This is a genomic window from Mesobacillus maritimus (genome assembly GCF_023715205.1).
In the GTDB taxonomy this organism is placed as follows: domain Bacteria; phylum Bacillota; class Bacilli; order Bacillales; family Cytobacillaceae; genus Mesobacillus_B; species Mesobacillus_B maritimus_C.
Window position 1 is genome coordinate 1 of record NZ_JAMBNR010000020.1, and the last position, 57,671, is coordinate 57,671.

General features: G+C 37.6%; 49 protein-coding genes, 2 tRNA genes and 1 pseudogene (1 of these 52 running past the window's edge). 13 read left to right on the forward strand and 39 right to left on the reverse strand.

Annotated elements, in window-relative coordinates; genetic code table 11:
• The first annotated feature begins 850 nt into the window (after positions 1-850).
• Together M3182_RS22245 and M3182_RS22250 are read left to right on the forward strand one after the other, a co-directional pair.
• On the forward strand, positions 851-1,552 hold the full coding sequence (locus M3182_RS22245) for an MgtC/SapB family protein (protein WP_251432038.1): 702 nt from the start codon (positions 851-853) through the stop codon (positions 1,550-1,552).
• 126 nt (positions 1,553-1,678) lie between these two features.
• Positions 1,679-1,751 (forward strand) — tRNA-Ala (locus M3182_RS22250).
• Between the two features lie 133 nt (positions 1,752-1,884).
• Here M3182_RS22250 and M3182_RS22255 read toward each other — a convergent pair.
• The 4 genes and pseudogenes from M3182_RS22255 to M3182_RS22270 form a co-directional block, all read right to left on the reverse strand.
• A pseudogene (locus M3182_RS22255) lies at positions 1,885-3,094 on the reverse strand (ISL3 family transposase).
• A 167-nt stretch (positions 3,095-3,261) separates the two neighbouring features.
• Positions 3,262-3,600 (reverse strand): redoxin domain-containing protein, encoded by a 339-nt coding sequence (locus tag M3182_RS22260; RefSeq protein WP_349775473.1) that lies wholly within the window; start codon positions 3,598-3,600, stop codon positions 3,262-3,264.
• Between the two features lie 3 nt (positions 3,601-3,603).
• The gene (locus tag M3182_RS22265; RefSeq protein WP_251432044.1) at positions 3,604-3,771 is read right to left on the reverse strand and encodes a hypothetical protein; all 168 of its coding nucleotides are present in this window, start codon (positions 3,769-3,771) and stop codon (positions 3,604-3,606) included.
• 152 nt (positions 3,772-3,923) lie between these two features.
• The gene (locus tag M3182_RS22270) at positions 3,924-4,124 is read right to left on the reverse strand and encodes a cold-shock protein (protein ID WP_090742793.1); all 201 of its coding nucleotides are present in this window, start codon (positions 4,122-4,124) and stop codon (positions 3,924-3,926) included.
• A gap of 400 nt (positions 4,125-4,524) precedes the next feature.
• Here M3182_RS22270 and M3182_RS22275 point away from each other — a divergent pair, with 400 nt between their 5' ends.
• A complete protein-coding gene (locus M3182_RS22275; protein WP_251432047.1) occupies positions 4,525-5,640 on the forward strand; it encodes a CAP domain-containing protein in 1,116 nt (371 codons plus the stop codon).
• Between the two features lie 293 nt (positions 5,641-5,933).
• On the opposite strand, the gene M3182_RS22280 is transcribed toward M3182_RS22275, so the two are convergent.
• A complete protein-coding gene (locus M3182_RS22280) occupies positions 5,934-6,743 on the reverse strand; it encodes a TerC family protein (protein ID WP_251432049.1) in 810 nt (269 codons plus the stop codon).
• 270 nt (positions 6,744-7,013) lie between these two features.
• Positions 7,014-7,625: a DedA family protein gene (locus M3182_RS22285; RefSeq protein ID WP_251560200.1), complete on the reverse strand. Its 612-nt coding sequence runs from the start codon at positions 7,623-7,625 to the stop codon at positions 7,014-7,016.
• 808 nt (positions 7,626-8,433) lie between these two features.
• Here M3182_RS22285 and M3182_RS22290 point away from each other — a divergent pair.
• Entirely contained in the window at positions 8,434-10,956 is a 2,523-nt protein-coding gene (locus tag M3182_RS22290) for a GGDEF domain-containing phosphodiesterase (RefSeq protein WP_251560202.1), read from the forward strand.
• A gap of 76 nt (positions 10,957-11,032) precedes the next feature.
• On the forward strand, positions 11,033-11,476 hold the full coding sequence (locus tag M3182_RS22295; protein ID WP_251560204.1) for an acyl-CoA thioesterase: 444 nt from the start codon (positions 11,033-11,035) through the stop codon (positions 11,474-11,476).
• A 321-nt stretch (positions 11,477-11,797) separates the two neighbouring features.
• Here M3182_RS22295 and M3182_RS22300 read toward each other — a convergent pair whose 3' ends face one another.
• The 7 genes from M3182_RS22300 to M3182_RS22330 all read right to left on the reverse strand — a co-directional run bounded on the left by M3182_RS22300 (position 11,798) and on the right by M3182_RS22330 (position 21,929).
• Positions 11,798-13,582, reverse strand: coding sequence for an L-lactate permease (locus M3182_RS22300; RefSeq protein ID WP_251432060.1), 1,785 nt, complete (start codon positions 13,580-13,582; stop codon positions 11,798-11,800).
• 341 nt (positions 13,583-13,923) lie between these two features.
• Positions 13,924-14,700: a fumarylacetoacetate hydrolase family protein gene (locus M3182_RS22305; protein ID WP_251432063.1), complete on the reverse strand. Its 777-nt coding sequence runs from the start codon at positions 14,698-14,700 to the stop codon at positions 13,924-13,926.
• 103 nt (positions 14,701-14,803) lie between these two features.
• Complete coding sequence (locus tag M3182_RS22310; protein ID WP_251560206.1) at positions 14,804-16,984, reverse strand: malate synthase G; 2,181 nt, start codon at positions 16,982-16,984, stop codon at positions 14,804-14,806.
• 100 nt (positions 16,985-17,084) lie between these two features.
• Positions 17,085-18,545, reverse strand: a complete 1,461-nt coding sequence (locus M3182_RS22315; RefSeq protein WP_251560208.1) for an FAD-binding oxidoreductase — start codon at positions 18,543-18,545, stop codon at positions 17,085-17,087.
• A 1-nt stretch (position 18,546) separates the two neighbouring features.
• Positions 18,547-19,899: a (Fe-S)-binding protein gene (locus tag M3182_RS22320; RefSeq protein ID WP_251432072.1), complete on the reverse strand. Its 1,353-nt coding sequence runs from the start codon at positions 19,897-19,899 to the stop codon at positions 18,547-18,549.
• Position 19,900: 1 nt separating this feature from the next.
• Complete coding sequence (locus M3182_RS22325) at positions 19,901-21,208, reverse strand: FAD-binding oxidoreductase (protein WP_251560210.1); 1,308 nt, start codon at positions 21,206-21,208, stop codon at positions 19,901-19,903.
• 28 nt (positions 21,209-21,236) lie between these two features.
• Positions 21,237-21,929: a FadR/GntR family transcriptional regulator gene (locus M3182_RS22330; RefSeq protein ID WP_251432079.1), complete on the reverse strand. Its 693-nt coding sequence runs from the start codon at positions 21,927-21,929 to the stop codon at positions 21,237-21,239.
• A gap of 225 nt (positions 21,930-22,154) precedes the next feature.
• Here M3182_RS22330 and M3182_RS22335 point away from each other — a divergent pair, with 225 nt between their 5' ends.
• The gene (locus M3182_RS22335) at positions 22,155-22,715 is read left to right on the forward strand and encodes an FAD-dependent oxidoreductase (protein WP_251560212.1); all 561 of its coding nucleotides are present in this window, start codon (positions 22,155-22,157) and stop codon (positions 22,713-22,715) included.
• 48 nt (positions 22,716-22,763) lie between these two features.
• On the opposite strand, the gene M3182_RS22340 is transcribed toward M3182_RS22335, so the two are convergent.
• Positions 22,764-23,363 (reverse strand): cell wall hydrolase, encoded by a 600-nt coding sequence (locus tag M3182_RS22340; protein WP_251560214.1) that lies wholly within the window; start codon positions 23,361-23,363, stop codon positions 22,764-22,766.
• A gap of 308 nt (positions 23,364-23,671) precedes the next feature.
• On the opposite strand from M3182_RS22340, the gene M3182_RS22345 reads away from it, so the two are divergent.
• Positions 23,672-23,760: transfer RNA gene (locus M3182_RS22345), tRNA-Ser, on the forward strand.
• 634 nt (positions 23,761-24,394) lie between these two features.
• Here M3182_RS22345 and M3182_RS22350 read toward each other — a convergent pair.
• Entirely contained in the window at positions 24,395-24,841 is a 447-nt protein-coding gene (locus M3182_RS22350) for a Dps family protein (RefSeq protein ID WP_251560216.1), read from the reverse strand.
• A gap of 663 nt (positions 24,842-25,504) precedes the next feature.
• On the opposite strand from M3182_RS22350, the gene katA reads away from it, so the two are divergent.
• Positions 25,505-26,953, forward strand: a complete 1,449-nt coding sequence (gene katA, locus M3182_RS22355; protein ID WP_251560217.1) for a catalase KatA — start codon at positions 25,505-25,507, stop codon at positions 26,951-26,953.
• A 257-nt stretch (positions 26,954-27,210) separates the two neighbouring features.
• On the opposite strand, the gene M3182_RS22360 is transcribed toward katA, so the two are convergent.
• From M3182_RS22360 to ltaS, 4 genes are all read right to left on the reverse strand, one after another.
• Positions 27,211-27,969 carry an iron ABC transporter ATP-binding protein gene (locus M3182_RS22360; protein ID WP_251432097.1) on the reverse strand — a complete coding sequence of 253 codons (759 nt, stop codon included), beginning with the start codon at positions 27,967-27,969 and terminating at the stop codon, positions 27,211-27,213.
• A complete protein-coding gene (locus M3182_RS22365; RefSeq protein WP_251560219.1) occupies positions 27,963-28,913 on the reverse strand; it encodes an iron chelate uptake ABC transporter family permease subunit in 951 nt (316 codons plus the stop codon). The genes M3182_RS22360 and M3182_RS22365 overlap by 7 nt, the downstream gene beginning before the upstream one ends.
• Complete coding sequence (locus M3182_RS22370) at positions 28,906-29,856, reverse strand: ABC transporter permease (RefSeq protein ID WP_251432101.1); 951 nt, start codon at positions 29,854-29,856, stop codon at positions 28,906-28,908. Before M3182_RS22370 ends, M3182_RS22365 begins: the two co-directional genes overlap by 8 nt.
• Positions 29,857-30,139: 283 nt before the next feature.
• The gene (gene ltaS / locus M3182_RS22375; protein WP_251432103.1) at positions 30,140-32,104 is read right to left on the reverse strand and encodes a lipoteichoic acid synthase; all 1,965 of its coding nucleotides are present in this window, start codon (positions 32,102-32,104) and stop codon (positions 30,140-30,142) included.
• 834 nt (positions 32,105-32,938) lie between these two features.
• Here ltaS and M3182_RS22380 point away from each other — a divergent pair.
• Together M3182_RS22380 and M3182_RS22385 are read left to right on the forward strand one after the other, a co-directional pair.
• Complete coding sequence (locus M3182_RS22380; RefSeq protein WP_251560222.1) at positions 32,939-33,991, forward strand: lactonase family protein; 1,053 nt, start codon at positions 32,939-32,941, stop codon at positions 33,989-33,991.
• A 184-nt stretch (positions 33,992-34,175) separates the two neighbouring features.
• Complete coding sequence (locus tag M3182_RS22385; protein WP_251432107.1) at positions 34,176-34,688, forward strand: DoxX family protein; 513 nt, start codon at positions 34,176-34,178, stop codon at positions 34,686-34,688.
• Between the two features lie 241 nt (positions 34,689-34,929).
• Here M3182_RS22385 and M3182_RS22390 read toward each other — a convergent pair whose 3' ends face one another.
• The 13 genes from M3182_RS22390 to M3182_RS22450 form a co-directional block, all read right to left on the reverse strand.
• Positions 34,930-36,339: a sensor histidine kinase gene (locus tag M3182_RS22390; protein ID WP_251560224.1), complete on the reverse strand. Its 1,410-nt coding sequence runs from the start codon at positions 36,337-36,339 to the stop codon at positions 34,930-34,932.
• On the reverse strand, positions 36,329-37,030 hold the full coding sequence (locus M3182_RS22395) for a response regulator transcription factor (RefSeq protein ID WP_251432110.1): 702 nt from the start codon (positions 37,028-37,030) through the stop codon (positions 36,329-36,331). The genes M3182_RS22390 and M3182_RS22395 overlap by 11 nt, the downstream gene beginning before the upstream one ends.
• Before the next feature lie 132 nt (positions 37,031-37,162).
• Positions 37,163-37,963: an EcsC family protein gene (locus tag M3182_RS22400; RefSeq protein ID WP_251560226.1), complete on the reverse strand. Its 801-nt coding sequence runs from the start codon at positions 37,961-37,963 to the stop codon at positions 37,163-37,165.
• Positions 37,964-38,137: 174 nt separating this feature from the next.
• The gene (locus tag M3182_RS22405; protein ID WP_251560228.1) at positions 38,138-39,325 is read right to left on the reverse strand and encodes an MFS transporter; all 1,188 of its coding nucleotides are present in this window, start codon (positions 39,323-39,325) and stop codon (positions 38,138-38,140) included.
• A 68-nt stretch (positions 39,326-39,393) separates the two neighbouring features.
• Positions 39,394-40,650: a DUF445 domain-containing protein gene (locus M3182_RS22410; protein WP_251560230.1), complete on the reverse strand. Its 1,257-nt coding sequence runs from the start codon at positions 40,648-40,650 to the stop codon at positions 39,394-39,396.
• A 436-nt stretch (positions 40,651-41,086) separates the two neighbouring features.
• Complete coding sequence (zupT, locus tag M3182_RS22415) at positions 41,087-41,890, reverse strand: zinc transporter ZupT (RefSeq protein WP_251432123.1); 804 nt, start codon at positions 41,888-41,890, stop codon at positions 41,087-41,089.
• A gap of 284 nt (positions 41,891-42,174) precedes the next feature.
• Positions 42,175-42,705, reverse strand: coding sequence for a chromate transporter (locus M3182_RS22420; protein WP_251432125.1), 531 nt, complete (start codon positions 42,703-42,705; stop codon positions 42,175-42,177).
• An 88-nt stretch (positions 42,706-42,793) separates the two neighbouring features.
• Complete coding sequence (locus tag M3182_RS22425; protein ID WP_251432128.1) at positions 42,794-43,348, reverse strand: chromate transporter; 555 nt, start codon at positions 43,346-43,348, stop codon at positions 42,794-42,796.
• Positions 43,349-43,421: 73 nt separating this feature from the next.
• A complete protein-coding gene (locus M3182_RS22430; RefSeq protein WP_251432131.1) occupies positions 43,422-44,078 on the reverse strand; it encodes a potassium channel family protein in 657 nt (218 codons plus the stop codon).
• 228 nt (positions 44,079-44,306) lie between these two features.
• Positions 44,307-45,563: a Ger(x)C family spore germination protein gene (locus tag M3182_RS22435; RefSeq protein ID WP_251560233.1), complete on the reverse strand. Its 1,257-nt coding sequence runs from the start codon at positions 45,561-45,563 to the stop codon at positions 44,307-44,309.
• Entirely contained in the window at positions 45,541-46,647 is a 1,107-nt protein-coding gene (locus tag M3182_RS22440; protein ID WP_251560235.1) for a GerAB/ArcD/ProY family transporter, read from the reverse strand. Before M3182_RS22440 ends, M3182_RS22435 begins: the two co-directional genes overlap by 23 nt.
• A complete protein-coding gene (locus tag M3182_RS22445) occupies positions 46,644-48,194 on the reverse strand; it encodes a spore germination protein (RefSeq protein ID WP_251560237.1) in 1,551 nt (516 codons plus the stop codon). The genes M3182_RS22440 and M3182_RS22445 overlap by 4 nt, the downstream gene beginning before the upstream one ends.
• Before the next feature lie 241 nt (positions 48,195-48,435).
• Positions 48,436-48,624, reverse strand: coding sequence for a hypothetical protein (locus M3182_RS22450; protein WP_251560239.1), 189 nt, complete (start codon positions 48,622-48,624; stop codon positions 48,436-48,438).
• A gap of 149 nt (positions 48,625-48,773) precedes the next feature.
• Between M3182_RS22450 and M3182_RS22455 the strand changes: the two genes are divergently transcribed.
• Positions 48,774-49,763, forward strand: coding sequence for a potassium channel family protein (locus M3182_RS22455; protein WP_251560241.1), 990 nt, complete (start codon positions 48,774-48,776; stop codon positions 49,761-49,763).
• On the opposite strand, the gene M3182_RS22460 is transcribed toward M3182_RS22455, so the two are convergent.
• The 3 genes from M3182_RS22460 to M3182_RS22470 form a co-directional block, all read right to left on the reverse strand.
• Positions 49,760-50,170, reverse strand: a complete 411-nt coding sequence (locus tag M3182_RS22460; RefSeq protein WP_251432149.1) for a YugN-like family protein — start codon at positions 50,168-50,170, stop codon at positions 49,760-49,762. The genes M3182_RS22455 and M3182_RS22460 overlap by 4 nt on opposite strands.
• Before the next feature lie 632 nt (positions 50,171-50,802).
• Entirely contained in the window at positions 50,803-52,152 is a 1,350-nt protein-coding gene (locus tag M3182_RS22465; RefSeq protein WP_251432152.1) for a glucose-6-phosphate isomerase, read from the reverse strand.
• Between the two features lie 278 nt (positions 52,153-52,430).
• On the reverse strand, positions 52,431-53,594 hold the full coding sequence (locus M3182_RS22470) for an iron-containing alcohol dehydrogenase (RefSeq protein WP_251432155.1): 1,164 nt from the start codon (positions 53,592-53,594) through the stop codon (positions 52,431-52,433).
• A gap of 141 nt (positions 53,595-53,735) precedes the next feature.
• Between M3182_RS22470 and M3182_RS22475 the strand changes: the two genes are divergently transcribed.
• Positions 53,736-53,969, forward strand: a complete 234-nt coding sequence (locus M3182_RS22475; RefSeq protein WP_251432159.1) for a DUF378 domain-containing protein — start codon at positions 53,736-53,738, stop codon at positions 53,967-53,969.
• Between the two features lie 80 nt (positions 53,970-54,049).
• Here the strand turns inward: M3182_RS22475 and M3182_RS22480 are convergent, their stop codons facing one another.
• Positions 54,050-55,243, reverse strand: a complete 1,194-nt coding sequence (locus M3182_RS22480) for an ornithine--oxo-acid transaminase (RefSeq protein WP_251432161.1) — start codon at positions 55,241-55,243, stop codon at positions 54,050-54,052.
• A gap of 113 nt (positions 55,244-55,356) precedes the next feature.
• Positions 55,357-55,737 (reverse strand): S1 domain-containing post-transcriptional regulator GSP13, encoded by a 381-nt coding sequence (gene yugI, locus M3182_RS22485; RefSeq protein WP_251432164.1) that lies wholly within the window; start codon positions 55,735-55,737, stop codon positions 55,357-55,359.
• A gap of 206 nt (positions 55,738-55,943) precedes the next feature.
• Here yugI and M3182_RS22490 point away from each other — a divergent pair, with 206 nt between their 5' ends.
• The gene (locus tag M3182_RS22490; protein ID WP_251432167.1) at positions 55,944-56,141 is read left to right on the forward strand and encodes a helix-turn-helix domain-containing protein; all 198 of its coding nucleotides are present in this window, start codon (positions 55,944-55,946) and stop codon (positions 56,139-56,141) included.
• Positions 56,142-56,278: 137 nt separating this feature from the next.
• On the opposite strand, the gene M3182_RS22495 is transcribed toward M3182_RS22490, so the two are convergent.
• On the reverse strand, positions 56,279-57,448 hold the full coding sequence (locus M3182_RS22495; RefSeq protein ID WP_251560243.1) for an aminotransferase: 1,170 nt from the start codon (positions 57,446-57,448) through the stop codon (positions 56,279-56,281).
• On the reverse strand, positions 57,448-57,671 hold the 3' portion of the coding sequence (locus M3182_RS22500) for an Lrp/AsnC family transcriptional regulator (RefSeq protein WP_251432172.1). It continues 277 nt past the right edge of the window; the window shows 224 of its 501 coding nt (coding positions 278-501); the start codon falls outside the window, past its right edge; its stop codon occupies positions 57,448-57,450. The genes M3182_RS22495 and M3182_RS22500 overlap by 1 nt, the downstream gene beginning before the upstream one ends.

Sequence of the window (57,671 nt, forward strand, 5' to 3'; positions counted from 1 at the left end):
AGGATCAAACTCTCCAATAAAGAGTATGAGTTAAGCTCATAAAATAAAACGTTGGCTCATGTTCTTCATAAGAAGACATGATAATATTGTTTGTTGACGCTTGTTTGTTTAGTTTTCAAAGAGCAATCGTTTCATTTCATCGCCCGAAGCGACTTCCTTAATATATCATGTTGATTATATATTGTCAACAATATTCGATATAGTTTTTTCATTCCGTCTATAAAACGTGAAATTTCGCCACCCGTTTTTAACGGGAGTTTTTAATATAACATGCCAAAGGTACGTTTTCAATATTTTTTTGACAAACAGGAATACTTAACGATTTTTCCGCGTAAGTATGGACAAGCATATCAAATTTTCATATAAGGGAGTGACCAATCATCGAAGCAATTGCTCTATATCTATCCTTTCTAATGGCCGTATTTTTATTTGGCTACTCTTATATAGAAGGAATCAAATTAATGAACTCAGAAGGGAAAGTATCAGGTGGCACCTTTATTTTCACTGTTACTTCTGCATTTATTTTTTCAGGTTTAACCTATACCTTTATGTAAAACCATCCCAAAGGATGGTTTTACATTTTCCCTGGATATTCGTTATGTATAACTGTAACAAAAAATTTGCGTTTTCTAGATGAGAATAATTCAACACATAATCTCCTTTGCTATCTTCATTATAGCCCCATATAAAAATTCCGTATAAACCAGTGTAGGAGTATTGTTATCTTATTCACCACCTTTCCTCTTAAGTTAATAAGTATAAGAATAAAGGGAAAACAGGGCTTCTTCTTGAATATTCATATTATAAAAGTAAACTTTTAAAATAATATTAAGATTAGGAGGGGGTACGCATGAGCATAACAAATTTTATCGATTCAGAAACTTTAATAAGACTTGGCCTTTCAGCTATCCTTGGTCTTGTCATCGGACTAGAACGTGAACTTAAACGCAAGCCTGTTGGTTTAAAGACCAGTTTAGTCATTAGTATTGTAAGTTGTTTACTTACAATCGTGTCTATTGAATCGGCCTACATGTTTCCTGGAGACGATGATGTCAACATTACAATGGATCCCCTTCGATTAGCAGCCCAAATCGTCTCTGGCATCGGCTTTCTAGGTGCTGGTGTAATTTTAAGAAGAGGGAACGATACGATATCCGGTCTTACAACAGCAGCTTTGATTTGGGGAGCGGCTGGTATCGGCATTGCTGTTGGGGCAGGATTCTACGTCGAGGCTATTACAGGAGTTGTATTACTTATTTTCAGTGTAGAGTTCATGCCATTTTTAATGGGACTAATTGGCCCTAGACAATTACGCGAAAAAGAACTTGCCCTTGAGTTTATGGTTAGAAACAAGAAAGGCATTGCAAGTGTTCTTGAGAACCTAAAAAGTAGCAAAATGTCGATCAAAAAAGTACGAATTAAAGATTTAGAAGAAGGCGATCAACTAGTTCAATTAGTAATAACCGTTAACTTTAGAAGGAGGACAACAGATGTATACGAAGACATCACCTCTTTAAAAGAAGTTAAAAGGGTGAAAATAGAGGAATTATAAGTCAAACTAGTTAATTATGTACCACTCACTAATTAAAATCGACTAAACTGTTAATTGTTTTAATCGTAAAAAAAGAGCTTGCAACTCCGAGATTTTGTCGATATAATTTTTGTAGTGTTACATTACGGGGGATTAGCTCAGCTGGGAGAGCGCTTGCATGGCATGCAAGAGGTCAGGGGTTCGAGCCCCCTATTCTCCATTTAAAACCTTGTCACTTGACAAGGTTTTTTTGTTTTCCTATTTATAAATTAATATAGAACAACCCCTCGCAAAAATTGAGTGAAAAAGAGGTTCTCCGTCAAATGTTGGGGTGATGACTAGTTGTCGTCACCCTAACCAATATGAAGTCCAATTCCTTTATGCTGATGTGACAATAGTATTTTTGCTCGAAAGCGTTCAAAACTTCTGAATCCATAGGCATTTCGCTTGAGTACCTTCGTTGAGTTGTTTATCCCCTCTAAAAAACCATTAGAGTAGTTGTAGACAAAACTATTCAGGATTTCTGTCTGCCAATTCTGGAATGTCCCAATAAGGTTCACCATCTCAGGGATGCCAGAGGATTTTAGTGACTCATAGAAGAGCTTCAGCTCTTCCTTTACCACACTTATTTCATTTGTTCCAATTTCTTTCGCTCTTGAAAACCACTTCCGGTATTCTTCCTTTAGCTCATATGCTTTACTTAGTTCCTCTGACATTACTAAGTATCTTTCTAAATTCCAGCGTTCACCTTTTGTAAGCTGTTCTTACGCCTTATGAAAAACATATCTCATGCGCTTGCACTTCTTACGATCATACGGGTGAAAGTCCTTTTGAACTCTTCTTCTCACTCCATCCAGTGCCCAATAAACATATCGACAAAAATGAAATCGATCGGCAACAATCACCGGTTTACCTAAAGCACTTTGAACGGCAGCTTTAAAGGAATGACTCATATCCATAATGACAACCTGAACTTGATTTCCATGTCTTTGAAGATAATGCTTAATCGTACTCTTGTAACGATTAAGCATTATCTAGTGGTTTTTTGGTAATTCCATCGGCAATAATAAGTTGGTATTTTCCTTCTCTGGTATCCCCCTTATATTCATCAATGGCAATGACTGGAGGCAGTTCTTCTACTGGTTTAACTTCACTTCTAGCTAACTGATCAAACCTCCGGACAATGGTGGTAGCTGACGTTCCATAATTGTCCCCAATCTCTTTAAACGTCTTTCCTTTAATGGCTCTGATACCAACAGCTTGATTCTCAATAGAGGTACGTTGATACCTATTTACAAAAGTATTCTTCTCTGAGAAGCGCTTACCACAATCGCAAACATACCGACGGCGTCTATAAAAAATTTGTGTCTTCCGTTCAAACAACTTCAGGTGTTGAATTTTTTGAATACGGTAATCATGTACACGAGAGGTTCTTGATTGACAGCTGGGACAACGATGGATTTTGCGTTCCATTTCTACGCAAATACGTATAACTCCCCCTACTTCCTCCACTCGCTTAATATCTACTTCTTTTAAACCTGGTAAACTTATGCTAAAATGCATTTACACGCAACTCCATTCATACTTGTTTCTCGACAACTCAAGTATAAAAGAATTGGATGTTTGCGTGTTTTTTTATGCTCTCATAGTTGCATAGGAACCCCAACAAATATTATAGAGCCGAAAAAGAAAACTCTAGGCTTTAGCCTAGAGTTTTCCTTCATTTTAAATTACTTTAGTTTACCTAACTCTTCTTTGATTTCATCGATTGATTTATCGATTTGGTCTCCCCAATGGTCATTAATGGTATTAAATACAAGAGACCCGTCACCATCGATTAAAGCATATCCTCTGTAGGCAACATCTCCATTTTTCATATCCATATGATCAATAAGCTCCAGGTTTTCATCAGATACAAAGGTTACACTTTCACCATAATGTTTTTCCAATTGAGTATAAAGCTTGAGCTGTTGCTCAGGTGTATCCTTACTAATGATGTATACATCCGCATCAATCTCATCCAACCTTGAAAAATTTTCATGCAACTCAACTAGTTGCTGTTGACAAATTCCTCAGGTGTAAGTTGTGATAAAGAAAAATACAGTTGGTTTCCCAGTCGGAAATGATACTTCCTCATTATTTTGATTGAGAAGTGTAATCGGTTCTTTTAGAGCCGACTGTCCACACGCAGACAAGAATAGGACAACAAGTAAAATTGAAAATAAAAATTTCCTCTTCATATGTACCCCTTTTTAAGATGATTTTGAATCTTCCATTGTATAAGTTTAGTATTCCTTGAAATAACCGTCAAGTAAATCGTTATATTAGAACTCAAATGTATTATTCTAAAGAAAAAAACAGACCCACGAATGGGTCTGTTTGTGTTGGTAAATTAGTTTTTGCGAACGTTAGCAGCTTGTGGTCCACGAGCTCCTTGCTCAACGTCGAATGTTACATCTTGGCCTTCTTCAAGAGTTTTGAAGCCTTCGCCTTGGATAGCTGAGAAATGAACGAATACGTCATCTCCACCTTCGCGCTCGATGAAACCGAAACCTTTTTCTGCATTAAACCATTTTACTTTACCGTTTTCCATTTTATGTTGCCTCCTAGTGTGCAATCCACACATTTTATTACTATTCTTGCTCATTGAGTATCCAGGCGAAAACCAAAACTTGTTCTTCCCTTATATACCGAACAAAAATAATTCTTTTACAGAATAACAGATATTGAAAGAATTAGCAAGTCTAACCCAAAGTTTGGTTTTCGACACTGTTTTACAAACGAACAAGAAATATATTTTCTAGCCTTGAGCTTGTCCAGTAGCCTATAATGTATATAACTCAATGAAAGTCATGATTAGTTAGACACATATCGCTCCTTCTAAGCTTCCGGCTATACTATGATTTTTCCCATTCTTGTTACTTCCATTCATTTATTTTTCTTTTTTTCTGGCTATATTGTATAAAAAAGACTGTTGAAGGTGTGGTGTTTTTTTGCGATTTATTTTTCTGATTATAATTGGATTCTTATTATATCAATTTTGGCCCACAGTTGAAGAAAACCTTGGAAGTAGCCTGGGCGATTCAATTAAAAAAGGGTTCCATACGGTAAAAGATCATACAAATTTAAAGGAATTAAATGAAAACCTTACAGAATTAGAGTCAGTACTGATCCCCTCCCCTAAACCCGATGGACAGCAGAATTTAGAGGATGTAGAAGTTGATAAACCAGTCTTAGAAGAACCCACTCACCAAACTTTCTCAATTTCCAATATTGAAATTGGAGACAATAAAAACGAAGTCGAACAAAAAGTCGGTTCTCCAACAAGAATAACGTTAAATGAATATGGAACAAAATGGTTTACTTATCACCAAAATTACCGGAATTTCCTTATGATATCTTATAATCAAGAGGATCAAGTTGCAGGGATCTATACAAACCAAGACTTAATTACTTCTTCCAATGGCATTGCTCATGGAACATCAAAGGAGCTAGTACTTCAAAACCTAGGAGAACCCATTGACAAACTCCAAAAAGGCAATGTTTTCTATCAACTTCAAGATGATCGAGATTACGATTTATTCCTAATGGATGATAGTTATGTTTATATTTTTTATGATAAACATCAAAATAATACAGTAACTGCTATGCAGATTATAAGTGAACAAATGGAACAAAAAAGGGTTGATTTTTATACAAAAGAAAGTGAAGGATTAAAAGAAGGCTTTGAATACCAGATGTTTGACTTAACAAATGCAACTAGAAGAGAGCATGGTTTACCAATCCTTGAATGGGATGAGCGAGTTAAAAAAACCGCCAGAAATCATAGCCTTGATATGGCTGAGAATAATTATTTTAGCCATACAAATCTTGCAGGGCAATCTCCATTCGATCGCATGCTTGAAGATGATATTTTATTTACCGTTGCAGGAGAAAATCTCGCCTATGGGCAAACAAGTAGCATTTTTGCTCACGAGGGACTGATGAACTCTCTAGGTCACCGAGAAAATATCTTAAAACCAGAGTTTAGACAACTAGGTGTTGGAGTGGCTTTTAACGCAACCGCCCAACCATATTACACTCAAAAGTATTATACAAAAAAAATGTAGAGAGCCTCAAAATTCCCATTAGGAAATACCTAAAAACAGCTCGGTTCAAAGGAACCGAGCTGTTTTTAACTTAGGCTCTTTTCTAAACTTTGTTGCTTTTGAACAAAATAAACGTCTAAATTAAGATGAATTTTCAAAAAACAGCTACATTTTATAAGAAAAGAGCTTAGCATCTAATTTTTAACTTACGAAATGGCTACTATATCGTTAAAATCGGCTTTAGGATTTTAACAACAATCTTTACGAAAACAGCCGTAACTTTATATCTATTTGGGGGTTTATAACAAACCCTCTTAGGAAACGTGTGAAGCTTCTTCTTTTTTATTAGTTGCTTCTGACTTATCCTTGGATAGGAACCAGCCAGAAAGAGCAATTCCAACCAGTACTATATAGAAGGTGGCTTTCCAACCTGTTGAATGTGAAAAATCTTCACTAATGATTCCGACTGCCGGATGAGAAAGTGTTAAAACCGCCAGTTTCACACCTACCCAACCTACGATTATAAAGGCTGCCATTTCTAAACCTGGTCGTTTTTCTAACAACTTAACAAATAATCCTGCGGCAAAGCGCATGATAATAACTCCTATCATTCCTCCTGCGAAAATGACAATGAATTTTCCACCATTCATTCCACCAATATTCCCGATCGGCATATTTGGTAGAGTCATAGCTAAAGCAACAGCTGCTAAAATAGAATCGACTGCAAAGGCAATATCCGCTAGTTCTACCTTGAAAACAGTCATCCAAAAACCACTTTTTTTCTTCGGCTTTTTCTCACTTGTTTCAAGACCTTCTTCATCTTCTTCAGCCTTGCCTTTGACCAGTTTTCGGAAAATATGATTGAGCGCCATGAATAATAGATAAAGCGCGCCAATCGCCTGAACTTGCCAGATATCTACTAAGTAAGAAATAATAAAGAGCGAAACAAAACGAAAAACAAAAGCACCAGCTAGTCCATAAAATAACGCCTTTTTTCTTTGTTCTTCAGGCAAATGTCTTACCATGATTGCAAGGACTAATGCGTTATCTGCCGCTAAAAGACCTTCCATCGCAACGAGTACAAGTAGCACCCAGCCATACTCTAGCAATAAGGCTACATCCATAATAATTCCTCCTCATATCGTCGTCGGCGCTATTCGCAAGAAAAAACCCTTACCTATATGTTGGTAAAGGTCTTAAAAAACATTAAAAAGACCCTTACTTTTTAATAGTAAAGGTCTTGCTAACAACAGATTCGTTGCCAATAGAGCCGGAGAATCATGTTCTCGTAATGACGACTAATATTGTACAGCTACTCCCCTTTGAATAGGAAAATATACAATTAATTACTTTCTTAGATTAAGCTAGAATCATTGAATTGTCAATTCCCACATTTACTGATAACTGCGTCTCCGTTTGACGTACCAAATAATAAAAAGGATTGCAATAATAGCAAATACCACATAAAAAGCACTTTTATAGAGTTCAACATATCCAAGGATTTCTTCCCATGATTCACCGAGTACAGCACCTAAACTCACTAAAATCGTATTCCAAACGACTGTTCCCATAGTTGAAAATAAAATAAAGGTCATAAAATTCATTTTTGCCATCCCTGCGGGTATGGAAATAAGGCTACGGACCACAGGAATTAAACGACAAAAGAAGACAGTCCAATTCCCGTATCTTAAAAACCATCCTTCAGCTGAACGTATATCCTTCTTTGAAATACGTAGTAAATGCCCCCACCTTTCAACAAATTTCTCCAGTTGGTCGACATTTATAATTCTACCAATCCAATACAAAATAATTGCTCCAATTACTGATCCAACTGTTGAGGCAACAATTACTCCTACTACAGTCAGAGATGTCCTCGTTGTCATAAACCCACCAAATGGCAAAACGATTTCAGAAGGGATTGGAGGAAAGAGGTTCTCCAAAGCAATGACTGCCATAATCCCAATATAACCAAACTCTTCCATGATTGTAAAAATCCAGTCTTTCATTATTCCCTCCAACTTTTTTAATTACTCAGTTGCTAAAACTTTATTTAAGTGATTTTTTCCTGGTTCCGGCATAAATTAAAAACCTGTCCATTAGAAAGTATATGCCTATGGACAGGGTTTAGTTCTATTATAAATTCTTTTTTCAGTTATACAAATAAAAACCAAGTGCTAGTCTTTGACCTAGATAAAGCACGAGCAGAAATACAAGGATAAAACCTCCCAAGAGCAAGTAATTTTTTTCTTTCTTCGCTTTTACAAGAATCTTTTCAAATAAAGCGATAAGCATTACTCCAAGGAGAGATTTATATATTTAGGATAACACCGATATTAAATAAACCGGAAAGCATACATACACCTGTTGCAATCAATATTATTTTAACGGACTCGTAGAATCCTATAAGGAAGCTTACTATCTTTTCCTTGTTTCTGGTCTGGTGAATATTGATGATTAAGGATAGCACAATTACTCTTCTTGCCGCACGATTAATCTCAATCCCCTGACAAAAATTTCTTTATTTACAACTTCATGTTGTTTCGATAGTAAACGTTCATAACGAGAAAGATGTGCTCTTGTTCTAGCAACTAACTCGTTTGGCGAAAGGAAAATAATTCACCATCTTGACACTTTTCCTCAAAGTCGTATATTCCCCAAACGCTCGCTGAAAAATGCTTTTACAAAGGGTTTATTTACCAGAATCATCGCTGAACAATTAATACTTCATCATGCCCTATCTTTGATTTAATGAATTCTTGGATTTTGTAGGATTTTGTCGAAATATAACAGAGGATAGTTTTGGAGGTAGCATCATTGTCCATCAAAAAGAAACTCCCATTAATCTTTACGATACTGGTATTTTTAATATTGTTAATGAATAATTCACTGCACTTTTTTCGGTCAAAGCAGCAGTTACTCGATTATAACGAAAGTCAGATCAACATGATTACACAGGAAGTTGCTTTCCAAGTGGAAAATGCAAAGAAAGGATCCTTGTATGTGGAAGACCTTATTGGTCGAGAATTGAGGACTGCCTCTATTGCCATTCAAAAATCGCTGCCTGCTAAACATGAAGACGTGACAAATGAACAACTCATTCATTTAGCAAACGAATTAATGCTTTCTCATATTACATTATTAGTTAAAACTGAGGACGATATTGTCGGAGTGAAATCCACAGATCCGCACGAAATTAATATGGGGACTAAAGGTTGGGGATATTGGTACGATGCCTTTGAACAATTGCTCGCATTAACCCCGGTGAATGTTGAAAAGGGGCTAACACTGCCACATTATTGGTCTGGACCAATCGAGGTTGCTTCTAGCAATCCTGATCATGTCGATAAATGGGGATATTATTATGATGGTTCAACCAATTACATCATCGACCCTTATTATCGTGATAATGCAGTCCTTGAATATGAACAAAACTTCGGACCAGGAAAAATTATGACTCGATTTACAGAAGAACTGGAAGGAATCTTGGAGTTAACGGTCTTTAACCCTGAACGCTTTGGCGATGAAAAAGAAGTCGTTCACTTAAATGGAAATAGTTATACTCGTCTCTCAGCGGAACCAATTTGGTACGGGAGTTATAATTATCATAACGAACAAATAGACGTTGGTTTAATTAAAACCGCTGCTAAAAGTGGTGAGACTCAAAGCTATCGAACGACCTTGGACGGCAAGGATATTCAGAAAACATTTGTGCCTATTCAAGGAAACCACGAACCATTTGTGATTGGTTTAGTATATGACTATGGACTGATTCAAACACAGTTAAACGAAGAATTAAAAGAGCATATTCTCCTGTCCTTTATTTTTATGATATTTGTCTTAATCATAAGTTTCATCTTTTCACGCTCGATTACAAAACCAGTAGAATATGTTGTCGAACGAGTAAATGAAATTGCCAAAGGAGACTTCGGAAAAACATTAAAAGCAGACCGAAAAGATGAATTAGGTATTCTTGCCAAAAACGTAAACGCTTTGTCCATCAGCTTGAAAACTTACGTTGAAAATTTAAAAAAGAGCAACGAGGTCATTGAGTTTCAAGCTTTACATGACCCACTTACGAATCTACCCAACAGGAGATATTTTCAGGAAGAATTAACAAAACGAATCGAACATTCAAAACGTACTGGGGAGAATGTGACCATCTTATTTATTGATTTAGACCGCTTTAAGCACCTTAATGATAGCTTAGGTCATACAAAAGGGGATGAGTTGCTTAAACTTACTGCTAATCGATTAAAAGAAGCACTCGTCACCACTAAGCATTTTATAACCCGCCAAGGCGGCGATGAATTTATCATTCTCATCGAAAAAGTAAACAAAGTCGAAAGTAAATTACTTGCTGAAAAGATTATTCTTGAACTAAACAAACCCTTCTATTTAAATGAAAAGAAGATTTATTTGAATGCAAGTTGCGGAATCAGTATTTATCCTGAACATCATACAGAAATTGAAAACCTGATTGCATCTTCTGACATGGCCATGTATTCAGCAAAGAAGGATGGCGGCAACAAGGTCGTTATGTTTAATGATCAGATTTCCACTCAAGGAAAACAACGGCCACTTATTGAAACGAAATTAAGAAGGGCTTTAGAAGAAAACAAAATATCAGTCTATTATCAACCTAAGTTTGATACTAACAGTGGTAAAATTACAGGTATGGAAGCACTATGCAGGTGGAAGGATGACGAACTCGGTTGGGTCTCACCAGACCTTTTTATTCCAATTGCTGAAGAGACGGGACTAATCCAGCCCTTGTGGGAACAAATAATGGTAGCAGCTTGCTCGCAGTTGAGTCAATGGAATAAAGGGAGAAATTCGCCTTTAACCCTAGCCATTAATTTCTCAGCACGGCAATTTCAAGAGCCTGAGCAGCTGGTAAGACAAATTCGTCGGTACCTGACTAAATACCAAATAGCTCCTGAGCTATTTGAAATCGAGATTACCGAGAGTACACTTTTAAATCATACTCACCGGACCATCTCTACCTTACATTCTCTAAAAGAAATTGGAATCCATATTTCCATTGATGATTTTGGGACAGGTTTTTCCTCACTAAGCTATTTGAAAAAGCTTCCCATCGATTGCTTAAAGATTGATAAAAGTTTTATCCAAGATATCAACCCCGATTTCAGCAATTCAGAAATTGCAGAAACGATTATTAACTTGGCTCGCAGTTTACGCCTTCATGTTATAGCCGAAGGCGTCGAACTAGAACATCAACGAGACTTTTTACAATCTAAAAATTGTACACTCATGCAAGGATATTTCTTTAGTAAACCATTGTCAGCTGAAGAGTTTTATGAACTCATCCAAAAATAACAAGTGGAGCCTAGCATAAGGCTCCATTTTTGTGTTAAATTATGGTTAGAAAATTCTAAAAATAAGAGGTGTTAATATGGAGCATGATTTCCGCTTCTCCCATAAATTAAAAGTTCGTTACTCCGAGATAGATGGGCAAAAGATTGTGTTCAATGCACATTATTTAACTTATCTTGATATTGCGATTGCCGAGTACTTTGTAGAAGGTCTCCAGTTAGATTTGTTAACCTTAGCTGAGGATGGGACCTTTGATTTTGTTGTCGCCAAATCAACATTAGAATATAAAAATTCGGCCCGCTTAAACGATTGGCTAAACATTTGGTGCCGCACAAAAAAAATTGGCAATACTAGTATGACAATGGAGTTTATGATTACCAGAGAAGGAGAAACAGAACCACTTATCTTAGCTGAGATCATTTATGTAAGCATTAATCCCATCACACACGAAAAACAAGCAGTTCCTTCTTTAGTAAAACAACGCATTGAAAGTTTTGAAAAAGGCTGTCTCTATAAAAGATAGTTGTTAAAATTCTAAAGCTGGCCTTAACATAATAGTGTCCATTTCGCTTTTTAAAATTAGGTTTACAAGTTCATTATTTATAAAATGAAGCTGTTTTTTGTATAACCTTGCTTATTCAGACGTATTTTTGGATCAGACAGCAAAAAAGTTTCAGAAAAGGGCCTTTTTAAAAAAATCTCACTGGATTACCCAATCATAATGTGTAAAACACCGGACCTGTTGCTCACAAGCTAGACTACATAGTAATAACTTCCTCCAAACTCGGAAACACAAAAAAAACCGTTACCCTTAATAAAAAGGTAACGGTTTTTTCTATCCTAACTACATCGATTTTCCTTTTGGAGAAGTAACTGTAAGTTGTGCAGCACGTTTTTTATTAGTCGCAATGATATAAATAGCCACAATCCAAATCGCTGCAACAATAAAGCTTCCCAGGTTAAATAGTCCTTTATCTGCATACCATACAATCGAATATCCGAGACCACCTAGGAGTAATGCGTAATAAACAAATGGGAATAAGGTCTTTCTTATAACATCCCCTTCTTTCCCTAATAATCCTACTACAGCAGACGCGGCAACAACGTTATGCACACAAATCATGTTTCCTGCTGCACCACCAACCGCTTGCAAAGCAACAATCCAAGTAGGATCTACACCAATTTGGTTTCCGACATCATATTGGAACAAAGAGAACATCATATTACTAACAGTATTACTTCCGGCAATAAATGCACCAAGTCCACCAATAAAGGTAGCAAAGATTGGCCAGAACTCACCAGCTAATGCAACGACACCATTTGCAAGTTCAATTGGCATGCGCTCATAGCCAGCTGCTCCTCCACCGGAATTTAAGAATACTTGAACCATTGGAACAGTGAAAATTAATGCCGTTGAGGCTGCGACCGCCGTTTTCAAAGAATCTGTGAAGGCAGACTTGTAAGCACTTCCATTCATTCCGTGAATAAAGAACGTAATCAATGAAACTAAGATAAAAATGGTACCCGGTGAAAAAAGCGGTTGAAAACTTGCCGTAATTCCAGAACCAAACATATCTTCCGCCGCTAGTGTCCAAGATTTTAGCCAATCAACAACTGGTAGTGCCTCTAACCTTGATATAACTAAGAACACAGCAACTAAAATATACGGTGTCCAAGCACGTACCATACTCATGCTTCCACTCTTGTGAGCAATATCTTGAATTTCAATCTTCCCAGTCCATTCTGGATCCCATTTAGATTTCTCTTCAAAGTCCCAAGTTTCTTCTTTAGGAGGCATGAGAAATCCTCTTTTAGCAGCAAAAATAACAATCGCTAATCCTACTAATCCACCGATCATCGATGGAAATTCTGGCCCAAGGAAGTTTGCAACGAGCACATAAGGAATCGTCATCGCAAAGGCTGAAAATAACGCGAACTTCCAAATCTTTAAGCCTTCGGTAAACGACTTGTTTTTCCCAAAAAATCTTGTCATCAAGGCAACAACAAATAACGGAATGAGTGCCCCAGCTACCATATGTAAAATGGCAACTTTTCCGGCAATAACTGTTACCAATTGATAAAAATCATTTGTAATCGTTGGATCAGCTGATAACCCCGTTCCGACACCGACCACCATAGGTGTTCCAACAGCACCAAAAGAAACAGGTGTACTCTGGATAACCATACCAGCAACAACCGCCGCCATTGCAGGAAAACCTAAACCAACCATTAACGGTACAGCAACTGCCGCCGGTGTACCAAACCCTGCCGAGCCTTCAATAAAAGACCCAAACAGCCAAGCAACAATTATAACTTGAACTCTACGGTCTTCCGTAATATCCGTAAAGCCATTGCGGATGGTTTTTAAGCCTCCGCTATACTGAAGCGTATTTAATAATAAAATTGCTCCAAAAATAATGTAAAGAAGTGTTCCAGCCGTCACAAGACCATTAATCGAAGCGGCAGCCACATTAACCCCTGGAACTTTCCATACAAAGAGTGCTAACCCAATCGCAACTAAATACGAGATTGGCATAGCCTTACTGGCTGGCATTCTCATTACAACAAGAAAGATTGCAACAGCTAAAATTGGTAAAAGAGATAAAAATGCTAATAAACCTGTACTCACCATATAACCCCCTTTTTGTTTACGCTTACATAGGAAGATAAAAAAATAGTTTGTTATATAACTATATAAATTTGTTGTATAACAACAACTATAGGATAATTATACTAAAAATTCTGTTTCTTTCAACAACTTTTATTTTATTTTTGAGAAAATAGAGAAAATTTACTACTAGTTCCACCGATAATGAGTTGTTGATTACTTATTTGAGGTATTAAAAGTTCTAAAAAACTAGTTGGAAATCTTATAGCACATACGAAACAGAAAAACTTATCTTTACCTTTCAATAAAAAAACTCTTTTTCCAGCATGGAAAAAGAGCCTTTTGCGAGATAACTATTAAATTTAATTAGATACACGACTTTTGGCAGAAACAAAAGTATTTCGGAGATTCCCAATTTCTTTGATTTCACATTCGATCACATCTCCAGCTTTCACCATTTCTGCACCAAGCGGGCTACCTGTTAAAATAACATCCCCTGGTTTTAGCGTCAGCACATTGGACAAATAAGAAACCATCTTCCTTAACGTAACAATCATTAACTCCGTAGAACTGTTTTGCTTTTCCTCTCCATTTAATCGAGCTTCAACCTTAACCAAAGCGGGATCCAACTCTGTTTCAATTACTGGACCAAGAGGGGTAAATGTATCAAAGGATTTACCGATTGTCCAGTGGCCATCTTCACGGAAGAATTGTGGTGCAGTCACATCGTTACCAACTGTATAGCCAAAAATATAATCGAGTACATCTTCCTCTGAGATATTTTTCGCTTCTTTTCCAATTACCACTGCCAACTCGGATTCAAATTTAACTTCGTCGATTCCTTCTGGAATGATAATTTCATCTTCTGGTCCAATTACAGAAGAAGTAGGTTTAAAGAAGAATACTGGAATTGCTGGAAGTTCGCTAGGTAGTTCTTCTTTCTTAGCCACATAGTTTGCTCCAATTCCAATAATTTGATTTGGAACAAGCGGAGCCAAAAGCTTTACCTCTCCAATTGAGAATACATTTCCTGTATATGTCCAACTAGTAAAGACATCTCCTTTTACCTCTCGAATGGTCTCCCCTTCTAAAACACCAGTATAAGACTCAGAACCAACCTGAAACCTCGTAAACTTCATAATTCCTACCTCCAATATAGTTATCGATCCATTCCTATGAAATATGTAGAAAACCATCCTACTAGGCAACATTAAATAATGCCTAGTAGAATGGATGTGTACATTAATTTTTTGCCATTATTTTTGCTTTTGCTTCTTGGCGACGACGGTGAAGAATTGGCTCGGTGTATCCATTTGGCTGTTCTAAACCTTTAAAGACAAGGTCACACGCTGCTTGGAATGCAACTGAACCATCGTAATCAACTGCCATTGGGCGGTAAGCTGGGTCACCAGCATTTTGTTCATCTACTACTTTCGCCATCCGCTTCAATGTTTCCATTACTTGTTCTTGTGTGCAGATTCCATGACGTAGCCAGTTCGCCATATGCTGACTAGAAATTCTCAATGTTGCGCGGTCTTCCATCAATCCAATGTTATTGATATCTAGAACCTTTGAACAACCTACACCAAGTTCTACCCAACGAACAACATAGCCAAGAATTCCTTGAGCATTGTTATCTAGTTCTTCCTGGATTTCTTCAGGAGTCCAGTTTGGATTTTCAGCTACTGGAATTTGTAAAATCTCATCCCGTAAATCCTTAACCCCTTGTTTTAATTCTTCTTGTACAGATTGCACATTTACCTGATGGTAATGTAACGCGTGTAGCGTTGCACCTGTTGGTGAAGGAACCCAAGCTGTGTTAGCACCAGCTTTTGGATGACCAACCTTTTGTTGAATCATATCAGCCATCATATCTGGCATTGCCCACATCCCTTTACCAATTTGAGCTTTTCCTTGGAATCCTACTGAAAGTCCAGTGAATACATTGGAATTTTCATACCCTTGTAACCATGTAGAGGATTTCATATCGCCTTTACGAATCATTGGACCTGCTTCCATTGATGTATGCATTTCATCCCCTGTACGGTCAAGGAATCCAGTATTAATAAAGACAATGCGGTCTTTAACTTCTTTAATACAATTCTTTAAGTTAAGTGATGTACGACGTTCTTCATCCATTACACCAATTTTCAATGTATGGCGTTCGACACCGATTAAATCTTCAATACGATCAAATAGTTCGTTGGCAAAAGCAACTTCTTTAGAACCATGCATCTTAGGCTTTACAATGTAAATGGATCCCTTCAAGGAATTTTGATACTTTCCATTTCCTAAAACAGTGTGTTTTCCAATTAAACTAGTAAATACACCATCAAGAATACCCTCAGGAATTTCTTCGCCGTTCTCGTCAAGCACTACATTTGTTGTCATAAGGTGTCCTACGTTTCGAATAAACAATGTTGAACGACCTCTTAACGAAACTTCTTCACCAGAGTTAGAAGTATAGATTCTGTCAGGGTTTAAAGCACGAGTCATTGTTTTTCCATCCTTCTGGAAGGAAGAAGTCAAATCCCCTTTCATTAACCCAAGCCAGTTACGGTAAATGAGTGTTTTATCTTCAGCATCAACAGCTGCAACAGAATCCTCACAATCTATGATTGTTGTAACAGCCGCTTCTAAAAGAATATCTTTCACACCTGCTTTATCTGTTTTTCCAACAGAATGATCACGGTCAATTTGGATTTCAAAGTGAAGTCCGTTATTTTTAATTAAGACTGCAGTAGGGTTTTCTGCGTTCCCTTGGAATCCAATAAATTTGCCTTCATCTGCTAAGCCCGTTTTGTTTCCATTTTCAAGTGTAACAACAAGGGCACCATTTTCTACTGCATATTGTGTAGCGTCTTTATGAGTTCCTTCTTTTAGTGGAGATGCCTGATCAAGAAAGTTCTTTCCAAATTGAATGACCTTGTCACCACGAACTGGATTATAGCCTTTGCCTTTTTCCGCACCGTCTTCCTCACTGATGGCATCTGTTCCATAGAGAGCATCGTATAAACTTCCCCAACGTGCGTTTCCGGCATTCAATGCATATCGAGCATTGTCTCCTGGTACAACTAGCTGTGGGCCCGCTTGAATTGCAATTTCATCATCTACATTTTGTGTTTCAATTTGATAGTCTTCGACAACCGGCTCTAAGTAACCAATTTCTGTTAAGAAAGCTTTATAACTATCAAAATCAAAATCTTTGCTATTTTCTTGATGCCATAAATCAATTTTGGCTTGGATTTCGTCACGAACAGCAAGTAGTTCTTTATTTTTTGGAGCCAAATCTTTTACAAGCTGGCCAAAGCCTTGCCAAAATTCCTCGCCATCCACTTGGCTACCAGGAATTACATCTGAATTAACAAAATCATAGAGTTCTTTAGCTACTTGAAGATTACCAACTTTTACATATTCTGTCATTTGTCTATTTCCTCCATTTCTTTGTCTCATAGGGACATCATATCATTATTTTTAATCCGCTTACAAAGCGTTTTCACAATATTTTAAAATCCGTCTCATACTATGAATTTGCTGCTGCCTTCATTTCCTTCTTAACTTCAACACAGCGACTTGGTGAAGGGAAGAGCTTCCCAGCATTTAGTAGATTCTTAGGATTAAAGACTTCTCTTACATCTGTTTGAGCTGCGATTTCTTCCTCTGTAAAAACAAAACGCATTTCTTCTCGTTTCTCAATTCCAACACCATGCTCTCCAGTAATTGTACCTCCAACATCCGCACAGACCTTCAAACAAGCACTCCCTGCTTCTAATGCTTTTTCTATTTGCCCTGGAATCCGAGCATCGAATAAAACAAGTGGATGAAGATTTCCATCCCCCGCATGGAAGATATTCGCTATTCTTAATCCTGTTTCTTCACTAATTTGATTGATCCTTTCTAAAACAACAGGAAGTTTACTTCGTGGAATAACTCCATCCTGTACTAAGTAGTCTGGAGAAATGGCTCCCATTGCACCGAAACCTGTCTTTCGATTCGCCCACCAGCGCCCTCTTTCTGCCTCATCCTGGGCAACTTTTACTTCACGAACATTGCGGTTACGGCATACTTTTAAAATTTCATCAATTTGTTCATCAATCCCTGCTGAAATTCCATCCACTTCAATTAATAAAACCGCCTCAATGTCCTTAGGATGTCCAACTGGGAAAGCTGCTGCTTCAACTCCTTCAATAGCAGTTTTATCCATCATTTCTAATGCAGCAGGGACAATACCCGAAGAAATGATATCAGAAACAGCTTGACTACCGTCTGCGACATTGTCAAAATACGCAAGCACCGTTTGCTTATCTTCCGGATTCTTTAGGATTCGTACCGTAATCTTGGTAACAATGCCTAGCGTCCCTTCAGATCCAGTCAATAAGCCTAGTAAATCATACCCTGGTACATCCGCAATTCCTTCTTTACCGATGTCAATAATCTCTCCATTCGGCATGACAACTTCCAGGCCGAGAATATGGTTAGTTGTTACCCCATATTTAAGACAGTGGGCCCCACCGGCGTTTTCCGCAACATTCCCCCCAATCGTACAGCAATATTGGCTAGAAGGATCGGGTGCATAGTAATAGCCTTTATCCGAAATGGAATTTGTTAATTTTAAATTTACAAAGCCTGGCTCAACAACAGCACGACGATTTTCCATATCAACACTTAAAAGACGTTTCATTTTCACTAAAGAGATAATCACTTCATCATTTAACGGAATTGCTCCACCACTTAAGCCTGTTCCAGCACCACGTGCTAGGAAAGGGAGATCATTTTCATCGCAATATTTTACGACATTAGCTACTTCTTCCGTATTCTTAGGAAACACAACGGCCTTAGGTAGGTGTTTATGAATAGTAAAACCGTCACAGTCATAAGCCACTAAATCTTCTTTTAGGTATAGGATGGAATTAGCTCCTCCTACCAAAGCAGCAAGTTGTCTAATATGGGGATCGTTTGTCTTAATGGTTTTTTTTCCGGCCATATTAATCCTCCTTTCCATCCTCTTTTTGGTAGGCCCAGTCAAGCAATTGAACGGTATGGACAATTTGCTGATTCCGTCCATATTTTTGTACCCCGATAGCCATCTGAAGCATGCAACCCGGATTTCCCATCGAAATCATCTCAACATCATCCGGAACATTCTGCATTTTATTCTCTAGTACCTCTCCAGCCATTTCTGGGTTGGTAATATTATAAATACCTGCACTTCCACAGCAACGGTCTGAATTTGGCATATGAACCATTTCTACACCTGGGATGTTTAGAAGTAAGTCACGTGGTTCTTGACGAATCCCTTGGCCATGCGCAAGGTGACAGGCGTCATGATAAGTAATTCGCTTATTTAGCTCAGCCTTTGGCTTTTCATACCCTGTATCATGTAAATGTTTAGAAATATCCTCTACCTTATTTGAGAATTCCTCGGCTTTTGCATGCCACTCTGGATCATCTGGGAATAATTCCGGATATTCCTTCAGCATACAGCCACAACCTGCAGCATTAACAATAACTTTATCTGCATCTTTAAACGCTTCAATATTTTCCTTTGCTAGCTTTCTTCCCATGTCCCGATCACCAGCATGAACATGTAGCGCTCCACAACAGCCTTGATTTTGTGGAATCGTTACATCATTTCCATTACGCGTTAACACATTAATAGTTGCTTCATTAATGTCACTGAACATTACATCCATAATACAACCTGTTAAAAAGGCCACTTCGCGTTTTGTTTCTCCCTTTGCTTTGATTACCTTTTCATTTTTATATTTTTCCCTAACAGGTTGCTTAATTTCAGGCATAATCGATTCCATCTCAACAAGATGGTCAGGCATAATATTGATTAAACCTGTTTTCCGAACCGCCGTTTGCATTCCGCTCTTTTGATAAAACTTTAGCAATCCTCCCAATTTATTTAAGCGCGTTTGTTTCGGGAAAACTCCTTTTAAGAAAAACTTACTTACAGCCCCTTGCCACCCTGTTAGTGGCATCGCTTGACGAACTTGGCCACGCGCTTCTTCAATTAAACCACCCACATCCACATCCGCCGGACAAGCAGTTGTACATGCGCGGCAATCAAGACAAGCGAAGACAGGATCGGAGAAAAACTCGTTTAGTCCTATTTTTCCTTCAGCCACTGACTTAATTAAGTGGACCCTTCCTCTAGGAGAATGCTGTTCCTGGCCAGTTATTTCGTAAGTAGGACATGATTCGAGACACATCCCACAGTGAACACAATCAGCCCATTTATTTTCATCCGGATGATCTTTCGAGAAGTAATTGCTTAAACTGTTGGTTGTACAAGCCGGATCCTGACTTAAGTCCATTTCTCTTAAACTCAATTTAAATCCCTCCCACAAAACGATTTGGATTCATGATTCGATTCGGGTCCATCTTTGCCTTTATCCCTTCAAGAAGTGGATAATAGGAAGGCTTATCCCCCCAAATATCTACAGTTTCGGCTAAAGACCCTGGCAGATAGCGAACGATTCCATATCCATTCAAGGTTTTCGCATATTCCCTTAACCGAGTGATTGTTTGAACAACATCTTCCTTTGAGCCCCGAATCATCACCTGACAAATACCTGTTCCTAAACCACCGTGGGCTTCTACGGTAACAGCCTGACCATCGGACAACAGCTGTGACTCCCGAATGACTTTAACAACATCTAAGTTGACAACCCCAATTTTCATTGAGACAGCCTTTTCGCTGTCAGCATCCTTTTGCTTTGAATCGTTTCCATTTGGCAAGGTTGTATAAACTTTCTTCCAGAACTGTTTAGCTCCCTCTTCAGAAACAATTTCAAGTTCCGCTTCAGTTGGACAAAGTTTTTGAATCAACTCTTCTTGGTAGCGAACGGAGCTTTCTACATCCTCCAAACTTATCGCCAGAGTATAAACATTTTTATCTAGTAATCTCGCACTAATACCTGGATTAAATAATTCAAGTGAAACTGGTTCCATCATGGAATCAAGGAGTTTAATAGCAAATGATCGAACTTCTTCAAGGTTCCCACTAGGAAATGATAATATCAGTAAGCTTTCACTTTTTTGGACTGGTCTAAGCTTCAAAGTGATTTCCGATAAAACCCCAAGTGTGCCCATAGAACCAATAAACAGTTTATTCATATCATAGCCCGCGACGTTTTTAACAACTCTTCCTCCAGATCGAATGATTCTCCCATCCGGATAAACGGTTCTAATTCCTATGACAGAGTCACGTGCTGTTCCATAGCCTAATCGTTTCGGGCCACTATCATTTGCAGCAATCACTCCACCGATTGTGGCGTGTTCCGGCCAAGATGGGTCCAAGGCTACTCTTTGATTATGCTGTGCCAAGTATTCCTGTAACTCTTCGTACCTTGTACCTGCCTTTACCGTAACTGTCATATCCCCAACTGTGTGTTCCACAATTCCGGTATACTCAGATAAACACAACTTTAAATCCACTGTTTCATTTGGGAAACCTAAACTACTTTTAGTTCCGCCGCCGAGGACTTGCACCTTTCGTTTATTCTCGTTGCAGTACTTTAACACCTCAGAGATTTCACTCTCAGTTTGTGGATAAACTGTTACTTGCTGATCACTCGTTTCCACCTTTAGATTTGGTAAAAACGTTTTCATTTCTCCCAATAGTTCTGTTGTTACCACACGAACACCCCCTAAGTCCTTGATGGTCCTATGCTCTTTCTAGGACACTGCTCTGCAATAATGATTCGACAAATGTTAAGTGATTCAACATTTCTTGGCGAGCTTTAGATGGATTTTGCTCTTTAATTGCTTGTAGGATCTGTTCATGCTGTTGGTCGATCTTTTCAATTAGTTCCTGATCCTTCTCAATCTGCTTATAAAACTCAATCATGACCTTTTTCATAGCTGTTGAAATAAATTCAATCAATTGGAGTAGAATTTCATTTTCAGCTGCCTTGGCAATCGCTAAATGGAAACTATAATCAGATCCCCAACCTGACTCATTTTGATCAGAAAGAATTCTTTCCATTTCACTGACCATTTCCTTAGTTCGATTAACTGAAGCCATTTCGACCATCCCTGTTTCCAGCATTTTTCGCACTTGAAACAGTTCATGAATATCTTTTAGGCTTGGCAACATGATTTGGCTCTTAAATAAACTAGAAGAGTCAAAGCCGCGAATGAAAGTTCCTTCACCGTGTTTCACCTCTACTGTTCCCTTGCCCTTAAGCGTTGTGATCGCGTCACGGACAGCCGAACGGCCAACCCCAAATAAGTCACAAAGTTCTCGAACAGATGGCAATTTCTCACCGATTGTGAACTCACCTGAGTCAATCATCTTTTCAATAAGCTCTACTACGTGGTCAGAAACTTTTCTATTTGGAATTTTCCCTATATTCAAGCGACTTTTCACCTGCCTTTTCAGATATCACATATCTGATAAGTGTTATCCTAATCACTATTTAAACATCCTAATTAGGAAATTTCAACAAATATTTAAAATAAATAAAAAAATCTAAATATTAACTCGGGTGCTAAACTAGTAAACACAAGCAAAAAGAAGGAAGTTTAGCAAGCAGTTTGATAAAATATTTATGAATACTCATCAAGTAAGGAGGATTATAGAATGTTTGATATTGCGATTATTGGAGCCGGGCCTGCAGGAGCAAGTGCTGCTATTTTTACGGCAAAGGCTGGTAAGAAAACACTACTAATTGATAGTGATAAGAGCATGACCAAAAGAGCTTGGATTGAAAATCATTATGGTGTGAGTGAAATTAGTGGGCCAGATCTAGTTGAAACAGGTAAAAAGCAAGCAACAAAATTGGGTGCAGAGGTTGTCCTGACAGAGGTAACAAATATCACCAAAAACGAAGACGGCTTTGAAATTGAAACCGATGGGACCCAATTCCAGGCAAAGCAAATCATTTTAGCCTCCGGTGTTTCCGTTGCACTCGCTGAGAAAATTGGTGTAAATACAAAAGAAGGAACAGAGCCAAGAATCAAAACAGTCCTCGATGTTGATACTGATGGGAAAACAAATGTTGAAGGAATATGGGCAGCTGGTACTTGCGCAGGTGTTAGTGTACATACAATCATTACAGCTGGTGACGGTGCTAAAGTAGCGATCAACCTTTTAAGTGAACTGAATGGTGAGCGATACGTTGACCACGATATTTTAAAATAAAGTGAAACAGCGCAGGAATTGCATCCTGCGCTGTTTTTTTATATAGAATTACTTCGCAAATTTATGATTTCCAATTGTAATTGTCTCTTGACGTGTTGTGATCCAATCACTTTTCGCTGTTTTGGGATTATAGAAGAATAAAGACCCGTTTCCCTGCCCCTGAAAAGCGATTGCCTCATTTACCGCTTTTTTCGACTCTGCATCAGCATTGTTCTTAATTTCACCATTTTGAACAGGGGTAAACGCGTAGTGTCCATTTGCTACTTCATTAACAACTCCGCTCACAGTATTTGGAAAATCAGGGCTAACCACTCTATTTAAAATAACGGTTGCGACCGCTACTTTCCCTGCATAAGGCTCTCCTTTTGCCTCAGCATGGACAAGACGGGCCATTAAGTCTTTCTCAGCTTCTGTAATTTTTGATTGCGGAATGGCAAACCTCTGTCCTGGATAAATGACGTTCGATGATAGTTTATTAGCTGTTTTTAGTTGTTGTATGTTTACACCGTATTTCACTGCAATTTTCCAAAGAGTATCACCAGTTTTAACCGTATGTTGTGTTGCTGCGGCTGCGTTTGGTAAAAATGCTGTTAGTGTAAGCGAGGCTGTCATTGCCATAGCTAGTCCAATTTTTTTCAATTTTTTCATCTTTGATGTACCTCCTAGTTTTCTCGTTTCTCTCTACTAGTAGGCTATCAGTTGTAACATAGTGATTCACTACCCAAAAAGTGGAACCTGCTGCTAGTTTGCTAGATTGCCCGTTATTATTGACCCTGTTCCTTTTTATGAAAAATTTTCCACCAGTTCCTAACAACCATTTTTTGTAGTTTTAGGAATTACATGGTTCAATTATTACATCCTGTTATTAGATTGAAAATCTACGAAAGAACAGAAATGATTTCCGGTTTAACAAAAAATCTTATTATGATATAATATTATTGTTATAAAAACAACTTGGAGATGTACCCAAGTGGTTATAAGGGGGCGCACTCGAAATGCGCTAGGACGGGCAACCGTTGCGTGAGTTCGAATCTCATCATCTCCTCTATAAACTGTTCAAGCGCCCAGCGACTCACTTTAGTTGCAGGCGCTTGAATCATTCTTGAGGATTAAACAGTCTTCAAGCAGATACTAGATAACTATCATAAGCATAAAAAAAGGACAGCTCCGTAAACGATCGCAAACATTAAAAATGTAATCAAAATGACCTTCAAATTGTATGGTAATTTGGAGGTCTATTTTTGTTGTTACAAAGGGATTTTGATCACTATTTTAAATAAACAGAAAAATTCCGGTTAAATTGGGGAAATACCCATATTTCCTTGAAAATTAGAGGAGTTTTTCCGGTTATATTAGCCAAGTCTTTGGATTTTAGTATTCATTAGAGTAGTTAATCGGAATAACTCCGCCTATATCCCTCTTCTTAAGCCCCCTATAATACAATAGCAGGAGATTCTCCGCCTATGAGTTCTCATACCTACACAAAAATCGCAATCTGCAATTAAAAGCAAAATAGCAAGGGGAAGAACCCTCTTGCTATTTCTAATGTTATTTAATTTCTCTAGCCTTACAAATTGCCCTACAGTTTATAGTGCATCTTGGTTTCCATTTTCATGTAAAAATTGACGTTGTACGCTAGAGAACAGGAGCCGTATTATACAGCTGCCCTTTTTATTTGTCTATCTTCCTAAGAAGGAATTTAACATCCAAACATGTTTTTCCAGAGTAGAATGAATTGATAATAACAGATCTCCTGTTGTCTCATCCCCAGCTTCTTCAGCAAGGCTCATTCCCTTTTTCAATTCTGTGATAATCTTAGTGAAATCCTCTACAATAGAATGAACCATTTCACTAGCATTCTCGCCGCCAACAGCTTCGTTTACGGATGACAACGCTAAACACTCCTTCATTGTAGCCACTGGCTTATCACCAAGAGCTAAAAGGCGTTCTGCCAACTCATCAATATGAAGCGCTGCTTCATTATAGAATTCTTCGAATTTGGCATGCAAAGTAAAAAATTCAGGGCCCGTTACATACCAGTGATAATTATGTAATTTAGTGAAAAGAACACTCCAGTTTGCAATTTGCTGATTTACGGCCAAGGTTAATTCTGTCGTCAAATTCATTTCCTCCTATATTAATATTTTCCTATTAATTATATAACTAAAACTACTGAATTTCCCCGTTCCTAATTATTGTTCACACATCGTTCATTTTACCCGCAGAAATATGGATAGTGATAATTTTGAACTCTATCGACATATAATGATTAAGAAACCTCCTTTCTGATGCTCTGTTACATTGATAAGGGGAATATGAAGTGTTTGGGCTTTATTAATGAGTACTTACACAAGTAGAAATTATGTTTGGACTAGATAAAAAACTATTCATAAATAAATTTTAAAACTAGTAGGCTCCACTTGGAGTCTGTTATTTATTCCTTATTCTCATTTAGATACCTATATCATCAATTATAGTAGAAAACTATCGATACTTTCCGCCGATAATCTACTCCTTTTAATTGAGAATATTTTATTAATATTTGAATGAATTGAGAATAAAATGTATCAGAGAATAATAGACAACCAATTCAGCCCAGTAAAACGGGGTTTTTCTCTACTATTGAACATTACTCTCAATTTTTTTCTATTACTATTTAAAATTAGTATAAATAAGCTTGACGTTTTAATAATACTCATATTATAATAATTATAAATTAAGATTGATTTTCAAATTAATCTTGATTTAGAAAAATATAGTGTCAAAGAGATGTAAAGGGAGGACGAAACATGAGCAAAAAGCTTACTACTAGCTGGGGAGCCCCAGTAGGTGACAATCAAAATTCAATTACAGCCGGGTCACGCGGACCTACTTTAATTCAAGATGTACATTTATTAGAAAAACTAGCGCACTTCAACAGAGAGCGTGTTCCTGAGCGTGTCGTTCATGCGAAAGGTGCCGGTGCACACGGCTATTTTGAGGTAACAAATGATGTAAGTAAATATACAAAGGCAAACTTCCTTTCTGAAGTAGGTAAGCGCACACCGATGTTCATTCGTTTCTCAACTGTTGCCGGTGAGTTAGGTTCTGCAGATACAGTTCGTGATCCACGCGGATTTGCCGTTAAATTTTATACTGAAGAAGGAAACTACGATATCGTAGGAAATAACACACCTGTGTTCTTTATCCGTGATGCTATTAAGTTTCCTGATTTTATCCATACACAAAAGAGACATCCACAAACACATTTAAAAAACCCAAATGCGGTTTGGGATTTCTGGTCATTATCTCCTGAATCCCTACATCAAGTAACAATTTTAATGTCCGATCGTGGTATCCCTGCAACACTTCGTCATACGAATGGATACGGAAGTCATACCTTCAAGTGGGTTAACGAAGATGGAGACGCTGTTTGGGTGAAGTACCACTTTAAAACTGACCAAGGTGTCAAAAACCTTGATGTAAATCTGGCAGCTAAACTTGCTGGGGAAAATCCAGATTACCATACTGAGGATTTATTTAATGCCATTGATAAAGGAGATTTCCCTTCCTGGACTCTTTCTGTTCAAATCATGCCAATTGAAGATGCAGATACGTATAAATGGGATCCATTCGATGTTACAAAAGTTTGGTCTCAAAAGGATTATCCTCTAATTGAAGTTGGTAAAATGGTACTTAATAAAAACCCTGAAAACTATTTTGCTGAAGTAGAGCAAGCTACTTTCTCCCCTGGAAACTTTGTACCAGGAATTGAAGCATCACCAGATAAAATGCTTCAAGGACGTCTATTCGCTTATGCTGATGCACATCGTTACCGTGTTGGTGCTAACCATAACGCACTTCCAATTAACCGTCCTAAAGTAGAAGTAAATAACTATCAGCGCGATGGATTTATGCGTCCAGATAACAACGGCGGAAGCAGTGTCTACTATGAGCCAAATAGCTTTAGTGGTCCTAAAGAGTCACCAGCAGACCGTACCACTCCATTCCCAGTATCTGGCGTGGCAGAAAGCGTACGTTATGATCATGACGACCATTATACACAAGCTGGAGACCTTTATCGCCTAATGAGCGAAGAGGAAAGAACTCGCTTAGTAGACAACATTGTTAACGCAATGAAACCAGTTGAATATGATGAAATCAAACTCCGTCAAATCAAACACTTCTACAAAGCAGACCCAGAATACGGAACTCGGGTAGCAAAAGGACTAGGCCTAGAAGTCCCTGTTGAGGTATAGAAAATACAAAAAGGTCGAATGTATCAGCATACATTCGACCTTTTCCTACTAGTAGATATTCTTCTTATGAGCAGGCTCTTTTCTCAAACCTTGTTGTTTTTCAAAATAAAATGAAGAGAAATCACTTTATTTTCACCTGGAAGGACTTTTTAGATTAGGAGAAAATGGCCAGCAAACTTAGTACAAACACTCAAAATGGCTGATTCTGCGTTAAAATCAGCTTTTAGATTTTAACAACAAATTGTTACGAAAACAACCTATGAGTAAAATACGCAAATCTTTTCTCTATCAATCTCTTCAATTTTAAAGTCCATATCATAGACTTCATTTAATACGCTCGGATTGATAATCTCATCTGTTGTGCCTTCTTTGATTACACGACCATCTTTCATCGCTACAATATAATCAGAATAACAAGAGGCAAAGTTGATATCATGAATGACAATCACAACTGTTTTTCCAAGTTCATCTGTTAGCCTTCTTAAGGTTTTCATGATTTGAACAGAATGCTTCATATCTAAATTATTTAACGGTTCATCAAGAAGGACATACTCTGTATCTTGAGCAATGACCATCGCAATATATGCCCGTTGACGTTGCCCACCACTCAATTGATCTAAGTATTTGTCTTGGATTTCTTCTAACTCCATATAGCGAATCGCTTCATTTATAAACTTACGGTCTTCTTTTGTTAATCTTCCTTGAGAATAAGGAAAACGACCAAAAGAAACTAGTTCTTTCACCGTTAAACGAACATTGATATGGTTAGATTGCTTCAGAATTGAAATCTTCTTAGCTAAATCATTATTCTTACACCGTGTAAGATCCATTCCATCAATGTAAATTTCCCCTTCATCTTTTGCGATCAATCGGCTAATCATAGAAAGCAATGTACTCTTACCTGCACCATTCGGTCCGATAAAAGAGGTAATTTTCCCTTTGGCAATTTTAACTGAAACGTCAGTGATTACATTTTTATTATTGTACCCTTTAAAAACATGTTTAACGTCTACCATGATTTACGCTCCTTTAACAGCAGATAAATAAAATACACTCCGCCAATAAAATTGACAATAACACTTAAAGTGGTATCGAAAGTAAAGACTCGTTCGACAATAAATTGACCGCCTACTAATGCAATAATCGAGATAAAGATTGAACCTATAATTAAAATACTATGCTTATAAGTATTTAGAAACTGGTAAGCCACATTCGCTACCAATAATCCTAAAAATGTAATTGGGCCAACTAGTGCAGTTGAAATGGAGATAAGAACTGCAATGACTATTAATAATCGTTTTACGATATAGTCGTAGTCAACACCAAGATTTATGGCCTGATCTTTTCCTAGTGACAAAACATCCAAATATTTAATAAGCCTTAACGAGTATAAAGCGACTAAAATCACCAAAACCGTGGAAATAAGCAATAAATCTGTTTTTACATTGTTAAAACTTGCAAACATTCGGTCTTGGACGACCATAAACTCATTCGGGTCAATTAAAACCTGCATAAACTCTGAAATACTTCTAAAGAAAGTACCAAAGATAATCCCCACTAACAGCAGAAAATAGATATTCTCTCCGTTTCCTCTGAACAATATCTTATACAGGAAACTCGCAAAAATCACCATTAAAATAACGGAAACAATAAAATTAATATTTTCGTTTGTAATGGCAAAACTCATTGAGCCAAACACAAAAATCAAAAAAGTCTGAATTAACAAATACAAAGAATCGAGACCAATAATGCTTGGAGTCAAGATTCGGTTATTGGTAATGGTTTGAAACACAACAGTTGCAAAAGCAATTGTTGCCCCTGTTAATATTATCGCATATACTTTTTTCAGCCTTCGAGGTAATGCATAATCCCAGTTGCTTCCTAAATCTATAAAAATAAAGGCTGCAGCTAACAGAATCGATACCACTACTAACGCTACCAGTTTACCCTTATTACTCATATGCCTTTCTCCTCATAATCATGTAAAGAAAAATTCCGCTACCAATGACTCCAACTGTCATGCCGATTGGAATTTCATATGGATAAATAATCACTCTGCCCAATATATCACAGGCTAAAAGAAAAACTGCTCCTAACAAGGCTGTATGAGAAAGGCTTTTCTGCAAATGATCTCCGCGGTACATCGTTACGATATTCGGAATAATTAACCCTAAGAAAGGAATCATTCCCACCGTCAAAACAACAATTGAAGTAATTAAAGCAACGATTGTTAATCCAACATTCGTTATATGCTTATGATTCAAACCTAAATTTACAGCGAACTCTTCTCCCATACCTGCAATTGTAAATTTGTTCGCATATAAATAAGCAATAATAATAAGTGGAATGCTAATGTAAAGTAGCTCATAACGTCCTTGGATCATCATCGAAAAATTCCCTTGCAACCAAGAAGACATGTTTTGAATTAAGTCCTCTTTATAGGCAAAAAAGGTCGTAATCGAACCTACAATGCTACCAAACATCATTCCCACAAGCGGAATGAAAATTGCATCCTTAAACTTCACTTTTTCTAGAATTCTCATAAAAATAAAGGTACCTAGTAGAGCAAAGAAAAAAGCAACTAACACTCTTACCAATTGGCCTGATCCAGAAAACAACATCATTGAAACCAAGATTCCAAATCTAGCTGAGTCTTCGGTTCCGGCGGTTGTTGGAGAAACAAATTTGTTTCTCGTTAATTGTTGCATAATCAATCCAGCTATTCCCATCCCAATACCAGCAAGAATGATTGCCATCAATCGGGGAAATCGACTTACCATGAGAACATGAAGTTGTTCCTCCGATAACTGAAATATCTCTAATGGTGAAATATCCTGTACCCCAATAAACAATGAAGTGATTGATAAAATGATAAAAGCGAGAATTAAGTAAATAAGTTTCATTGTGAATTCCTTACTCTTTCTATGAAGTCCTTATTAAATCGTTGATGAAAAATGGCCATTCACCATCCTTCAATCAGGATTTGATAAACCTTTGAGGTCATTGATTATTGCCTCTAATTAAATGATAATGATTTTCAATGTCGAATGCAATGACTATTTTGTGACAGTGTATAACTTTTTTACATTTTTCATAATTTAATCGCTAATGTAATGAGAAACTTTACTATAAAAGAGTACTTAAACAAAAAGACTACCTTTAAAAGGTAGTCTTTTTGTTTATAATTTATTCTTGCTCATTTTCTTCTATCGAATCACTTTTATTCGTGTACTTATATTGAGAGCGATTAACAGGTGTAAAGTTTTCCGGCGTGTAGAATCGCAATAAGTCACCATTTACTACTTTATCCGAAAGCTCTAACTGCTGTCTCACAATTTGTTTATATTGTGCAAACTCGTCGGTTTCTTCTATCAGTTCCCCAGTTTCCGGGTCGTAGTATTTCTCATTAACAGAAGTAACCTCTGGACTGACAAAATCTCCGTTACGGAATGCTACTAATTCACGATGCTCATCAGATAGTAAATCCGTACCTAGTTGGACGTATTTTTCTGATTCGATTCCAAGCAAATGTAATAGCGTTGGCAATAAGTCAATTTGTCCACCAAACGTATGGTTCACTCCACCTTCTAAACCTGGTGTATGAATGATTAACGGCACTTCTTGTAATTCTGCTGATAAAGCAGGAGTCACTTCTTCCCCTAACACAGTTTCCATTGCCTTATTATGATTTTGTGAAATTCCATAGTGGTCACCATACATGACAATAATAGAGTTCTCATATAAACCAGATTCTTTTAAGTCATCGAAGAACTGTTTTAGTGATTCATCTGCATATCGAGCCGTTTGGAAATAATTATCAACCGATTTATCCCCTGTCGTATGCTTATCCAGGGTTGTTAACTCTTGATCCATCGTAAACGGATAATGGTGAGTTAGCATAATAAATTTAGAATAAAACGGCTGTTGTAGTGATGTTAACAATGGAATGGACTCTTCAAAAAATGGTTTATCCATTAATCCATAGTTAGTAACATGTTCAGGTCTCATATCATAATAGCTTGAGTCAAAAAACTTATCGTACCCAAAGGATTTATAAATTTCATCACGGTTCCAAAATGACCTTGTGTTACCGTGGAATACAGCTGACGTATACCCTTTTTCTTGTGCTAGAATCGCTGGAGCTGCTTGATATGTGTTAAGACCTTTCATTGAAAAAGCTGAACCTTGTGGCAAACCAAACAATGAATTTTCAAGCAAGAATTCTGCATCAGCCGTTTTCCCTTGAGCTGTCTGATGATAGAAATTATCAAAATACAGCGTGTTCGAATCACGAGTTAAAGAATTTAGAAACGGTGTTACCTCTTCTCCATGTAGTTCATAGTCTATTAAGAAGTTCTGAATGGACTCTAAATGGAGATAGATAACGTTTCGATCCTCTGCAATTCCAAAATACTTAGGATTTGGTTCTGCAAATTTTGACTGAGTATAGTTAATCACTTCAGTGATGTCATTGCTATCGGCCATTACTCGTTGTGCTGAAGCTTTTGTACTTTGGACAGCATCATAGACTGTGTAGTTGTACATTCCGAGATACTTTACAATATAGTTACGGTCAAAGGTTCTTGTTAACAACTGCGGACGGTCTGCTTCAGCCATTCCTAAGTTGGCACTGAAAATAGCAAGCCCAAGTAACAGAACGGCTGCAATCTTTTTCCCGCTGATTTTTCTAGTATCCAGTTGGATCAGATTTAACCGTTTTGATGCAAGAATCGCAATTAGAACAAAGTCAATAAAGAACAGTACATCGTAAGGCTTTAACAGTGTAAATACACTAGAACTTACATCACCAAAGTTTTGCGTTTGGAATAATGTTGGTAGTGTGATGAAGTCATTAAAGAAACGGTAATAGAGTACGTTCGCATATAATAAAAAGCTAAGGACAAAATAATTAATAAGTAACCAACGGTATTTTTTTCGTTCTTTTCTAAACAAAGCCAGTCCTAAGAAAAGAATTGCTGAAGCAAGCGGGTTTAAGAACAATAAGAACGATTGAATGGAGTTTTCTACTCCGAGAGAGAACTGCGTTAATTGAACAGTATAAGTTTTGATCCATAATAATAATACGGCTAAAAAGAAAAACCCCATATAAGTATTGAGAGATCGTCTTCCAAAATTTATGATGCTCTTCATTTTTTCACCTGCTTTTCTTTTAAAGTTGCAATAGTTTTTCTAGTATATTTATATTTTGCTTTAACGAGTTCCGATGAAGAACTTCCGGTTACAAAGACATAATATACTCCAGTTTATCTAAATTGTAAAGTGGAAATATCCTCTATAATTCGACAATGCCTCCATCTTCCTCTTTGTAAAAAAAGCTTTACTCACAAAGATTCCTCTTCTCTTTCATGGCATTGCTAAATTTTTTCTTCCACTATTAGTGCTTCATTTTTAGTGTAGGTCTATCCCTTCTACCAAAAGATAAATAAGCAACAGTATCTTCTTATTATAGCTACCATTTATCATTCATAACTCTTCCAAAGCTTTATTACTGGCTTTTTCTATAACTTTAATCGTAACATCCGCCTTGTTGATTGTTTCTATCCATTTCCTTGTAAAAGATGGCTAATAGCATAATCACCGTATAAATTCGCTTCATATAGTAAATATAATAAATAAAGATTTGAGGTGATATCATGGGATTACTTAATGCCTTTCAAGATTGGAAAGACGCTCGCTATCAACGCCACGTCTCCGAAATGCAAGCACAAGACAAATGTCCGGACTGTTATGGGCGAGGTTACCACATCTTCCCGGCCACAGAGTTCATTTATAATATCGCTCCGTATGACTGTGAAGGATGCAATGGGACTGGTCGTTTTTCTGAATGGACAAACATAGGCGAGACAACTTGATTTTATGAAGACATTTAACCAAATATGCTTTTTTTCAAGACCATACAAATAATGTACTGGTCTTTCATTTGGTGTATGATAGATACTAGTTATCTTTTAGGGAGGAAAATAGATGAATAACAAAAACAAATTCCTTGGATTTATTGGTACATATACGAAAGGTGAAAGCAAAGGAATCTATTCTTTTACTCTTAATCCTCAAACCAAAACAATCGAAAACTTAGATGTTGCAGCTGAGTTGGAAAACCCAACTTATTTGGCTATCTCAACGAATGAGAAGTTTTTATATTCAGTTGCAAAAGATGGATCCTCTGGCGGGATTGCCTCGTATTCGATTTCAGAGAACGGAATACTTGAATTCATCAATCACACACTTACTGAAGGTGCACCACCTTGCCATGTGAGCGTTGGACCTGATCAATCCCTTTTATCCACTAACTACCATAAAGGGACAGTGGATTACTATCATTTAACAGATAATGGTGGCGTTCAAGCAGCTAGTTCGGTTAAAGAACATCACGGTTCCGGTCCAGACCCAAGACAAGAAAAAGCCCATACCCATTACGCTAGCTTTACACCAGACGGAAGATATGTCGTTGTTGTGGAACTTGGCACAGACAAAATTCACACCTACCGGATTGTTCAGAATGAATTAATCCATCAGAATGCCCTGTCTACTAAACCTGGTAGTGGCCCTAGACATCTGGTATTCCACCATAGTGAACCTATTGCCTATGTGATGACTGAATTTAGTTCAGAAGTGATTGTCCTCCGATATGACAATGAAAATGGAAGCTTTGAAACTTTGCAGACCATTTCTACACTACCTAGTGATTTTGCCGACAATAACCAGGGCAGCGCCATCCATATTTCTTCAGACGGAAAATTTATTTATGCCGGTAACAGAGGACATGATAGTATCGCCGTTTTTGCAGTCAACCAAGATACATTCCAGTTAGAATTTATTGAACATACATCTTCTTATGGGAATTGGCCAAGGGACTTTATTCTCGATCCTTCTGAAGCATTTCTTATCGCGGCAAATCAAAATTCAAATAATTTATCTTTGTATGCTCGTGATCATAAAACAGGGAAGCTAACACTCCTGCAAAAAAACATTAACGTACCTAATCCAGTATGCGTAAAATTCCTGAAAAACAACTAAAAAGTATATTAATAGTATGAACGAAGGCACCCTCGGGTGTCTTTTGTTGTTTCTATATTCAATTATGACAATACTGTTCAAATCTTTTTTACAGAAGTTTGAAATTTCCCTCCCTTCAGATTCCTCTTTCAAAACATTTGATATTCTTAAAGCGTAAACAAAATAAGAGCAAGGAGTGATTAGAATGTTGATGAAAACTTTACGGAACAATAACATTGTTGCAGCTATTCTTGCAGTGATTCGGATTTACTTAGGTTATGCTTGGTTTTCAGCCGGTTATCATAAGATCATTGATGGTTTCGATGCAACAGGCTTCTTAAAAAATGCGATTGCAAATCCCGTAACAGGTCCAGACGGATCCGCTGTCTATGGCTGGTATACCACTTTTATAGAAGCCTTTGCCATCCCTAATGTTGAACTTTTTAACTTCTTGATTCCTTGGGGAGAAGCTGCAGTCGGACTGGGTCTGATGCTAGGGTGTTTAACAACAGCCGCTGCTTTCTTCGGATTAGTAATGAACTTCGCCTTTTTCTTTGCCGGTACAGTTTCTCATAATCCAACAGACATTCTCATGGGCTTCTTTATAGTCACAGCTGGTTACAATGCAGGAAAATTCGGTTTAGACCGTTGGGTTATCCCATATATTCGCAAAAATCTTTTCAAACTAGACACGTCTGTTTCCGATGAAGTTGTTTAAATATGATGAACAGATTCCTTCTTCATATAAAGGAATCTGTTTTTCTTTTATTCAGGCTCTTTTCTCAAACTTTGTTGCTATTAATACAAAGAGAAAAGGTAATAGCTGTGTTTTCACTGAATAGCAATTTTTAATCAGGAGAAAAGAGCCTGTAAACTTAGTATGAACGCATAAAATGGTTTAACAGGCGTTAAAATCGCTTTAGGATTTTAACAACAAAATTCAGGAAAATAGCCTTTATTTATTCAAGGATAGGGATTCTAATCGTAAATTTTGTCCCTTGATTTTTTTCGCTCTTCACAGTAATTTCACCATTATGCATTTCAACCAAACGCTTAACAATTGATAACCCTAGTCCAAATTCACCATATGGATTCGTTCTCCGTGATAAGTCTGCTTTATAGAAACGTCTCCAGATTTTCTCGATTTCTTCCGAATTAATTCCAATCCCAGTATCTTCAATCTCAATTACACTATCATGTCCATTCATTTTTCCTCTTAAGGTGATTGTACCGTTCGTAGTAAATTGAATACTGTTTTTTGTTATGTTAATTAGAATTTGTAAGATTCGATCATAATCTGCAACAACCATAGCCCCTTTCTCAACATCAAGAAAGATTTCATTTCCTTTTTCCTTTGCTTGTAAATATAATTGCTCTTTGATAATTTCGAGCAATTCCTCTAATTCAATTTCTTCCTTCATTAGTTTTACTTGGTTTGATCTTATTTTTTCGTAATCCAAATTCTCATTAACAAGCCGAATCAACCTTTTTGTTTCTTTACTAACTAAATTAATACCTTTTTCCCTTTCTTCCTCAGGAATCATGTCATTCTTTAAACCCTCAATTACCCCGCTAATCGTTGTTAGTGGAGTTCGCATTTCATGAGAGACGTCTGCCATAAATTGCCTTCTGCGATTTTCTAAGCTCTCAATTTCCTCCATCGATGTGTTGATTTTATCGACCATATGATTAAAGTCTTTCGCCAATTCTCCAATTTCATCAAAATCAGAGGAAGGGACGTTCACATGATAATTTCCTGAAGAAACCATTGAGGTTGCCGCTTGAATTTTCTTAATCCGATTTACATGAACCTCTGATAGTAGCCAACTTAAGAGCAGCGAAACTCCTAACGCAATGAGTGCGGCATAAAATAAATAATGATTAATTTGAGTAATCATTTCTTCTGTGCCCTCGATGGGAGCTGTTAATAATATCCCCCCAACGAAGTTCCCCCGAACTATATAAGGAACCACCACAAAAGATACCTCTTTTTCAAACCGTTTCAAATCAACCTTACTTACAATGGTTTTTCCTGACTGTAACCTCTTCCACTCACTTTCCGTTAATACAAGAGCAGGCCCTCTCCAACGGATTGGGTTAAGAAGATTAATTTGTTCATCAAAAACGCTAAATTGGATATCCCTTCCAAACAGAACATTTGCGTATTGTGTAATAACTTGTTCTGGACGTTTTTCCCCTCGTTCCAATTCAAATAAAATATTTTCCCCATAATTAATCAATTCATCTGTCTTCTCGGTGTAAACGAGGTTCTCAATATATTGAGTAAACAATAAACTTAATACGATAAAAGCGGCTAATAATACACCAATATGGCTAAAAATCTGTTGATACAGATATTTAACTTTCATTCTTTTCCACCGACTCATCAAATTTATAACCAACTCCCCAAACGGTGTGGACAAGTGGTTGAGTCGGAGTGCCTAGTTTCTTTCGTAGCCTTTTCACATGAACGTCAACTGTTCGTTCATCTCCATAAAACTGGTAGCCCCATACTCTTTCTAATAATTGTTCTCGAGTGAACACTTGACGAGGATGTTGAGCAAAATAAGTTAACAAATCAAATTCTTTGGGTGTTAAATTGCTCACCAGGTTTCCATCTAAAAAAACCTCGCGTGAATCCTTATCAATTTTTAAATGCTTTGTATGGAGAATACTTTTATGATCTTCCGTACTATTTTTTTGATAGCGTCGCGAAACTGCCTTGATACGGGCCATTAGCGCTAGTGGGCTGAAAGGTTTTGTTACATAATCATCTGCTCCCATTTCAAGCCCTAACACTTGGTCTGATTCGCTATCTTTTGCCGTTAACATTATGATTGGGACTTCACTATTATCTTGGCGAATTTTCCGACAGAGTGTGACACCGTCCATACCAGGTAACATCCAATCGACAATTAAAAGATCCCACGTCCCTGTTTTAAATTCGTTATATCCTTTTAGACCATCATGGACGAAAGTTCCATCCATCCCTTCCTTTTGGAAAAACATTTCAATCATTTCACAAACACTTTCATTATCTTCTATCACTAAAATTCTCATTTTAATCTCCTCATCATTTCCAACTTTCTATTTTAACGTAGCTCTTCCACCTTTGTTATTCAAGCAGTACCAACGATATTTACATATTTTTTCTTTCTTTATTAATAATTTGTTCATACTCTTTGTTCAAAGCTAGATTAATTCTGTCCCCTCTAGTCTTTCCAAGATTTTGCGTTTTTGGTATAGCATAATTCCAGACTCTGCTACATCATGAATCATTGATCGGTTCGCAAATGCTCCAAAGAGAATTCCCGCAATTGGAATCATTTGCAACAATTTCTTCCATCCAAATTGATCCATATAAGTGACCGTTACTTCCCTCCATCCTTGGAGTTGCGAAATCATCTCTTGTGATTGCACTTCACCATAACTAGATAATTCATTTAAAATCGCTTCTTTCCCGACAATGTCACTTGAAGAGAATTGGAGACATTTTAGGATAAAAATTCTTTCTTTTCGATCATTCGGGTCATAACCATGTAAAATCGCAATATCTTGGAGCGTTTTTAAAGAAAGTGTTAACAAAGCAGGAATGTCAATTGCCAACGTAAAAAGACCACCGATGCCTGTCCCCGCTCCTTGAGCAGTTGCTACCTTTTTTTGCTGATCTGCAAGACTTAAAGACAGTTCCTTCATATCTTTTACAGAGATTTGTTGTAAATCAGCAAGGTTGTTTACCTCTGTTCCAGTTTTCCTCTCAACTAACTTTAAAACCCTCTTTTCATTTGAAAGATATCTCCCACCATTTTGGATATAATTCCCCAACTCATCTAGAAGAAGACTTATTTTTTCTTGGATAAATTTTGGCGTCAACTTATCTAGCATCTTAAATGGAAGTCGACCGAGACGCTCCCAAAACCATAAACCCTTTTGGTCTTTTTCCCATTTTTCAATTGTCGTAAGTTCGTTTAATAGTTCGTCGCGCGTTTCCATTCTCTAATCCCCTATCGTATGTTTCTAGTTGTATGACGTTTTATATTTATCAAAGGTTTCATTGGGAGATAAACCGAAATAGACTCTATTTGTGTGAAGCCAATGCAATAGAAATCTACCAATTTTTCTTACTACATAAGAAAAAACCACATCAAAAGATGCGGTTAAGTTAGACTAATGGGGTTGTTTATTCTTCATTAAGATAGAAATATACAATAATATTGAGATAAGGACTGAAATTCCTGATGTTAAATAAATACTAGAATATCCCCAAAGATGACCAATTTGTCCAAAGAGAATCGCACCAACACCAACCCCAAGGTCAAAGAATGAGAAAAATGTGGCATTGGCCATTCCTTTTCTATTAGCAGGTGCTTTTTCAACTGCCCAAGCCTGTAAAGCTGGTTGAATCGAACCGAACCCAAGACCATAAAAGGCAGCTGCTACAAAAAGCGTCAAACTATTTGGAAGCCAAGCTAATAAGAGCATTGCAATCAAAATCAGTGTAGTTCCCGGTATAAAAACAGCTCGATGGCCTTTACGGTCGTATATTTGTCCAGCAAATGTCCTAGAGATCATTAGGAAGAGTGCATATAACAAAAAGTACCACTCAATCCCCATAACCCCTTTTTGGGTCGAATATAATGGAAGAAATGTAGCAATACCTCCGAAAGTAACCGTAATAAAAAACAATAATAAGGATGGCTGTAATGCACTTTTTTCATATACATCCCATTTTGCCTTTTGAACAGGCACACTGGGTTTCTCAACCTCTCGATAATGAATTCTTGTCGCCATTATAAAAGCAATGAGACCGAGCAGCGCACAGAATAAAAATAAGGCTTTAAAAGACAAGACTCCTACAAGAGCTAGTCCTAGTGTTGGACCTAGCGCCAAAGCAAGATTTCCTGAGAGTCCATAATATCCTAAGCCCTCTCCTCTTCGACTTGCTGGCACAACGTCTGTCGCAATCGTCCCGGAAGCGGTTGTTGAAAACCCCCAACCAACTCCTTGAATAATTCTTAGTAAAAACAAAAGAATGATTCCGCCTGCAAACCCGAACAACCCTACTGAAATGACAAAAATAAGCAGGCCATACAAATAAACAAATTTCCGTCCTTTTGTTTCAAGAGCATGACCAGCGTATGGTCGAAGCAAAAGTGAAGAAAAAGTAAAGATTCCCACCACGAGTCCGATCAGTTGATCATTTCCCCCAAGATGTTCCACAAACAGCGGAATCGTCGGAAGTGTCATTTGAAATCCAAGAAAAATAAAAAAATTAGCAAAACAGATTAAAACAAAGTCTTTCGTCCAAATTTTTTCCTTTCCGACATTATTTTTGCTAACAAGTTGTTTCTCCATATAATCCTTCTCTCTATGTTCATTCGTTTTAATATGACAATTGTCTGTCTAGCCCTTTATACCTCACTTTAAATAATCATTTTAAAGATGGTTAGTACTAAACCAATAAAAAAGCCACAAACAGCACCATTAACCCGTATCCACTGGATATCTTTCCCAATATGATTTTCCATCATATCAATTAATGTCTCAGTCTCTAATTTATCTAGGTTTTCCTTTACTAAAGCCCCAATCTTTGAATGGTTCCTTTCAATTAATAAGGCCACTTGTGAATGGATCCACTTTTCGATAGCAGTAACCTTACTGTCATCCGCCTCTAAATCTGTAAGAAAGCGAAGAATCATTGGGATTACTTTTTTATCAACAAAATCCTCTTGGTTCACATACTGTACCATTCTTTCCTTTGCTTTATCCAATAATTGGTTTAATGGGCTTTCAAGTTTCAGATCATCAACCAGTCTATCTTTCCAGTCGTTGATTTCGTTCATGAGTTGCTCCCGCTTATCAATTTCAACCAGTTCTTTTCGAATCCATTCTAAAATCAACATTCGATAGCGGTTATCTGCTTTTCTAACATTGCGAATACGGTTCAATAGAAAAGTTTGCATCATTTGACCTAATCGTTCCTCATTCATAAACTGATTAAATGATTGAATGGCAAACTTAAGGAGGCCATCTGCTTCACTTGTTTCAATTAGCTGTTTCCCTAATTTCCCCATTGTCTGTTTCGCTTCAGCTGTTTTCGCCCACTTTTCTGTTTCTTGTAAAATATAGTCAAACGCCGATTCATCATAACCGCGGGTAACAATTCCATCAGCCACCGACTTCAAAAACCTTGGAGCATCGACATCATATAAGTAATGCTTTATTTCTTTTTCTAATAGCGGTGATAATTGTTCAAAGTTCATCTTCTCAATTGTTTCATTCAAGAACCTTTGAATAATCGCTTTTGTATAAGTCGAATCCAATTCTTTACGAATAATATTTAAGATTTTATCTGTAAAACTAATTTTTTTCATTTTCTCGGTAATACTTGTCACCGTTAACCACTCATTCTCCAACATACGTACCAACGCCTTGGTAATTCGATCCCGATTTTTCGGTAGTAGAGCGGTATGAGGGATTGGTATTCCTAGTGGATGTCGAAACAAAGCCGTAACTGCAAACCAGTCTGCTAGCCCACCGACTAGTCCTGCTTCAAATCCGCCTTGTAACAACCTTCCCCATAATTGGTCTTGAACAGGAATCGTTGTCAAAAACCCCGCTCCCATGATGGCTAATGATATACCAGCTAAGTATCTTGATTTCTTCTCTTGTTTATTCATAAAATCTCCCTCAACCTATGTAATAATCTTCCTATATTATTGTATAGTTTTCTTCCATTTTCAAACATCTATCAAAACAATTTTCATTCTTTTTTCAAACTATATTCAAAAATCTCTTTGTAATCCCCTCTAAACCATCAACTTGCAAATGCAAAATGAAGGCGTAAAGTTTGTTGTTAAAATCCTAAAACTGATTTTAACGTAAAATAAGCCCTTTCACTAAGTGACTACTTAGTTTGTAAGCTCTTTTCTTATCTTGTAAACGACTTTGGAATGGAATCATAGCTAAATCATTCTATATTTCCTTTAAAAAGGAACAATCTTTGAGAAAAGAGCCAAAATAAAAAGCCTGGGGCAAAATCCAGACTTTTTACATATCTTATTCATGGCGAAGTTGAATCACTCAGTTATTCTTCATTTACGAAGGCTCTTTTCTTCAAATAAATAATAGTAAACTAAGTGCCATTAAAGCCATCCCACCAATAAGCCCGTAGATGGATAAATGTGCTTCATCATACTTTTTCGCAGCCGGTAGCAATTCATCTAGTGAGATAAAAACCATAATTCCCGCCACAGCCGCGAAAATAATCCCAAACATAATATCGTTCAGAAAAGGCATTAGGAAGAGAAACGCAACAATCGCTCCAATTGGCTCGGAAAGTCCAGACAAAAATGATAGTTTAAAAGCCTTTTTCTTATCACCTGTTGCAAAATAGACAGGAACAGATACCGCAATCCCTTCTGGAATATTGTGAATGGCAATCGCAACCGCAATCGCAACCCCCAAAGCTGGATCCTGTATGGCTGAAGTAAATGTTGCAATTCCTTCAGGGAAGTTATGAATGCCAATCGCCAAAGCGGTAAAAACACCCATTTTCAGCAAAGCTGGATCTTGGTCCACCTGACCTTTGTTCATATCCTCAACCTTTTTCAGTTCATGAGGATTGCTTTGTTTTGGGATAAATTTGTCAATCAGCGCTATTAGCAGCATTCCTCCGAAAAAACCACCAACTGTAACCCAGTGGCCTAATTCACCCAATTCACTTGTTAGAGCATCTTGTGCTTTAACGAAAATTTCAATCATCGATACATATATCATCACACCTGCTGAAAAACCCAGAGCCAATGATAAGAAGCGTGTATTTGTTCTTGAAGTAAAGAAAGCTAAGATACTGCCAATTCCTGTTGCCAACCCAGCCATCAATGTAAGGCCAAAGGCAAACAATATATTTTCTGGCATTTAAAATCCTCCCAATCTTCCTAGATTCATCTAACCCTGTTTTCAGTCTATGCACAAATCTAAGAATGTTTCCTATAGGAAACATTTTAAACGTCGGTAAAATCATTGGTCAAGGGAAACAGTTTAAGTAAGGTTCCTTCCAGATATAATTTCGCAAAACATTAGGTCAATTTTCACGAATTTAATTGGATTTTTAGTGTTATTCGTATGTCCTCGCTGAAGGTACGAATATGTTTTTACAGCCGAAGCTTCATTACAGTCTCACAAAAAAACTCTTATTCTAATCAACTTAGAACAAGAGCTCCATATATTAGTGCACCTACAATGATATAGGCCGGGTGTACTTTCATTCTCTCCATTAAAAGATAACTAACCCCTCCGATTAAAACTGTATGTAAGGAACCAATATCCTCAGAAGATGAGTGGAAAAACTCATAAGTCATAACTCCAAGTAATACAGCAATTACAGGTCGAACAACAATCGTTAATCTCTTGACCTTAGGTGACTCCTTATACCGCATTAAAAAGCCAAGCAAACCAAGCATAAGTATAAGCGAAGGAGCAACTGTCGCGAAAATCCCTACTGCTGCTCCAAATATCCCTCCTTGGATATAACCTATATATCCAGCCATTTTTGTCGCAATTGGTCCCGGCAACGTATTTCCTAAAGCAAGTACTTCGCTAAATTCATTAACAGACATCCAGCCATATTCATCGACAACCTCATTTTCAATGAGCGGAATGGATGCTGGACCACCTCCATAACCTAAAATACCTGGGATAAAAAAAGCCAAGAAAATCTGCGCATATATCATCTGTTCCTTTTCCCCTTTTGCTGGTCGTTTTTTGCCTACAGCCTTAAGTTTTTCACAGCTTGCTTACGCTATACCTTCACTTTCCCGCTTAAGTCTTTTCAGCCGGAGGATTTTTCTTTAGGAGTGCGCCAACTAATAGGACAAAAATGAGAATAGCAGGATGAAGATTGATCCCTTCTAGCAAAACAAGGCTAATGAGAATGAGCACAGATGACCATCCCCAACCAAGCTTGGATTTACCTGACTTTTTTATAAATCCCCAAGTAAGCACAAAAAGCATTACCGCAACCACAGGAACTACCGCTTCTGCCATTCCATTTACCCACGGCTCATCTTTATAAGCATTCAAACTTGTCAATAGGAGGATCATGAGGATAATCGTGGGGACCACAGTGGCAATTAAGGCATTAAACATTCCCGTTATCCCGCCGACCCGATAACCAATATAACCTGCCATTTTAGTCGCTACCGGACCTGGGAGAGCATTTCCTAATGCCAAAATGTCACTGAATTCATCAGAAGTTAACCATTTATATTTTTCCACAACTTCTTTATGAACTAAGGGGATAGAAGAAGGCCCCCCGCCATACCCTAGTAAACCCACTCGGAAAAATGCCATAAATAGCTTCGATTGCTTCTTCATCTTTTTCACCTTTTTAATAGGACATAGTCATACTAACTGTTGTTAATTAACTTAGGAGTATAAACTCAACCTCTTATATAAGATTGGTGAAATTTTCAAGATCCTTGTTCTCACCAATCACTAACAAAATATCATCACTTTCTAGGTTTTCTTCAGGATCCGGAGATATATTAATTTTGGATTTCTCTTTTATAGCGACTACCGTTACATTAAATCTTGCCCTTAAATCAAGTTCCCGCAGGTTCTTCCCTGTCATACTTCTAGGAACATGAATTTCTTCAATACTGTATTGTTCTGAAAGCTCAATAAAATTCAACACATTTGGGGCAGCCATCAAATGATGCGCCACTCTTTCTCCCATATCTTTTTCCGGGAAAATCACCTTGTCAGCCCCAATTTTTGCTAGGACCTGACCATGATTTTTACTTAATGCTTTTGCAATTACATGCTTCACATCTAATTCTTTCAGTAATAATACTGTTAATATACTCGCCTGAATGTCATCCCCAATTGCGACAATCACGGTATCAAAATTTCGTATTCCTACTTCTTTCATTGTCTCTATTTCTGTTGAATCCCCAATCACAGCATAAGAAACAGTATCTTTATGGTCATTGATGGTTTCACTATTTTTATCAATGGCTAGCACTTCATTGCCCTCTTTATAAAGAGTTGCTGCTACACTTGAACCAAATCTCCCCATCCCAATAACCGCATATTGTCTCTTCAAACTCGCCATTCCTCCTAACCAATATGTTTAGCCTCTCTGACTCTATCCCTTTTAACATCTGTAGGTCAAGATTGAAAGTAGGAAAAGTATGGGAGGACCAAAGCGATAACAGCAAGAAAAAGAACCGCCATGGCCCCTATTTTATTTTTCTGCTTCCATAAAGACAAGGCAAACCCTACAGTGTAAACAAACACAATACATACGGCAATTACAATAAAAGCGTTCATGTTAATCTCTTATCCCCTTATAACTAGGCGTTTTCGGTTGTCGTCCAAACTGTCCAAAACGGATTTCTACATCCACGTCTATTTTCATTTCTGGGTAGGTTCTCATCCAATCAAATTCCATATAATCTTTTAATGTTTTGAATTCCTTTCTGGCATACAATGACCAGCCAAACGGTTCTGCTTTAAATTCCTTTTGCGATTTCTCAACCAGAGCCATGATTTTCGTTTCCATAAATTCTTCCATAGTGGAACGAAGTTTTTCTACTTTCTTTTTATTGTCAACGGGATTTTCCATCGACGGGTCCGTTAATACATCAACCGTTAAAGGAAGCGTGACATGTATTTTAGGGGGCATATCATGTACATTCATCTCCACACTTGTATTATGCTGTTTTCGTATTCTTACCGTAAGCTCGTAGTCCTCATGAAAGGGATCAGGAATTGGTGCCAAAATATCTGTGATACTTGATGCGTCATGAAGCAACATCACGATTCGATTTTCCACCCCTGTTAATGTGCCGATCATCATTCCTTCTAAAAATACAGCTGCGCCTAAGAAATTAGCGCTATTTGTTTCTCCTTCTATCCTGACATCTCCAGCGAGGGCATCCATTTCATTTATTCGATACTCGTCTTCTTTTTGGCGAATATTCGTCGTCGCGTAAGTGGCTAAAAACAAATTTGCATCTTCCTCCGTAACCCTAAAAAAATGATGCAATTCTGAGTTCGGGATAAATCCAACTTCAATTCCACGTTGAATCATATTTTCATAAAATTTATGTGGGCGAGTTAAGAATTTAGGATCATTCTTGCTCAAGAATTCAGCAGCCTTTTCTTTTGTCACAATTAGATAGGTATTCCGCTTAATTTCACGATCCTTTTCTGCAGAATAAAGGAACCTTATGAACTCTTCATCTTTTGCTAACTCTTCCGAAACGACGATCACCTTTAATAAATCATAAGAGATTTCTCTTGCGACAGCGGCATTTACACTGTGTCTCAACGATAAAAAATCGGGGGATCTCATGGTAACCGTCATCACAGTATCTTCCTCAGTTCCACCACCAGCAAAAGAAGTACCGACTTCCGGATTAGCAATCAAATAGGTAATATCGATTTTTCCTTTTTCATCGGATACATCTAATCCGATACCAATCACAAATACTTGTCGATCCAATCCCTTTAAATCCCAGCAACCAGTTAAAATCAAAATAAATGGAATCAAGAATATAAGCTTAATGAGATTGTTCTGCTTCACGCTTAAAGTCCCCCCTTAACTTCGCCATTCCCCACATCAAAATAGGTAGAATAAAGAAAAGTGGACTGAGAATTCCTAGGATCATTTCACGTAAATAAGGGAGTGTATAAGTTAAGTTTTTTGGCATAATTCCTAAGAACAACACAATGACAATAAATACCGGAACAAGATATTCAAATTCCTTAATTTTAAAAATCCCCCCGAATAATGTCACCACCAAGTAAAGATAAAACGAAAATCGAATAAAAGCAGCTACTAGCCAAAATGGTAAAAACATACTTTCAACATTCGATAAAAAACCAATAGATAAGTAAAGGATCGTTTCATGGAATGGGTAACTTATGACCTCAATGGATGTGAAATCAAATAGGATAACAAATATAATCAACGCTGCTGTGATCTCGACGACAACAATAGCAAAAGCCCAAAGAGTTCCCTTTCTAAATTCCTTAAATGAGCTAACTAATGGAGCAATGATTCCTAGAAAATAAAAATCGGCAAAAATCGAAAGTTTACTTCCTGTCGTTTTCGCAATTTCTAATGTACCTGGTCCCCATAGTGGGAAAATAAATTTCAGGTTTCCTTTTGTAAAAGCGAATATAAGTGCAAGAAATAAGGTAGCTTTTAAATAAAACAATGTTAACCAAGCAGCAGAACCAATTGATTCTATCCCGCGCTTTGCACCATAACCACAGACGACAAGCATCAAGATATAGAGAGCTAAGGTAGGGGTTCTAGTAAAATACATGGACCCAATGATATCCACATAAACGGAAGTATCTAAAACAAATGATGAGAAGCCAAGCAAGAGAACACCCATAGATATCAAATTTCCCATCACTTTTCCAAAAAGATGCAAATTAATTTCATGTAAATTTTTATTACGATGGACTGAAAAAACCTTTAGTAGGAAAAGGATTGGAATCAAGGATAAAAGCGCGATGCCTAACATAGAAATCCACGCAGAATTTTTCGCTGTTTTATACAATAACGTGGGCGTATCATCAGATACTTTTGACCCCAGCGTTAATAAAATGATTGCCATATAATCGCGAATGCCAATTTTTCCTTCATTCTGTTTCATTTGACAGCCTCATCACTTTTTTTCTTCATGTCCTTCGGTTTTAAGTACCCCGGTCGTAGGTTTTCATTTTTAAGAACTCTTCTGAAAATAGTATCCCCTGAAGCCACATAATGTGGTGACATCGGAGCCAAAAAAGGTACTCCAAATGATTTAAGTGACGTTAAATAAAAAATCCCCATAACAAAAAAAGAGGTCATCCCAAAGATTCCAAATAAACCAGCAGAGAAAATGAAAATAAAGCGGATAATTCGCAAAGCAAAATTCAGACTGACGTCACTAATTGTGAAAGAAGTCAAGCCACTCAATGCGACAACAATGATCACAATAGGACTAATAATATTCGCTTCAACTGCCGCTTGTCCTAAAATTAAAGCACCGACAATCCCGATTGTTGGACCCATTGGGTTAGGCACCCTTAAACCTGCTTCCCTTATTAATTCAAAGGCAATTTCCATAAGGAGAATTTCAAAGAACACTGGAAATGGAACTTTCTCTCGCGAACCAGCAATCGCTAATAATAAATCAGCTGGAATCATCTCGGAGTGGTAGGTTGTAACAGCAATAAAAATTGCCGATATAAAAATGGTGATAAACATCGCTCCCGCTCGTATGAACCGAGCAAAATTACCGAATATGAACCGAAGATAATGATCGTCACTAGTATGAAAAAATGACCAAAATGTTGCAGGCAGGATTAATGAATCAGGCGAGTTATCCATTAACAAGATGATGTGACCGTCTTCAAGGAAAGAAGTAGCTCGATCCGGCCTTTCGGAATAAAGCACACTAGGGAACATGGAAAAAGGTCTTTCTTCAATATACTGCTCTAACAGAGATAAATTTTGAATGGCATCTACATCAAGATTTTTCAAGCGATTTTTGATATTATCCACTAATTTCTCGTTCGCCAGATTCCGGATATAAAGTATAAACACTTCATTTTTCGAACGAGTGGAGATTGTCACAGTTTCTGCCATGAGATCTTCATTTTTTATTCTTTTTCGGATTAAGGATAGATTTACCACTACCTTCTCTGTAAATGCTTCTTTAGGTCCCTTAATTACAACCTCGTTTTCTGCTTTTTCTACTGATCGTCCTTGAAAGTTTGCACATTCAAAGGCATAGGCAGACGTTTCCCCTTCTATAAAAATAACTGCATTCCCTGTGTTCATATTTTGAACAACATCTCTCATTGTAGAAAGATGGGTAATATTTTGAGTAGCAATCATTTCTTTTATAGTGGCATCAGGGTGCTTATTCTTTAAGATAGGGCCGATCGCACTATCCTCAATTGTGCGAACATCTGTAATCGTACTAATAAAAAAGATAGCAACCCGTTTTTCAGACGCACCTATTTTACATTCTCTGAGCTTTATATCCTTGTTATCTGGATAATGAAAAATCTTTTTAACTTGTTTGATATTATCTTCAATTTGATACGAGATAGACTGATCTTTCGTACTTGCTTGGCTAGCAAGCGTATCCTCTGAACCGACTGGTCTCTTGTTGCGCTTTTTCCCTGCCAGCTTTTTCAGAACCTTGAACATGGTCAGTCCCTCCCTCGCAAATTCTTTTCGCTATGTACTCTATTTAGATATTTACCAAATCCTCCTATTTTATGAATATGATTCATGACTTCCAAGTTGTATGAGGAAATTTGCTATAGAGGTTAAGGCGGACTTGTGTTTATCATTCAAAAAGAAAACCCGCCAATTTGGCGAGCTCATCATAAATTTGGGTAAGCCATGAAGTTAACTCTTAGGATCTCTTCAAAAGATACAGATTAGGTCACCAACTACGGCTAAATAGTGTTCTAAATCCTAAATAGAGAAGGGCAACTGAAAAAATTAAAATAACGAGGACACCAACAATTTCCAAAAATGCAGCTAGACCGACAAGAATTCCTACGGCCTTCACCTTTAATAAAGCAAAACCAACAAGGATACAAGCAAGAAAAAGAATGGCAATTTGATACATGTCATATATCCCTCCTTTACTCATACATATGCATCGAATTTGAAGAGCGTTTGGACTCAATAGGCCAAAGGAGTTGGTACTTTTTGGTTTTCTAACAGACTAAACTGGAAATAATGGCAATATGAATCTCACCTAAAGGAGTGAAAGTTATGCCTCATCATTTATATATTCGATTTGTCCGCTTGCCGCTTCTATTACGCATTCTCGTTATTACCTCACTCCTAATTGGCCTTTTTGGCCTAATCATACATTTGTTAGAGCCTGAAAATTTCCCAACGATTATTGATGGCATTTGGTGGGCTGTTATCACAGCATCCACGGTTGGATATGGAGACTATGTGCCACTGTCTATACCTGGTCGCCTTACAGGAGTGCTTTTACTACTAGTAGGTGCCGGGTTTTTATCGACGTACTTCGCGACACTTTCAAGTATTGCCGTTACGAAACAAGATGAATATCAAAAAGGGGAAACCCATTATAAAGGGCAAGAACAATATATTATTATTGGTTGGAATGAACGATCGAAGGAAATTATTAAAGCACTTTCTAAAACGAAAGAGTCTGTCATTTTAATTGATGAAAGCCTGCCCACAAACCCATTACCAGGTCATCATGTTCATTTTATTAAAGGAAGAGCACTGAGGGATGATATTTTATTAAAAGCGAATATACGCGAAGCCAAGAAAGTCATTATTACTGCTGACCAAAAATTAGATGAGCTCCAAGCCGACATGAATAGTGTTTTGACCTTACTAGCTATCAAGGGATTAAACCCGGATGTCCTATGTATTGTAGAAATCCTAACAAATGAACAGTTGAATAATGCGAAACGAGCAGGTGCAGATGAAATCATTAAAACGAATGAATTAACCAGTGCCATCATTTTAGATAGTATTCATTCGACTGGGATGGTCAATCCACTAACCGATTTATTATCTGAGCTCAGAGAAGGCAAACAGTTAGAATATCTTGAAGCCTGTGGAGAAACGATTGGAAAAAGTATTCGACAAGCGACCTTATACTATCTAGGGAAAGAAGTGATTCTCATTGGGATAAAAAAAGGGGAAGACATCTACGTCCACCCCAATCCTAATCAAACTATTGAGAAAGATGATTTATTGCTAGTTATCTCAAATTAAGTTGACGAGCTTAATGCAGCCTCCACTTCTTTAACAAGGGACTTTCCTACATCAACATATTGTTTCGGAACTTCCGCATCCTTTTCTACTGGTTCAGAAAATTGGTTAAAGGTGCCTGAAAAAACTTCACTATGTGCATGATCATCTAAACCTTTTTCATAAATATGGGAAAGTAAGAACGGTTGTTGAATTTCCACAGAACAGACATCATCGTCTAATTGACCATCAACTGCATAAAAAGGAATTCGCAAAAAAAGATATCCGTCCTTATCAGAAATTTTATAATCAAAACTCCCGTGATCATAATCCCAATTGCCGCCAATGGAAAATCCCATTGGCTTAAGCTTTGCTTCTAAATCAGACAGACGCTGTTGCTGTCCTTCGATACTGGATGGAATCTCAAGCATGGTTCTCCCCCTTTTCTTTTCCCTTTATTGTTTACAAACCTGATAAGATTCATCCAAAGAAAGGTGTTCACCGAAGAACAAAAAGTGTACATTTCTTTCTAATGGGTCCGTTTCCTGTCCTGTCATAAAATCAACAATGCAGCAAAATAGAAATCCTCATTATAGCTATGGCACAGTTCACTATTTGAGACATTTTAGTTGCCTGTTGCTCTCTTAATATTCTGTCCCCTACCTAACGGTAAAAGAGCGGATCCACGGACCTAGATGAGGGGGTCAGGAGGGTTTTATAAATAAGCGGAGAAATTACCCATAAATAAGTTAGTACTGAAAATTGCTTAAATAGACGGAAAGATTCCGAATAACGACTCAAATAAGGCGAAAATGGGTAATTTTGCTTTGCTTAAACAGAAAATCTCCGCTTAAACACCCTGAATCGAGCGCTATTTTGCAGTTTAACCGAAAATTCCCCTGTTATTTTTTATAAGATAAATCAAATTGAAGTTAACATTGTGGGGGTACCAAAAAAATTTCCATCCTAATGGCTCTACCACAATAAAAAATGAGTGCCAATTTCATATGCAAATTGGCACTCATTTTGAATTACTTACATTTTCATGTAATTTTTGTTGGCATTATTTTAAACGCTTTTCTAGTTCAGCTTTCTTTTCTTCAAAACCTGGTTTGCCTAGTAACGCAAACATATTGACTTTATATGCTTCTACACCTGGCTGGTCAAATGGGTTAACCCCTAATAAATAACCACTCATTGCACAAGCCTTTTCAAAGAAGTAGACAAGATATCCGAATGTAAACTCATCCAGCTGTGGAATCGAAACGATAAGGTTCGGTACTCCGCCATCTGTATGAGCAAGCAAGGTTCCCTCAAACGCTTTATTGTTAACAAAGTCCACAGTTTGACCAGCTAGATAGTTTAGACCATCTAAGTCGTTATCTTCTGCTTCAATTGTTAATTCGTGACGTGGCTTTTCAACTTTAATAATTGTTTCAAACAAATCTCTTCTTCCTTCTTGAACATATTGTCCAAGTGAGTGAAGATCGGTGGAGAAGTTAGCTGAAGAAGGGTAAATTCCTTTTTGGTCTTTTCCTTCACTTTCACCGAATAACTGCTTCCACCATTCTGAGAAGTACATTAAGGATGGTTCATAATTGATAAGCATTTCAATTGTTTTCCCTTTATTGTACAGGACATTACGTACTGCTGCGTACTGGTAAGCTAAATTCTCTTCGAGCTCAGATTTACCAAAGTCTTCCCTCGCTTGAGCTGCCCCACTCATCATCGCTTGGATATCTGCACCACTTACGGCAATTGGCAATAACCCAACAGCTGTTAAAACAGAATAACGACCACCAACATCATCTGGAATCACAAATGTTTCATAGCCTTCTTCATCTGATAATGTTTTAAGTGCCCCTTTTGCCTTATCAGTAGTTGCATAAGTGCGTTTCTTTGCTTCTTCAGCACCGTACTTTTCTTCAAGAAGTTTACGGAAAATGCGGAATGCCAAAGCAGGCTCCGTCGTTGTACCAGACTTAGAAATAACATTAATAGAGAAATCTTTCCCATCCAGTAAATCCATTAAATCTCTCATGTATGTAGAGCTAATATTATTTCCAACAAAAATCACTTGAGGTGTATTTCGCTTTTCTTTTGGAAGAGAATTATAGAAGCTATGCTGTAAAAACTCCAGTGCAGCACGTGCTCCTAAATATGAGCCGCCAATTCCAATCACTAACAACACATCAGAATCTTGTTTAATCTTGTTAGCAGCTTTTTGAATACGGTCAAATTCTTCTTTATCATAGTCTACTGGAAGATCAACCCAGCCTAGAAAATCGCTGCCTGCTCCTGTTTTTTCATGCAAAGAATGATGCGCAACTTTTACAAAATCCCTTAAATATGTAACTTCATGCTCTCCAAAAAAGCTCAAAGCCTTCGAATAATCAAATTGAATATGTGTCATTCATAATCCTCCATCATGTTTTTTCTCTATCACTTTAACCAAAGCTCGTTCAAGAATCAAGATGCCCACACCCATGTAAGCGAATGCATGAGAAATTTCTCTAGTCTGGGTGCAGGAATTGTACCCAAACGCGTACTGTATTTATTCTCCATACATAGAATATAACTTTTAACGACAAATATATTGCTGATAGAGAGAATCTAATATTGTTCACCAGCAGCAAGGGTTATCTTTACATATAATACAAAAAGTTCCAGCGGATGCTGGAACCCTCTTTATTATAATGACATTTGGTAAATCTTTAGGACATCTTCTTTATTTAATTTCGTGAAGTTTCCAAACTCTCCATTTACCATTGCTTTATCCGCCATGACTTCAAGTTGGCTATCGTCAATGTCATAATCAGCAAGTCTAGAAGGTGCACCAATGCTGTTCCAGAACTCGCGAAGTTTCTCAATTCCTTCCATCCCAATTTCCTCGTCGTTTTTCCCATCAGAGGTTACTCCAAATACACGGACAGCGAGCTTTTTAAAACGTTCAGGTTTTACATGTAAATTATGCTTCATCCAATTAGGGAATAGAATCGCTAGACCGCCACCATGTGGGATGTCGTATACCGCAGATACCGCATGCTCAATATTATGTGTAGCCCAATCTCCGCGGAATCCCATCGACAACATTCCATTCAAGGCCATTGTGCCACAATATAAAATGGTTGCACGATGGTCGTAGTTTTCAAGATCGTCAAGTAGTTTAGGCGCTGTTTCCATAACTGTTAACAGTAGGCCCTCACACATTCTGTCTTGGAATTCCGTCATTTCAGCTTGATGGAAGTAATGTTCAAGCACATGAGACATCATATCAACAATCCCATAGATTGTCTGATTTTTTGGGACGGAAAATGTATGTACGGGATCAAGAATTGAAAATTTCGGGAAAGTGACCGGGCTTCCCCAACCATGCTTTTCTTTCGTTTCCCAGTTTGTAATAACGGATCCTGAGTTCATTTCTGAACCTGTTGCAGCTAGGGTTAACACTGTTCCGAACGGAAGTGCTTCTTTGGCAAACACTTTTTTCGTTACGATGTCCCAGGCATCTCCATCATATTTCGCACCAGCAGCAATTAATTTCGTACAGTCGATTACACTGCCACCACCAACGGCTAAAATAAATTCAACCCCTTCTTCTTTGCATATTTTTATGCCCTTATTTGCTGTTGATAAACGCGGATTTGGTTCCACACCTGACAGTTCAAAAACGGTCGCACCCATTTCTGCTAATAACTTCTGTACATCATCGTAGAGGCCGCTACGCTTTATACTGCCACCTCCGTAGACAAGAAGTACTTTTTTTCCGTAACGAGAAATTTCCTTTGTTAATTGATCTAACTGCCCTTTACCAAATACCAGCTTTGTTGGATTTAAAAACGTAAAATTGTCCATTTCTATCAACCTCCTCTTCCACTATTATGAAAAAAAATCAGGCTGATTGCAAAAAATTGCATTATAAAAATTTTTTACACCCATGAATAATTGTTTTTTTGTTGTACATTCTAATCTTGACACCTAAAAAGGAGGTACATCATGAGCACAATACAGCGTATTGCATTAATTCTTACCATTATCGGGGCCATCAATTGGGGACTAATTGGATTCTTTCAATTTGATTTAGTTGCTTCAATTTTCGGTGGTCAAGATTCAGCCATTTCAAGAATCATCTACGGATTAGTTGGTTTAGCCGGACTCATTAATCTTGGACTATTATTTGCTCCAAGTGAGCAAAGAGAAAGACAAGAAGGAACACAACCAACTCAATAAGAATACAACCGGCTTAAGCCATATAGTTTACGCCCGGTGAGTCTCTTTTAAAAAAATCCGCTCTTCCGCGGATTTTTTCATTAGTTGAATATTTTTTGGATCCGTTCATATGCCCAATCTAATTCAGCTTGTTCAATCACTAATGGTGGAGCAAAACGAATAACATTTTCATGTGTTTCTTTGCATAATATCCCTTCGTTTTTTAGGGCTTCGCAATACTTTCGTGCCGGAACCGTTAACTCCATCCCAATAAATAGCCCTCGCCCTCTTACTTCCTTAATAAGAGGATTTTTTATTTGTTTTAGCTTCTGAAGGAAATCAGCACCCAGAGTGTGTGAGCGTTCTGTCAACTTTTCATCTATGATCACATCTAGGGAGGCAATTGAAACTGCACAAGCTAAAGGATTTCCTCCAAACGTTGAGCCGTGTGACCCTGGATTAAATACTTCTAAAATTTCTTTGTCCCCTACCACGCAAGAGATTGGAAATACTCCCCCACCTAGTGCTTTTCCGAGAATATATAAATCTGGTTCAATCCCCTCCCAATCACAAGCGAACATTTTCCCCGTACGTCCAAGCCCGGTTTGAATCTCATCAGCGATAAATAGGACTTTTTTCTTTATGCAAAAATCGAAAGCCTCTTTTAGAAATTCACTTGGAGGTATGACAATTCCAGCTTCTCCTTGTATTGGTTCAATTAGAAACGCAGCGGTATTTTGTGTAACCGCTTTCTTTAATGCCTCTAAATCGCCATATGGAACGAGTTTAATACCCGGAAGCATCGGTCCGAATCCTCGTTTATATTCTGTTTCTGATGATAGGGAAACCGCAGTTAACGTCCGACCATGAAAATTACCGGTACAAGCGATAATCTCAGCTTGATCTTCAGGCACACCTTTTACATCATATGCCCATCGCCTTGCCGCTTTTATTGCTGTTTCAACAGCTTCAGCACCTGTGTTCATCGGCAGTGCCATTCCTTTTTTCGCTACTTGGCAGATTTTCTCGTACCAAGGACCAAGCTGGTCATTATGAAAAGCCCTTGATGTTAAGGTCACTTTGTCCGCTTGGTTTTTAAGTGCCTGAATAATTCTTGGATGTCGATGCCCTTGATTTACAGCAGAGTACGCACTCAACATATCTAAATATTGATTTCCTTCTGGGTCTTTCACCCAAACTCCAGATGCTTCCGATATTACAACCGGGAGCGGATGGTAATTTGGTGCTCCATATGTTTCGGTTAGCTTAATTAGACGATTGGAAGTCGTTTCCACTCTAAGCCCTCCCCTTAAACCCCATTTTATATCTTCATTGTATCGCGCCTCAATTTCTTTTAAAAGCCTAAAAAAAAGAAGGCAAGTCGAAACTTACCTTCTCTAATTACCTGTTACATCTTAGATTGTGTAATCCATTCTTGTAACTTGTCTTTTAGCGTATTAAAACCTTGAGAATCATTATCTTGATTAATTACTGCTGCCGCTGCACGTTTTCTTGGGCGCTTAGCCTTCGCTGGCTGTTCAGGAGCTTCTTGTGTAGCACGAATTGATAACCCAATTTTTCCAGCTTCTTCGTCTACAGAAAGAACCTTAACTTGAACTTCATCGCCCACTTTTAAGTGGTCATTAATATCTTTAACAAATCCATGTGTAATTTCAGAAATATGAACAAGTCCTTGTGTATTTTCGTCAATTGCAACGAAAGCTCCATAAGGCTGAATACCTGTAACCTTTCCCGTTAGTACGCTACCTGTTTCAATTTTTTCAGTCATGAAAACACTCCTATTTTTATATTTATTAATCTCATTTATACGCAATAAAAAATTATACCATATTTTAAAAGAAAGCTCAAAAATAACTTATATGAATCACTTTTCTTTTTCTAGAATTAACAAAATGTTCAATTAATCTCTATATTATGCCTGGATAAACATGTTAAAATAGAAGTACTAATCTCGAATGAAGGGGTGAGGAACGTATGTCTTCAATTGGTAAAAACATACAGGCATTTCGAGAGGAAAGAGGACTTTCTCTTGAAGAGTTGGCTACCAAGATGAGAGTCGGAAAAGAGACAATTGAGAAGTACGAACTAGGGGAAAAGACTCCCAACAATCAAACAATACTGAAACTCTCTACAGTCCTTGATGTTCCTGCATCTGTCCTTTTAAAAGAATAATACAATCCTTGGCGAGTTTTTTCTCCTCGCTTTTTTTACGTGCATGTATAAATAGAATAAAGATGGTTATCCTTATATCATAAGGCTTTCTAGTATTCCCCCCCTTTTTTAGGGCAGCTTTCATAGCTGCCCTTTTTTTATTTCTGGTGGTTTTTTAGAAAACGGCGAATTCTTTTAATAGCTTCTTGAAGCTGCTCAATCGACGCTGCGTACGAACAGCGGACATATCCTTCCCCACTTTCGCCAAATACATTTCCTGGTACAACAGCAACTTTCTCTTCGATTAAAAGCTGTTCAGCAAATTGATCAGAAGTAAGCCCCGTTGATTTAATGGATGGAAAAACATAAAAGGCTCCTCCAGGAGAATGACACTCTAGTCCTAACTCATTAAAAGAACTAACCATGTAGTTTCTTCGACGACGATAGCTTTTTCTCATCTCGTCTACTTCATCATTTCCGTTTTTTAGTGCCTCAAGCCCAGCATACTGTGCCATTGTCGGAGCACACATCATCGCGTACTGATGAACCTTCAGCATCGCCTGCGATAGCTCTTCAGGTGCACAGACAAAGCCTAGGCGCCAACCAGTCATGGCAAATCCCTTTGAAAAACCTGAGATGAGAATCGTCCTATCCTTCATTCCCTCAATTGCGGCCATACTCGTATAACTCTCGTCATAAACTAGTTCTGCATAAATTTCATCCGATATCACTAGTAAATCAGATTCCTTTGCGATTGCCGCAATCTCCTCTAATTCTTTTCGGTTTAACATGGTCCCCGTCGGATTATTTGGTGAACAAATCATGATTGCTTTTGTCTTAGGTGTAATCGCCGCTCTTAACTTGTCCGGTGAGATTTTAAATCCATCGGCTTCTGCTTGAACAGGGATTGGCGTTCCACCCGCTAGCGATACAAGAGGACTATAGGAGACAAAGCATGGTTCAACCACAAGCACTTCATCATCAGGGTCAAGGATCGACCTAAGTGCAATATCGATTGCCTGACTAGCCCCGACAGTTACAATAATTTCTGATTTCGGATTATAGGTCACATTAAAGTTTTTCGTTAAATAGGTAGCAATTTCTTCTCTTAGTTCGAGGAGACCAGCATTAGCGGTATAAGAGGTATACCCTTCCTCTAGAGAGAGGATTGCTGCTTCTCTAACTGTCCAGGGTGTTACGAAATCAGGTTCGCCAACACCTAGGGAAACAACTCCTTCCATTCCCGACGCAAGATCAAAAAAGCGGCGAATACCAGATGGTTTTAATTCATTTACAGTACGGGACAAATAACCTTTTTTTGTTTTCATTATGGAGACACCACAATCCGCTTGTCTTCTTCATCAGGCTCAAAAATAGTCCCGTCATGCTTATACTTTTTAAGAATAAAATGGGTCGTCGTCGAAATGACAGAATCAAGTGTAGATAATTTTTGAGAGACAAAGCGTGCTACTTCATTCATCGATTGTCCTTCAATAATAACGGAAAGGTCATATGCACCTGACATTAAGTAGACGGACTTAACCTCTTTAA

What these genes read in the sequence shown, in the direction of transcription:
- M3182_RS22245 (WP_251432038.1), top strand. Translation starts at nt 851, where the DNA reads ATGAGCATAACAAATTTTATCGATTCAGAAACTTTAATAAGACTTGGC.
- M3182_RS22265 (WP_251432044.1), bottom strand. Translation starts at nt 3,771, where the DNA reads ATGAAGAGGAAATTTTTATTTTCAATTTTACTTGTTGTCCTATTCTTG.
- M3182_RS22270 (WP_090742793.1), bottom strand. Translation starts at nt 4,124, where the DNA reads ATGGAAAACGGTAAAGTAAAATGGTTTAATGCAGAAAAAGGTTTCGGT.
- M3182_RS22280 (WP_251432049.1), bottom strand. Translation starts at nt 6,743, where the DNA reads ATGGATGTAGCCTTATTGCTAGAGTATGGCTGGGTGCTACTTGTACTC.
- M3182_RS22285 (WP_251560200.1), bottom strand. Translation starts at nt 7,625, where the DNA reads ATGAAAGACTGGATTTTTACAATCATGGAAGAGTTTGGTTATATTGGG.
- M3182_RS22295 (WP_251560204.1), top strand. Translation starts at nt 11,033, where the DNA reads ATGGAGCATGATTTCCGCTTCTCCCATAAATTAAAAGTTCGTTACTCC.
- M3182_RS22305 (WP_251432063.1), bottom strand. Translation starts at nt 14,700, where the DNA reads ATGAAGTTTACGAGGTTTCAGGTTGGTTCTGAGTCTTATACTGGTGTT.
- M3182_RS22310 (WP_251560206.1), bottom strand. Translation starts at nt 16,984, where the DNA reads ATGACAGAATATGTAAAAGTTGGTAATCTTCAAGTAGCTAAAGAACTC.
- M3182_RS22315 (WP_251560208.1), bottom strand. Translation starts at nt 18,545, where the DNA reads ATGGCCGGAAAAAAAACCATTAAGACAAACGATCCCCATATTAGACAA.
- M3182_RS22335 (WP_251560212.1), top strand. Translation starts at nt 22,155, where the DNA reads ATGTTTGATATTGCGATTATTGGAGCCGGGCCTGCAGGAGCAAGTGCT.
- M3182_RS22340 (WP_251560214.1), bottom strand. Translation starts at nt 23,363, where the DNA reads ATGAAAAAATTGAAAAAAATTGGACTAGCTATGGCAATGACAGCCTCG.
- M3182_RS22350 (WP_251560216.1), bottom strand. Translation starts at nt 24,841, where the DNA reads ATGAATTTGACGACAGAATTAACCTTGGCCGTAAATCAGCAAATTGCA.
- katA (WP_251560217.1), top strand. Translation starts at nt 25,505, where the DNA reads ATGAGCAAAAAGCTTACTACTAGCTGGGGAGCCCCAGTAGGTGACAAT.
- M3182_RS22360 (WP_251432097.1), bottom strand. Translation starts at nt 27,969, where the DNA reads ATGGTAGACGTTAAACATGTTTTTAAAGGGTACAATAATAAAAATGTA.
- M3182_RS22365 (WP_251560219.1), bottom strand. Translation starts at nt 28,913, where the DNA reads ATGAGTAATAAGGGTAAACTGGTAGCGTTAGTAGTGGTATCGATTCTG.
- M3182_RS22370 (WP_251432101.1), bottom strand. Translation starts at nt 29,856, where the DNA reads ATGAAACTTATTTACTTAATTCTCGCTTTTATCATTTTATCAATCACT.
- ltaS (WP_251432103.1), bottom strand. Translation starts at nt 32,104, where the DNA reads ATGAAGAGCATCATAAATTTTGGAAGACGATCTCTCAATACTTATATG.
- M3182_RS22380 (WP_251560222.1), top strand. Translation starts at nt 32,939, where the DNA reads ATGAATAACAAAAACAAATTCCTTGGATTTATTGGTACATATACGAAA.
- M3182_RS22385 (WP_251432107.1), top strand. Translation starts at nt 34,176, where the DNA reads ATGTTGATGAAAACTTTACGGAACAATAACATTGTTGCAGCTATTCTT.
- M3182_RS22390 (WP_251560224.1), bottom strand. Translation starts at nt 36,339, where the DNA reads ATGAAAGTTAAATATCTGTATCAACAGATTTTTAGCCATATTGGTGTA.
- M3182_RS22395 (WP_251432110.1), bottom strand. Translation starts at nt 37,030, where the DNA reads ATGAGAATTTTAGTGATAGAAGATAATGAAAGTGTTTGTGAAATGATT.
- M3182_RS22400 (WP_251560226.1), bottom strand. Translation starts at nt 37,963, where the DNA reads ATGGAAACGCGCGACGAACTATTAAACGAACTTACGACAATTGAAAAA.
- M3182_RS22405 (WP_251560228.1), bottom strand. Translation starts at nt 39,325, where the DNA reads ATGGAGAAACAACTTGTTAGCAAAAATAATGTCGGAAAGGAAAAAATT.
- M3182_RS22410 (WP_251560230.1), bottom strand. Translation starts at nt 40,650, where the DNA reads ATGAATAAACAAGAGAAGAAATCAAGATACTTAGCTGGTATATCATTA.
- zupT (WP_251432123.1), bottom strand. Translation starts at nt 41,890, where the DNA reads ATGCCAGAAAATATATTGTTTGCCTTTGGCCTTACATTGATGGCTGGG.
- M3182_RS22420 (WP_251432125.1), bottom strand. Translation starts at nt 42,705, where the DNA reads ATGATATATGCGCAGATTTTCTTGGCTTTTTTTATCCCAGGTATTTTA.
- M3182_RS22425 (WP_251432128.1), bottom strand. Translation starts at nt 43,348, where the DNA reads ATGAAGAAGCAATCGAAGCTATTTATGGCATTTTTCCGAGTGGGTTTA.
- M3182_RS22440 (WP_251560235.1), bottom strand. Translation starts at nt 46,647, where the DNA reads ATGAAACAGAATGAAGGAAAAATTGGCATTCGCGATTATATGGCAATC.
- M3182_RS22445 (WP_251560237.1), bottom strand. Translation starts at nt 48,194, where the DNA reads ATGTTCAAGGTTCTGAAAAAGCTGGCAGGGAAAAAGCGCAACAAGAGA.
- M3182_RS22450 (WP_251560239.1), bottom strand. Translation starts at nt 48,624, where the DNA reads ATGTATCAAATTGCCATTCTTTTTCTTGCTTGTATCCTTGTTGGTTTT.
- M3182_RS22455 (WP_251560241.1), top strand. Translation starts at nt 48,774, where the DNA reads ATGCCTCATCATTTATATATTCGATTTGTCCGCTTGCCGCTTCTATTA.
- M3182_RS22460 (WP_251432149.1), bottom strand. Translation starts at nt 50,170, where the DNA reads ATGCTTGAGATTCCATCCAGTATCGAAGGACAGCAACAGCGTCTGTCT.
- M3182_RS22465 (WP_251432152.1), bottom strand. Translation starts at nt 52,152, where the DNA reads ATGACACATATTCAATTTGATTATTCGAAGGCTTTGAGCTTTTTTGGA.
- M3182_RS22470 (WP_251432155.1), bottom strand. Translation starts at nt 53,594, where the DNA reads ATGGACAATTTTACGTTTTTAAATCCAACAAAGCTGGTATTTGGTAAA.
- M3182_RS22475 (WP_251432159.1), top strand. Translation starts at nt 53,736, where the DNA reads ATGAGCACAATACAGCGTATTGCATTAATTCTTACCATTATCGGGGCC.
- yugI (WP_251432164.1), bottom strand. Translation starts at nt 55,737, where the DNA reads ATGACTGAAAAAATTGAAACAGGTAGCGTACTAACGGGAAAGGTTACA.
- M3182_RS22490 (WP_251432167.1), top strand. Translation starts at nt 55,944, where the DNA reads ATGTCTTCAATTGGTAAAAACATACAGGCATTTCGAGAGGAAAGAGGA.
- M3182_RS22495 (WP_251560243.1), bottom strand. Translation starts at nt 57,448, where the DNA reads ATGAAAACAAAAAAAGGTTATTTGTCCCGTACTGTAAATGAATTAAAA.